Raw genomic sequence first — 53,535 nt, 5'->3', positions numbered from 1 at the left:
CTGCTGCCATCGGTCTGGTCGGCATAGAGCTCGATGAAGACCCAGCGCGTAGCACGGTCGATGGCAACGAAGAGATAGCGCCTTGCCGTCTCGTCGGGCATCTGCGGCAGGTACTTGATGTCGATGTGCACAAAGCCCGGCTCGTAGTCCTTGAAGGTCTTTTTCGTGGCGGGCGCAGTGCCTTCCTGCTCGACCAGGTTACGTAGATCCGAGACACCGTGGCGGCGCAGGCAACGTCCCAGGCCGGCACGCGAGACGGCTGGATTGATGAACTCGCGCGTGACCGCCAGCAGGTCGTCCGTGGGCAGCAGCAACGTCTTGCGCAGCTCCACCACGATGAGCTCCTGCTCGGGCGTGAGCGTCGTGTACATCTTGTTCGGCGCATGCGACTTGTCTTCAGGAGACTCGCGGTTTTGCCACTTTCGGATGGTTTGGCGGGTGACGTTGTACATCCTGGCCAGTTCGGCCTGCGGGAGCGTCGAGTTCCTGATTTCCTCACGGATCAGGTGGGTAGTACGGGCTTGGCTGTGCAGTGCCTGGGTCATCGAGTTGCCAGTGAAGAGTCGGATTGGAACAGTGTACGCAAAACGTGTCTGGCCTTGAAGAGCGGCCAGCTACGCATGGGTACATGATCCCACGAGTCCAGACACCTATAAAAATAGGCGTATCACGAGGCCCTTTCGTCTTCAAGAATTTTATAAACCGTGGAGCGGGCAATACTGAGCTGATGAGCAATTTCCGTTGCACCAGTGCCCTTCTGATGAAGCGTCAGCACGACGTTCCTGTCCACGGTACGCCTGCGGCCAAATTTGATTCCTTTCAGCTTTGCTTCCTGTCGGCCCTCATTCGTGCGCTCTAGGATCCTCCGGCGTTCAGCTTGTGCCACAGCCGACAGGATGGTGACCACCATTTGCCCCATATCACCGTCGGTACTGATCCCGTCGTCAATAAACCGAACCGCGACACCCTGAGCATCAAACTCTTTTATCAGTTGGATCATGTCGGCGGTGTCGCGGCCAAGACGGTCGAGCTTCTTCACCAGAATGACATCACCTTCCTCCACCTTCATCCTCAGCAAATCCAGCCCTTCCCGATCTGTTGAACTGCCGGATGCCTTGTCGGTAAAGATGCGGTTAGCTTTTACCCCTGCATCTTTGAGCGCTCTGATCTGAATATCGAGGGACTGCTGGCTGGTTGAGACCCGCGCATAACCAAAAATTCGCATAAAATGTACCTTAAATCGAATATCAGACACGATGTGTCTATTATGCCAAAATGACGATTTAATGGACACTCAAACGAAGCCGTTTTACTATGTCTGATAATTTATAACATTTCGTACGGTTGGAAAAATGTTACTAAATGCCCGTCAGGCAGGGAGGCCGATATGCCCGTTGACTTTCTGACCACTGAGCAGACTGAAAGCTATGGCAGATTCACCGGTGAACCGGATGAGCTTCAGCTGGCACGATATTTTCACCTTGATGAAGCAGACAAGGAATTTATCGGAAAAAGCAGAGGTGATCACAACCGTCTGGGCATTGCCCTGCAAATTGGATGTGTCCGTTTTCTGGGCACCTTCCTCACCGATATGAATCATATTCCTTCCGGCGTCCGGCATTTTACCGCCAGACAGCTCGGGATTCGTGATATCACCGTTCTTGCAGAATACGGTCAGAGGGAAAATACCCGCCGTGAGCATGCAGCGCTGATACGTCAGCACTATCAGTATCGTGAATTGGCTCTGTTGCAAAAATCGTGAAGCTTGAGCATGCTTGGCGGAGATTGGACGGACGGAACGATGACGGATTTCAAGTGGCGCCATTTCCAGGGTGATGTGATCCTGTGGGCGGTGCGCTGGTATTGTCGCTATCCGATCAGCTATCGCGACCTTGAGGAAATGCTGGCGGAACGCGGCATTTCGGTCGACCATACGACGATCTATCGCTGGGTCCAGTGCTACGCCCCGGAGATGGAGAAGCGGCTGCGCTGGTTCTGGCGGCGTGGCTTTGATCCGAGCTGGCGCCTGGATGAAACCTACGTCAAGGTGCGGGGCAAGTGGACCTACCTGTACCGGGCAGTCGACAAGCGGGGCGACACGATCGATTTCTACCTGTCGCCGACCCGCAGCGCCAAGGCAGCGAAGCGGTTCCTGGGCAAGGCCCTGCGAGGCCTGAAGCACTGGGAAAAGCCTGCCACGCTCAATACCGACAAAGCGCCGAGCTATGGTGCAGCGATCACCGAATTGAAGCGCGAAGGAAAGCTGGACCGGGAGACGGCCCACCGGCAGGTGAAGTATCTCAATAACGTGATCGAGGCCGATCACGGAAAGCTCAAGATACTGATCAAGCCGGTGCGCGGTTTCAAATCGATCCCCACGGCCTATGCCACGATCAAGGGATTCGAAGTCATGCGAGCCCTGCGCAAAGGACAGGCTCGCCCCTGGTGCCTGCAGCCCGGCATCAGGGGCGAGGTGCGCCTTGTGGAGAGAGCTTTTGGCATTGGGCCCTCGGCGCTGACGGAGGCCATGGGCATGCTCAACCACCATTTCGCAGCAGCCGCCTGATCGGCGCAGAGCGACAGCCTACCTCTGACTGCCGCCAATCTTTGCAACAGAGCCCGCCGTGCTAGTCTGCTCGGTGATGGTGGAGTGAAGCCAACCCGCAATCGGGTTATGAATCTGCATCGCGATTCGCAATCAGCTGTCTCTTGAGCATGTCGAACTCCTGCGATGTTATCTCGCCGTGCTCGTGCTGCTACACCAACTTGTCCAACTCATCCGCCACACCGCTCCCCACCACCTGCGATGGCCAGGTTGTTTGCTGGGCGCATTGGCGGAGTATCGTCTCGACCCGGGACACCCACACCGGCACAACCTTACGGGAGTGATTCACTGTCAAAGAATCGGCCCGGTGCTCTGACGCAAGTATCGGGATGGTCACCATTTGTAAGCCGTAGACCTGAGTGGTGATCAAGACTTCGATACCACCGACCGTACCGGTACTAATCGACGACGGTCGTGTTCGTCGCCTGCCGCAGGGACTCTGCACACCTCCGTTTACGCATGTGCCTGGAGGAGTTGGAAATCGTCGTGTTCGGGAAACATTAAACACAGGATGGCAGCGATCTGAGCCAGCACATGATCAGCTAGCTCACCATCCGGATCGACGGCCCACTGCATCGTCGCGCCAGCGATGACCGAGTGCAGGAGCAACTCAGCTGCCGCAGGAGCACCTGGGGGCAGTCGCTTGCGGATCCCCTCCACCACCGCGCGGTTCCGCTGGATCGCAAGCGTGCGTAGCTCCGGCACCTGGAGCTCGTACCAGGAGATGAGATAGTTCACCGAGAAGTCGTTGCGAGTGTTCATGCTCCGAACGAGCACCTGCAAAAATTCCCAGAGCCCTTGCGGCCCTGCGCCTATCGGTATCGCATTCAGGTAATGCCGCACCTGCTCGACGCCGCGCTCCATCATCCTCACCAGCAGCGTATCGCGGTTGGTGAAGCGCTGGATTAACGCTGCGCGGGAGAGCCCCACCTCCTTTGCTACTCCGCTGAGCGTGAACTCTATGGGACCGCAACGCTTCAGCACTACGGTGGCGGCCTCGAGTACCTCGTCATCGGACTTGAGCTTGGGGCGGGGCATCAGTGTTCACCTTCTGTATGGGTTGGGGCGGAGGCTGTGGCTGCCGCCGCCATTGTAGCAAATTGAAGACGGAGCGAGAGTAGAGCCACGAGCCCCGCAAACACGGCCGATACAACGAGGCCAGGGAGCGGACCAGCAAGGTCGACAAACGCGCCGGCCGCAAGCATAACCATGGGCGAGGCTGACAGCATCACCGCCGAGACCGTGCCGAGTACCCGGCCGAGAAGTTCTGGCGGCGTGCGGTTGTAGATGGCAGCGTTGAGAATGGGAGAGACTGAGCCGGTCAGCAGTCCCACGAGCGCGCCCAACAACATCAGCACCGGCACGCCTGGCAACTGTGAAAGCAGAAGCGAGCCCACCGCAGAGCCACAAAATGCCACCGCCAGCCAGTTCTGCGCTGATATCCGGGCGCCGACCGACGCATGAATGGCAATGCCAAGGAGACCACCAGCCCCCATCATTGAGGAGAACAGCCCGAGCTCTGCTACTTGGCGTCCTGCATCTACAAACAGCGCAGGCATGATGACGCTGCCGTTGGCGCCAACGATGCCCACGAAGATCATCACTATACCAAAGAGAGGGCGCAGCAGGGGTTCGCTCCAGAGAAAAGCGACGCCGGCGCGCATGGAGAGAGTCGCCGTCGTGGTCATCGTCCGAGCGGCACGCGCGGGAAGCACCCACGCGCCGAGCAGACCTGCAAGGACGGAGCAGAACGCCGTCAGCCCGAGCGTTGGCGCAGCGCCAAGCAGGCCGATTGCGGCCCCCCCAAGGGCCGGGCCACCTAGAATCGCGACGTTCCCGATCACCGCTTTCAGTGACGAGACGCGCTCAACGGAGAGCCCGGCGACGTGGCCGAGTTTGGGCAGCTCACTGTCCTGCGCGGCCATACCGGGTGCGTCGAACGCGGCACCGAGCACCACGCAAGCGATCAGCCCAGTGTTCGAGAGGGCGCCAACGGCATCGAGCAGTGGGATGCTCGCCATGGCCACGCCGCCCACCACACCCGAGATCAATGCGACGGGCGCGCGCCCGAACCGATCGACGAGGCCACCACCAACCCACGCGCCGATGATGGTCGCGATGACGCTGCTAGCGGCCGTGGCGCCCGCCCAGGCCGCGCTCTTTGTATGAGACAGGACGAACCATGGAAGCGCGAGGGCCGCCACCGCGTTGCCGATCCGGAAGAGAAAGGTCGCCGCGAACAGCGTCGCGAGCGGGCTATATCGACGTTCGCTCATTCCGCTGCGGCGAGCTGCGCCTTCGCCGCAGCGAGGTACTCTTCGTTACCCGAGTCGAGGGCGAAGAGTGCGTAGGTGACCGCCCCGAACGCAAGGCGCTCCGCGATGTGGTGGGCGAGCCGCGGCCACACCCGGCCACCGGCCGCTTCATACGTGAGGAGGAGCTTCGCGAGCCCCTCTTCACCAAAGACCATAAGGTGCGCGGCCATGTCGATGGCAGGGTCATCAACGCGGGCCTCGCTCCAGTCGATCATCCCGCTGACGCGCTCCGTGTTGTCGATGAGCACATGGCCCACGTAGAGATCGCCATGCACCACCACGGAGAAATCTGGCCACGACGAATCGTCGTCGAGCCAGCGCTGCCACCGGTGGAGGCGCTTGTCGTTCACCACGAACTCGCGTCGGACGCGGTCAACGTCGTCGGCCACCTTCTGACGGGCCTGCGTCGGTGTACGGATGAGCATCCCCGCATCCACGGCGGCGGAAATGGGGACGGCATGCAGGGCGGCGAGCGCGGTCGCGAAGCTCTCCGCGAAGACCTCCGAGTCCTGCGGCACGACCCAGTCGGGCGTGGACGAACCAGGCTGGATGACCATCGCAGTCGAGTCTTCGAGCATGGGATAGGCAACGAGCTCGGCGTTGGCCACGCGCCAGTCCGGCACCGCGAACGGCAGGCGATTCTTGAGCATTGCCAGCACCCGCGCCTCTGGTTCGACCTTCGCGCTTACCTCGGCTCGGCGCGGGATGCGCAGCACCCACCGACGTCCATCGTCGACGGTGGCGATCACGATCCTATAGTCGAGCCCAAGCTCATTGACAGTCAGCGGGCCATGGAGCTTGAGCCCATGTCGGGCTGCAAGTGCGTACAGTTGGGAGGTATCGGCGGTCGTGACTACGGTCATGATTCACTCCTGAGGGCTTGACGGGTTTAGCCACCTAAATGTAACAGTCACGTCGGTTATATTCAATCCGGCACTGTTGCAAAGTTAGCGATGAGGCAGCCTTTTGTCTTATTCAAAGGCCTTACATTTCAAAAACTCTGCTTACCAGGCGCATTTCGCCCAGGGGATCACCATAATAAAATGCTGAGGCCTGGCCTTTGCGTAGTGCACGCATCACCTCAATACCTTTGATGGTGGCGTAAGCCGTCTTCATGGATTTAAATCCCAGCGTGGCGCCGATTATCCGTTTCAGTTTGCCATGATCGCATTCAATCACGTTGTTCCGGTACTTAATCTGTCGGTGTTCAACGTCAGACGGGCACCGGCCTTCGCGTTTGAGCAGAGCAAGCGCGCGACCATAGGCGGGCGCTTTATCCGTGTTGATGAATCGCGGGATCTGCCACTTCTTCACGTTGTTGAGGATTTTACCCAGAAACCGGTATGCAGCTTTGCTGTTACGACGGGAGGAGAGATAAAAATCGACAGTGCGGCCCCGGCTGTCGACGGCCCGGTACAGATACGCCCAGCGGCCATTGACCTTCACGTAGGTTTCATCCATGTGCCACGGGCAAAGATCGGAAGGGTTACGCCAGTACCAGCGCAGCCGTTTTTCCATTTCAGGCGCATAACGCTGAACCCAGCGGTAAATCGTGGAGTGATCGACATTCACTCCGCGTTCAGCCAGCATCTCCTGCAGCTCACGGTAACTGATGCCGTATTTGCAGTACCAGCGTACGGCCCACAGAATGATGTCACGCTGAAAATGCCGGCCTTTGAATGGGTTCATGTGCAGCTCCATCAGCAAAAGGGGATGATAAGTTTATCACCACCGACTATTTGCAACAGTGCCGAAAACCTGAGTACACTCCCGGCTGTGCGCCTGAAAAATCTCGCACGTTATGCTGGTATGACTTCGGTGTTCAATATTGCCGAGGATGTCACCGCAGAAAAGGATGGCGGTTCTGGTTGCCTTTGTCCTTGCATGGAAACGCTGGCGCTGGATGATGCATTGGACGTTCTGGACGCCATGCTGGCCGTTATCATCCGTGACGCCAGAAAGATTGGGCAGAAAACGGCTCCGCTCGCTGAAGGATCTGGATAAATCTGCATTGGCGCTCGCCAGCGCATGTTCGTACCTGCTGAAAGAAGAAACACCGGACGAATCGATTCGTGCTGAGGTGTTCAGCTACATCCCAAGGCAAAAGCTGGCTGAAATCATCACGCTTGTCCGTGAAATTGCCCGGCCCTCAGACGATAATTTTCATGAAGAAATGGTGGAGCAGTACGGGCGCGTTCGTCGTTTCCTGCCCCATCTGCTGAATACCGTTAAATTTTCATCCGCACCTGCCGGGGTTACCACTCTGAATGCCTGTGACTACCTCAGCCGGGAGTTCAGCTCACGGCGGCAGTTTTTTGACGACGCACCAACGGAAATTATCAGTCGGTCATGGAAACGGCTGGTGATTAACAAGGAAAAACATATCACCCGCAGGGGATACACGCTCTGCTTTCTCAGTAAACTGCAGGATAGTCTGAGGCGGAGGGATGTCTACGTTACCGGCAGTAACCGGTGGGGAGATCCTCGTGCAAGATTACTACAGGGTGCTGACTGGCAGGCAAACCGGATTAAGGTTTATCGTTCTTTGGGGCACCCGACAGACCCGCAGGAAGCAATAAAATCTCTGGGTCATCAGCTTGATAGTCGTTACAGACAGGTTGCTGCACGTCTTTGCGAAAATGAGGCTGTCGAACTCGATGTTTCTGGCCCGAAGCCCCGGTTGACAATTTCTCCCCTCGCCAGTCTTGATGAGCCGGACAGTCTGAAACGACTGAGCAAAATGATCAGTGATCTACTCCCTCCGGTGGATTTAACGGAGTTGCTGCTCGAAATTAACGCCCATACCGGATTTGCTGATGAGTTTTTCCATGCTAGTGAAGCCAGTGCCAGAGTTGATGATCTGCCCGTCAGCATCAGCGCCGTGCTGATGGCTGAAGCCTGCAATATCGGTCTGGAACCACTGATCAGATCAAATGTTCCTGCACTGACCCGACACCGGCTGAACTGGACAAAAGCGAACTATCTGCGGGCTGAAACTATCACCAGCGCTAATGCCAGACTGGTTGATTTTCAGGCAACGCTGCCACTGGCACAGATATGGGGTGGAGGAGAAGTGGCATCTGCAGATGGAATGCGCTTTGTTACGCCAGTCAGAACAATCAATGCCGGACCGAACCGCAAATACTTTGGTAATAACAGAGGGATCACCTGGTACAACTTTGTGTCCGATCAGTATTCCGGCTTTCATGGCATCGTTATACCGGGGACGCTGAGGGACTCTATCTTTGTGCTGGAAGGTCTTCTGGAACAGGAGACCGGGCTGAATCCAACCGAAATTATGACCGATACAGCAGGTGCCAGCGAACTTGTCTTTGGCCTTTTCTGGCTGCTGGGATACCAGTTTTCTCCACGCCCGGCTGATGCCGGTGCTTCGGTTTTCTGGCGAATGGACCATGATGCCGACTATGGCGTGCTGAATGATATTGCCAGAGGGCAATCAGATCCCCGAAAAATAGTCCTTCAGTGGGACGAAATGATCCGGACCGCTGGCTCCCTGAAGCTGGGCAAAGTACAGGCTTCAGTGCTGGTCCGTTCATTGCTGAAAAGTGAACGTCCTTCCGGACTGACTCAGGCAATCATTGAAGTGGGGCGCATCAACAAAACGCTGTATCTGCTTAATTATATTGATGATGAAGATTACCGCCGGCGCATTCTGACCCAGCTTAATCGGGGAGAAAGTCGCCATGCCGTTGCCAGAGCCATCTGTCACGGTCAAAAAGGTGAGATAAGAAAACGATATACCGACGGTCAGGAAGATCAACTGGGCGCACTGGGGCTGGTCACTAACGCCGTCGTGTTATGGAACACTATTTATATGCAGGCAGCCCCGATCATCTCCGGGCGCAGGGTGAAACACTGAATGATGAAGATATCGCACGCCTCTCCCCGCTTTGCCACGGACATATCAATATGCTCGGCCATTATTCCTTCACGCTGGCAGAACTGGTGACCAAAGGACATCTGAGACCATTAAAAGAGGCGTCAGAGGCAGAAAACGTTGCTTAACGTGAGTTTTCGTTCCACTGAGCGTCAGACCCCATCCACTGACTGGCGCAGTATTCTCATTGATTGGATGTGTCATGTTGTATGGCGCTGTAGGAGCTGCAGGTTATCTCCAGGGAAAATGGCATAACGATGAAGTTGATATGTCAGATCTTCATAAAATTCGTGCTTTTTCCCCATTTGTGAAACAGCTGATCACTAACGGCATGGCAAAGAATAACGGTCTGCTGACTTATACCCTGCTTGAAAGCCTGCTCTGTGAAATCGAGTTCGCGCTGAAAGAAGATGACCTGCGTTTCAATATAAATAAGCAACTTAATGTGTAGCTGCGATTTTAGCGGCTAAAAAGATTGTACAAATCATTTTGTTTAGCTAAACTAAATCAAAATGTAAGACAGAGGCTATTATGACAGGTGCAGGAAATATCGAGGTTCCAACCAAGGAACGGCTGAAAGAGGTCATTTTACCGACCTTATTCAGCGATGCAAATGCGATAAGCAGATATGGCGAATCGGAAATTTCTTCTAATGCTATGGACCGCTACTCGTCGCTTATGGAAAAGTCAGCTGTCTCCGCATTGTCCGGCTCAATAAGCCAAATAGTTAATGCGCTGGCTGAGGCCGATCCCCGGAGCATTGCAAGGAAACCATCATGGTTTTCCCGTTTCTCAGGTACGCATCTTGAAAAAAAGGTTCGTTATCAAAAAGCTCGCATGAATGTTGAGGCTTTAATTGGTGAAGGGAAAAGTTTCATGGAGCACGTATACGAAATGCTTCATGCGCTGGAAGATCTCATGGTGATTCATCATCAGGAAATTGAAAGGCTCAAAGTGTTCATTGACGCCGGAAGGGAATATTTACGCGAAATACCAGAAGAACCGAAAGCCGACGACCTGAATATTGTCTTCGATAAGCCGCGTGAACGATTTGCCAGGAAAATCGCAAACCTTGCTACGTTGCTTGCTTCGCATGAAATGAGCGTCATGCAAATGAAAATTACCCGCGCTCAGTGCATTGATATTCTGGATCGTTTCAACGAAACCGTGAATGTTTTGGTTCCTGTCTGGCGACAACATACCCTGTCGCTAATCACGACAACAAACATGGACCCGGATATGGTCAGCAAAGCGACTCAGGCACACCAGGCGCTTATGAAAAGTCTGCATAAGAGTTTAGAGGGGATCGATAAATGAATACTCAAACTGCCACCAATACTGCAATTACGCCGTATGTCATTAATGCAACCGAACTGGAAAAGTTTGGTTTACGCCAGGAAGATGAATCTGAGATTCAGGCCGTTGCAGAGCGTATTGATGCCAGCAACCCGGACACGGTGTATCAGTTTGGCCGTGATGTTGCCGAAAATACTGCAGCTTATGCAGATAGCCTGTTGGAACAGATCAGAAATAAAGATCTGGATGACGCTGGCTCTAAGCTGACGGAAGTCGTCAACCTGGCCCGCAGCGTGAATGTTTCAAACCTGACGGAAAGCCGTTCTAACCTGCCGGTCATCGGTCCGATTATCAATAAAATCCGCACACGGGGTAAGAATTTCGCTGCACAGTTTGATTCTACCCGCGAGCAGATAGATGCGCTGGTATCTGAGGTGTCTATTACGCAGCGTAGCCTGGCTGCTAATAACGGTGCATTGCAGCAGATGTTTGAAGAGGTGGTAAAAGAACATCACCTTCTTGGCGTCCACATTGCCGCAGGCAAGGTCCGTCTTTCGCAGCTGCAGCTGCAGGCTGAGAAGCTAAGAGCGAGTGTCGGAAATAACCCTGCCTCTTTCCAGGAAGTAGCCGATCTCGATACGCTGATTTCTAATCTGGATAAGCGAATCGGAGATTTGATCGTGTCTCAGCAGTCGGCCATGCAGGTTCTGCCGATGATTCGTATCATCCAGGCGAATAATCAGAACCTTGTTGATAAATTTCATAGCGTTAAAGAAACAACGGTCCCGAACTTTAAGAGACAATTCCTGTTGGCTATTTCCCTGAATGGTCAGCGTAATGCTGTTAACCTGGCGAATGATATTGATAACGCCAATAACGAACTCCTTCGCAGTAACGCAAAACTGCTGCACCGGAATGCGGTTGAAACGATGCGCGCTAATCAGCGGCTTGTAATCGACGTCAGTACGCTTAAAGAGGTACAGGATACGCTGATCCAGACTGTCGGTGACGTTATTAAGATTCAACGTGAGGGGGCGACAAAACTCCGTGAGACTGAAAAGCAGGTGTTAACCATGCGTGAAAATCTCAGGGCCAGACTGACTCAGAAAGGGATCACTCAGGAGGTTTAAGATGGTTAAGACTGACAGTATCGGGCAGGAGGTATCTGCCCTTGATAAACGTACTCGCACTATCAGCAGAAGCGGTATTGTTTTACTTATCTCAGGGCTGGCAACACTGGTCGTTGCGGGAGTAGGCTATGCCATTTCGCGTTTGTTAAGTCCGGGTATTAATGATTTTATGATAGATGTACCGGGGCTATTGTTACCTTCTGCCGGTCATGGAGAAGCAAGTGATGTGTTCTCATCTGCAATGCCATTCACATCAGCGTTCTCAGGCTACCTTTCATCGCCACTGTTCACCGCTATCCCGGTGGTGATTGTTCTTGTGTACGTTGCTTTTAAGGTGTTTGACGGGGAAGGTGTAACGTCCGTTCTTCCTCTATTGGGAATCCTTCCCGTCATCTTCGGAGCCAAGATGATGTTGAGTACGTTAACTGAAACGCCAGAAGATGATTCCTCTTCGCCGACAGAAGTAGTCAGGCAGCTTATCAAGGATGATAAGCCAGCAGAGCTTGTTACCTATCTTGAAAAAATCAGCGGCCAGACTCCAGAAACTGCCAAGTTACTTGATTACGTCAAAGCGCAGGCCAGTATCCGGGAGAACAAACCCGATATCGATCTGGTCAGGAAGGTTGTAGCCGACTATCAACGTAATCCAGCTGAGCCTGTCCCTGCTGATGTCAGATACGGGCTTGAAATGACTGCTTTTAAGGAAACAATCACGCCACCGGCTACCCGTTATGCGCAGGGAAAACTGAAAAAGGCACGTTTCTTTACCTCTGTTTCATCTGCAGGATTTTCGATTAGTGGGATTCTTGTTCTCCTCGGAGGCATGTTATTCCTGTGGGGGGCGCAGATGAAAAAACGAGTAGCTTTCATCAAAGATGTTGCACTGAAATAACCCGGCTTTCCGGGTTTTTTCGTTATATCCATTAAAAAATGGATTTTAGCGGCTAAAATGATTGACCTGCAAACGCAGTTTAGCTAAACTGTGTTTGCGGTGTCATTGAGGCGTCCAGTCAAAGACGTTGAATTTGGAAGTAAATTTTATGACGACTGTTAATAGTAATGACCCGCACGTTGCCAAAACTGGCGATGAAAAAAGTGAAAAAAAACGCCTGACTAATGAGGTATTTGCAAGAGTTACCCGAAGCCTGAATGTTGGTAAGCAAACGCTTGATATCGCTTACGGCGTACTGGTTGAAGGGAGACCGCAGAAATATTTTGTTGAAACGCTGGATATTTCTCGCGGGGCTGTTTCTCAGGCAGTTAACAGAGTGTGGGATGCCTATAAACAAGAAGTACCTGACGGCTTTGTGCGTATTGAAGTAGTGTTACCGGAGCGGCAGGCTTTCATTGTTAAAAAGTGGGCTGACGAGGCAAAACGTAAACAGGAAGAATAGCGATGGCTATGAAAGTATTGGTTACAGCAAATCAAAAAGGTGGTGTTGGCAAGACTTCCACCCTGGTTCATCTGGCATTTGATTTTTCAGAACGAGGCAAGCGGGTTGCTGTAATCGATATGGATACCCAGGGCAACGCCTCTTTTACCCTGAAACAGTTCTCGTCCGGCATTAAAGCGAATGAAATGTGGGGCGAGATCGAGCCAACTCGCTTTACCCAAATGCCTGAGAGCGGAATTTCTCTCATTGAGTCAGATATTCAACTGGCAAACGTAGAAAAATTAAATCTGCCGGAAATGGTGAAGCAGTTCCGCCATAACCTGCAGCAGCTGGCCGACAGTGGCTTTGACGTCTGCCTGATTGATACTGCGCCTACGGTTAACAATGCGCTTATCGTTGCGCTGGCGAGCGCTGATTTTGTGGTATGCCCTATTGAGCTTGAGGTGTACTCAATTCAGGGTATTAAAAAAATGCTGACCACCTTCACCCAGGTGAAACGCAAAATGAACAGCAAGCTGGAATTTATTGGTATGGTTCCAAGTAAGGTAGATGGCCGCAATCCTCGCCATGTAAACCACCTGCAGGAGCTGCAGACGGCCTACCCTACGTTAATGGTTCCTGTGTCTGTCGGGTTGCGAAGCAGCATTGCTGATGCACTGGCTTCACATGTCCCTGTCTGGAAAATCAAGAAGACAGCAGCACGTAAAGCCAGCCAGGAAATGAGAGCACTGGCCGATCATGTTTTTACTAAGATGGAGATTGCATAATGACTAAAAAAAATTCTTCCGGCCTTGGCCTTGATACCGTTGGTGATCTCTCCGACTTTCTTGATGCGTCTGCAGGTGCTGAGGGTAAACCACTGATGCTGGACGTTGATGCGATTGATCCCGATCCTGAACAACCGCGTAAGCAGGACAACCCAGGGTTCTCAGAGGAATCCATTAAGGAGCTGGCTGATACCATTAAAGCGCGTGGTGTGAAAATGCCTGTCTCCGTTCGCGAGAACCCGGAGCAAGCGGGGCGCTATATCATTAACCATGGAGAACGTCGCTGGCGAGCCAGTAAAGTGGCCGGGAAGAAACAAATTCCCGCTTTTATCGATAATGACTATAGCGACGATGATCAGGTCATTGAGAACATCCAGCGTAATGACCTGACGGCGCGTGAAATTGCCGTACACATTGGCCGCAAACTGGCTGAGGGGGTATCAAAATCTCAGATTGCTAAAAGGCTTGGCAAGTCGCCAGCGTTCGTAACCCAACACGCCGCGTTGCTGGATCTGCCGGATTGTATAGCAGATGCTTTTAATAAAGGCTCAATCCGTGATGTTACCGTAGTTAATGAGCTGGTAACGGCTTACAAGCAAGACCCGGAAGAAGTTCAAAAACTTCTTGAAGAGAACGAGGGTGAAGACATTACCCGTAGTGCGGTGAAAGTTTTCCGTGAGTTCCTGGACGAAAAAGAATCCAGCAAGCGTGATCCAGACACCATTGACGCCTTCAATGGCCGTACCGATTCGGAAGCTGCCGAAGATGATACGGACGGCCACGATGATAACGATGTGACCGATAAGGTCCGTAAGACGCCAGAAAAGGAAACCGATCCTGATAAATTCAAAAAGGCTATTGTTATCGTTGAGTACCTGGGGGAGCAGGGCCGCCTTATCCTGACCAAGCGCCCAAGTGAAGAAGGGCTTGCCTGGATTAAGTTTGATTCAACTGGTGTAGAAGAAGAGCTAAATCTCGAAAACGTGAAAATAATTTGCCTTATTGAAGGATAAAAGGTATCAATTTCCGCTCAGAATCCCGCAGTCGCGGGATTTTTTTTTAAGTAATTTGCAGTATTGCATGATTTTAGCGGCTAAAATATTATAATATAGCTAAACAAAATTTAACCGGAGGGGCCATGTCAAACAGTTCAGTCAGGGCAAGAGGATTTGAAAAAGCTGAGGCCAGTCTGAGGCTGGAAGGTATGGACCCTAGCGGAACCCCCCTTTATGAAGGTATCAAACAACGCATCATTGCCGGTGAAATTACTTACGAGCAGGGTAGAGCGGAGATATTCGAATATCATGCTCAACGTGCAAAACAACACCAGGCATGAGCGACAAAAAAGACCCGTATCTGTATCCGGGTACTGATACCCTTATCAACAACGCTGGGATCAGGGATAAAAAACAGCTTGAAGAGTTTGAGCGCGACACAGTAGCGCTTAACTTATCGCAGCTGGAAGAAAGCCCTATCATTGGTCCTTTCGACAAGCAGCGCCTAAAAGAAACTCACAAACGCATTTTTAACGGCATTTATCCGTGGGCCGGTGAATTCCGGGAAAATACCGGGATGATGGTCAAAGAGCGTTTGGGTAATCAGGTGATGTACGCTGATTCAGCCTACATTGAACCTGAGCTGAGTAAACTTTTTCTCTCCATGGAGAAAGAGCAATTCTTTCATGGAATGGACCCCGAAAAATTTTCAGAGCGTCTAGGGCATTATTACGGCGAGTTGGATGCTTTGCATCCATTCAGGGAAGGAAACAGCCGGACGCTGAGACAGTTCACGTCAGACCTGGCATTAAATGCCGGTATGAACCTGGACTGGTCTATGGTGGCAGCAGATGATGATGCAAGGAGAAAACTGTATCTTGCGCGTGACGTGGCCGTTATCAACGCAGATTCATCCATGCTTGCTGACATTATAAAAATAGCAGTCAGCCCTATCCCGACACAGACGGTTGACGATAACACCAGGAGTAACACCGACATGAGCAAACAGCGTGTTCTTGTCATGAACGGCCAGCGCGTGCTGCAAAGCGAAGAAGCAGGCAAATGGAAAAATGACAACGTTGATAAAGCGGGCAGCATAAAGCCAGGCATTTACCCGCTTTATCTGTCCAAGGGGCCGGATAAAGCCAGCTCTTATAATGGGCCGATTTTACACGCAGATAAACAATCAGTATATCAGCAGGTAGGTAAGCAGATTTTCAAGCATGATCGCCAAAATTTCGATAAACTGCCAGAAGTAGGTACGGAAAAGAGTATTTCGTATGACCAGACTTCCGGTAAAGCTCAGGTAGCAGCAGCCACAGAGAAGCAGGGCCGGAAGTTCTCCAGATAGCGAATAGCGTAGGAGTCCCGGATGAAGCCAACTACCCCATTTAAAAATCCCGGCGCGGTCCGGGATACCTCCCCCCCTCGTCAGCAGCCTGATATTAAACCTGATCTTATCGCAGAGTCGGAAGCTGTAAATATCCAGGAACAGGTACAGCAGCTGCATGACGAGCAGCAGCAGTTGATCAATGACCCATCCCATTTACAGGATTCGCAAACTGACGCCGGTAACATCGAGCAGGAATATAAGGATGCGGTAGAGGCGGCAGTAGCGGATAAAGAAACGCAGGCAGAAAACCTTGAAAACCGGCTGGAATCGCTGATAGACAAGCAGGAGGCGGTTCTGCAGCAGATGATGAGTCGTCAGCCTGGGTTTTTGGCTCTGCCCGGCCAGAAGGCAAAATGGCAGTCGCAGGTACAACAACAACAGTCATTGCTGAGTCGCCTGCAGAACCGGCTGGAAACTGTCAAAGAGATTCATGACGGGATGGGGTTACATGGCCCGCGTATACACGAACTGGCGACGGCCAAAGTGCGGCATGATAAACCAGAGCTTGCCGAAGGATGGGATGAAATGCGGGCCGCACAGCGAGCGCATGAGAATCTCATGCGGAAGCAGGCGAAAGAACAGAAAGAAAAGCTACAAAGAGAGCAGGCTCCATCACTAAGTAAAGGGAATGGTCTGAGCCTTACAAGAACAATAACTTGATCAGCTACAGAATCCCCGTCATGCGGGGATTTTTTTTCCGCAACAATTCCTACCCCCCAAAAACAGCGAAACCCCGATAAACGGGGTTCAGGCCGGTTGGCGATAAGGCACGCTACAACAAACTTCGCGATCTGACTACATAGGCTGCATTCCGCTTTCCCGCCTTACAGGGAGGTTGCCTAAACCTCGCCAGACCATGAAGTAAACATATAACATCAAGTGCGATAATGCAATATCTTTTAGCTAAACAAAACCCGCCAATTTTAGCCGCTAAAATTAATTTTCGTTACGTTGTCACTACACCGAACCTACAGGGTGACAAAAATAGCTCACTAACGGTAAAGAACCTCGTCGATGATTTGAAATGGGCGACCTGGTTTTTTGCCTACAAAGTAACGGCCCCGTGGTAAGCGTTCGCCTTTCTTCAAACGGTAGATCCAGTCCTGGAAAGCAGGGCGGGGTTTATAGCGGCCAAAGGCTTCCAGAGACTGTGTTACTTCGATAGTCTGGCTACCATGTTTTCTCATTTTACGCAGTGTTTCTTCCATCATTGACACGTTTTGCATTTAACTATTCTCCCAGGATTTTTTAGCCGCTAAAAGTTAGCGGCTAATAGTCACTTGTAAAATGTTGCAATGAATGCGACGGCTGCAGCCATTAAGGTGATCACCGCCGCCGCCATATTCATCATGGCAAGTTTTCTTGCCCCTTCTATGTGCGACCGCGATTTTCTGATCTCGTCCTGAACTTCTTTTCTGATTATGGCAGCGGTTTCTGTAGCTGCAGATGTCAAAACACGCTCCATTACTTCCGTATTGGCCTTTAGCGCGGCGTTAAGGATACGGTCAGCCTTATCCTTCGCGCTGTAATCCCATTGCATCAGGGCGCTTTGTAGCTCGGATTTAAACTCATCCAGAATTTCTCCCTGTTTCTCCTGGCTTTCATCCAGCAAATACCGAAGCAGGGTAGGAACGACCATAATCGGATCGGTTTCATCCAGTGCTATACCATGCTTTTTAGCAATGAGCGCAATGAGTTCTTCCGTCTTATCATCCATCAGATCACCGTTGCTAAATCAAGCTGTTCGAAAACAAGGGCGCGAACCTGTTTCAGACGCTGGCGAACCATAATAGATAATGATTTATCTTCAATGGCCTCATCGAAGGTCTTGTAATTTTCCAGCATGTCGGCAAAGTCCTGGCCGTGTAACTCTTTTTTGAGCGTAGGCAACCGGATAAGCGCATCCACCTTGTCTTTATTCATCAGGTACGCTTCTGATTCTTCGAATGGCACTCCCTGATCGGATTCCACCGCGCCCCAATACGGGTTAAGCCAGACAACAAAACGGGTTTCTGACGGATACTGCTCCACCATGGCCTTGAACCCCTCGACGGTGTAATCATGTGCCTGCCCCCCCACAATCGAGATATGAATGACAAGCTGTTTACCCATTTCATAAAGCAGGGCGGGGATTTGCTGGCTAATCATATAACTTGATAACGGAATAAATGACGGAGCGCCGTTATCGATAATAACGTCCCTGTCACCGGCTTCATCAATCCACTGGATGAGGGTATCCAGTTTGCGCTGATTAATTTCATCACCTTCCATGATGTTCAGCTGTCGGACGTTCAGTTTTTCATAATTAGAGAATGTCGGATTGAGCGGATCGGTATCGATGCACAGCGGTAGTTCACCTTTGCTAATCTTGTACATTCCCAGCAAAGCGGTACTAACGGATTTACCACAACCACCTTTTCCTTGCTGGGCGCTGTGAACAGCATGGCGTACCGGCACTGATTCAGCTTCACTTTGTTTTTTATTTTTGTCTGCAGTAGGCATTAGTTAGTCCCCTTCTTTTTTCCAGGATTAAAATTAAAAGTTGGCAGCTGACTGCCGGTATTCGTAGGCGGCTCTCTTTTGACCGGCGTTCTCTCCGGGATCACGTTTTCTTTCTTTGGTGACAGTCCGGCTTGTTGGCTTTCTTTCTTTACCACCGCTCCAGCAGGTGTACTTTCGCTAACAGCAGCTGCACGTTTTCGCTCATCTATGTATCGCCGGACATGCCGACGAAAAGTTTCGTATGTGGTATTAACACGACCAGTTTCGTGCATGTGTTCCCATATCGTTGTAAGAGAGTAACCGGCTTCAATCGCGTTTTTGACGTCTTCCCGGATTGCCAGGAAGACTACCCTCGCGCTGTTTGCACTCTTGCCGTTCAGCCCCTTTTTCTGCTTAACCCACTCCTGTAGGTCAGTTAAATAGTCTTTTCCCATCCGATAACCTGCGTGTGTATTTATGAGGTATTTCTGTGTATTTCCGTGTGTATTTGAGCAGGATAACAGTTGTAAACCGCCCGGAAAACGTTGGTTTTCCGGTGTATGCGGCATAGTAACGCCGTTTTTTCGTTATATCCACAGTTTTGCACCAAAAAACACGACATTCCACTTTTCTTTGTGTAGACTTTCCTTGGCGTAAACACCGGCGAAAGCCGGGCAGGACATGTAAAGTTAGCTAACCTGTAAACAGGTTATCAAACTTTACTCTCCCCTTATTCGCATCTTCGATTCTCAAGGGGAGTCCTGCTCTGCGAGGCTACGCGGCTACCGCCGCGAGTGAGGTCAAATGACGGAACAAGTGAAAACTACACGTAAACATGGCAAGCACATTCGTGTGCCAGTTCTGCCAGAAGAAGAAGCAATCATTAAGCGCAACGCAGATGCCGCTGGTCTGAGTACAGCGGCATTTCTGCGTAAGGTTGGAATGGGTTATGAAGTGGAATCCATGGTTGATATTGAACAGGTTCAGGAGCTGAGTCGGGTAAATGGTGACTTAGGCCGACTTGGGGGATTGCTTAAGTTGTGGCTTTCCAATGACGAGAGAACCCGTAATTTTTCCGCATCGCTGATCAAAACTCTTTTGGGAAAAATCGAGTCAACCCAAAACGAGCTACGCACAGTAATGGACAGGATACTGAGCAAATGATTTTAGCGGCTAAAATCCAGGGGGCATCGTGATTTCGCGTCACATCCCAATGCGTAATGTTAAGAAAAGTAGTTTTGTTGAGCTTGCAAAGTATCTGCAAGACCCGCAAAGCAAACAGGAGCGCGTGGGCGTTATTAAGGTTACGAACTGTCATCAGGAAAACATTCTTGATGCAGCCCGCTATGATATAGAGCCAACACAGCGGCGTAACACGCGCTCTGAGGGCGACAAGACTTATCACCTTGTCATTTCCTTCCGTCCTGGAGAAAAACCGTCACAGGAGGTTCTGGACGCTGCAGAAGAACGTATCTGCGAGGCTATGGGATATGCCGATCATCAGCGTGTCAGTGCTGTTCATTACGACACTGATAATGTGCATATCCATATCGCTATAAATAAAATCCATCCACAAACTCACAACATTCATACCCCCTACAACGATTACAAAACCCGTTCAGCGGTATGCCTGGCACTCGAAAAGGAATTTGGCCTTGAAAGCGACAATCATCGGGCAAGTAAAACGCGATCTGAAAATAATGCGGCAGATATGGAAAGGCATTCCGGCAGAGAAAGTTTGCTTGGCTGGATAAAGAGGGAGTGCGCAGATCAATTAAAGAGTGCGGCTAACTGGCAAGAGTTACATCAGGCAATGCGCCAGAATGGGCTTGAGTTACGCCAGAAAGGAAATGGATTCGTTATTACTGGTCCCGATGGCCTTGCTGTAAAAGCCAGCTCTGTAGATCGCTCACTATCCCGCGCAGCGCTTGAAAAGAAATTAGGCTCGTTTGAGTCTTCCGTACCCGACACGAAACCTTCCAGACCTTCCCCGGAAGCGATTAAACAGCGATTCGGTTCAGCTGCACACGTTAAGCGGCCCGGAGATCGCCCGCCTCCAATGCGTGAAAACCGACAGGTTAACCTTGGCGATGTTCCCGTTATGCAGATTAACAGTGGTAAACGCTACGAGGGCAAACCGCTGGGTTCTCAGGGGGCAAGTACCTCAGCTCTTTACGGGCGCTACCAGAGTGAACAGCAACGGCTTACAGCTGCCCGTAACGAAGCACTACGCCTGGCAAAGGTTAAACGTGATCGCCTCATTGAAAACGCCAAAAGGTCAGGCCGGTTAAAGCGAGCAGCTATCAAGTTACTGAAAGGGCCGGGCGTGAATAAACGCTATTTATATGGTCTGGCAAGTAAGGCACTTGGGGAAGAACTTGAACGGGCAAATGCCATTTATAAAAAAGACCGACAGGCAGCTTATGACATTCATAAACGCCGTACATGGGCTGACTGGCTGCAGTTCAAAGCCGCAGGTGGTGATGATGAAGCGCTGAAAACTTTACGCCAGCGGAATGCACAGCAGGCCCGAAAAGAGGCCAACATTCTGCATGGCGATAAAGTCAAAAAAGATGGCCGTATCCCTGGACTGAAACCGGACAGCGTAACGAAGGAAGGGACGATTATTTACCGCGTGGGAGAGAGTGCTATCCGTGACGGTGGTAAACGTCTGGATGTATCCCGCGATGCCGGAGATGACGGTCTTCATGCCGCACTGCTTATGGCTAAACACCGTTACGGAGACAAACTCACCGTTAACGGCAGTTTTGAGTTTAAAAAACGCATCGTAGCGGTAGCCGCTGCGCGTGAGCTGAACGTGTCATTTGCCGATCCTGAACTGGAAAAGCTGAGACAAATTCTGACTAAAAAAGCGGCCCGCGAACGTGAATACATCCACATTCCCTTTGAGCAACGAGGCAAAGCCCGACAAGCCGGGGCTATGTGGGACACCGAAAAGAAATCCTGGTTTGTCGGTCCTTACGCAACCAGAGATCGGATTGAAAAATTTATCCGAATGAATGAGGAAAAAGACAATGAGCAAAGACGACAAAGATATGCCGGAACAGAACGAACCGATGCAGGACGAGAACGAAGCGGCACTGGAAATGCTACTGGGGCAAATGAGCCAGGATTCACAGGACGAAGCACCTCCGCTGATGCCGGAAACGGATATGGAACCAGCAGCAGCGGAAGACGAACTGGCACAGGCGATGCTGTTACTACAGCAGGAAGCCAGCCAGGAAGGAGTGATGACACCCGTACAGGGAGAAGTCGAGCAGCCGAACCAAATGGCGAACGAGGACATAGTAAGCCCAACGTTGCGCGACCTGGACGCCAGCCGCCGCCCACAGCAAAAAACCGTCTGCGAGCAATGTCCGAACTCGGTATGGTTCGCATCGCCGGAGGAAGTGAAGTGTTACTGCAGGGTAATGTTTCTGACCAGCTGGAGCACAAAACAGCCGAACGTGCTGATCAACTGCGACGGGATATGGCTGGGGCAGGAGGAATAACAACGCCTGCTGAGGTTAAGAAACCGCTGAGTAGTGCTGAAAAATATATCAATGAACGTGAGCAAAAACGCCTTAAAGGGTTCGATATACCGAAACATAGAGGGTATAATTCTACTGATAAAGGTCTGTTTGAGTATGCAGGCCAACGTAAAAGCGGGCTGGAAACGTTAGCCCTGCTAAAACGGGATGATGAAATTGTTGTTATGCCTGTCAGCGATTACACCGCCCGGAGACTGAGCAATCTTAAAGTCGGGGAGTCGGTCACACTGACCCCTTCCGGTTCAGTAAGGACAACGAAAGGAAGAAGTCGATGAAAGAAAAAGAATCAACACCGGTGTTGTGTGAATCCCCTAAAGGAGTGGGGATAGTGATCCCACTTGTAACATCATGGCCGGATTCAGTCGTAGTAATGGATGTCACCCATGATGACTGGAAGATAAAAGAGGAAGCCAATGAGAAAGCCTAATAACGCTGTAGGGCCGCAGGTCCGTAATAAAAAGAAAACTGCGAGAGGGAAACTGATCCCGGCGATGGCCATCACTTCACTGGCGGCTGGCATCCAGGCTGCCACACAGTATTTCGCTTACAGCTTTAATTATCAGGAACTGCTGGGGCCAAACTTCAATCACATCTACGCGCCGTGGTCCTATTTCAAATGGTATTCAGCATGGCATGACCGTTTACCTGATGCGTTTTTTGCAGCTGGCAGTGTCGGGGCTACGGTCGCTGCCGGTGGTCTGGTCCTGACTGCACTGACAAGTATGATGAAAGCAAACTCATCCAAGGCGAATGAATATCTTCATGGTTCTGCAAGATGGGCTGACGAGCAGGATATTAAAGCTGCTGGCCTGCTGGGGAATGATGAAGGGGTTTACGTTGGCGCATGGGAAGACAAAAACGGCCAGCTGCAGTATCTGCGTCACAACGGCCCGGAGCACGTTCTGACATATGCACCTACCCGTTCGGGTAAAGGTGTCGGCCTGGTTGTTCCCACCTTGCTTTCCTGGAAACATTCAACGGTAGTGGCTGACCTTAAAGGTGAACTGTGGGCGATGACGGCGGGCTGGCGTAAAGAATACGCCAAGAATCTGTGTCTGAAATTCGAACCTGCAGCTGCCAATGGTTCCGTCGCCTGGAATCCTCTCGATGAAATCCGTGTGGGTACTGAAAACGAAGTTGGCGACGTTCAGAACCTTGCCACGCTGATAGTTGACCCGGACGGTAAAGGGCTGAACGACCACTGGCAGAAAACATCACAGGCGCTTTTAGTTGGTGTGATCCTCCATGTACTTTACAAGCACAAAAATGATGGTACGCCAGCAACGCTTCCGTATGTTGATTCCATCATGGCCGACCCGGAAAGAGGGGCTGGGGAACTGTGGATGGAAATGACGCAATACGGCCACGTAAACGGCGAGAATCATCCGGTTGTGGGTGCAGCTGGCCGAGACATGATGGACCGCCCGGAAGAGGAAGCCGGTTCCGTGCTGTCTACTGCAAAATCTTACCTCGCCCTTTTCCGTGATCCGGTTGTGGCCCGCAACGTCAGCGAGTCACATTTTAAAATTAAAGACCTGATGAACCATGACGATCCGGTTTCCCTGTACATCGTCACTCAGCCAAACGATAAAGCTCGTCTGCGCCCGCTGGTACGAATCATGCTGAACATGATTGTTCGCTTGCTGGCCGATAAGATGGAGTTTGAGCGCGTCAATAACAACCTTACGCTGTGGCAGCGCTTTAAACAGGCGTTTGGTTTTTCTGTCCAGGGAACCAAAAGAGTACAGACGAAGAAAACCTACAAACATCGTCTTCTGGCTATGATCGATGAGTTCCCAAGCCTGGGTAAACTCGAAATCATTCAGGAATCGCTGGCCTTCCTTGCGGGTTACGGCATCAAGTTCTACCTCATCTGTCAGGATATTAACCAGCTGCGTAGCCGTGAGACAGGTTACGGGCCGGATGAAACAATCACCTCGAACTGCCATGTGCAGAACGCATACCCACCTAACCGTACCGAGACAGCCGAGCACCTTTCTAAGCTGACCGGGCAGACAACGGTTATCAAAGAGCAGATCACAACCAGCGGGAAACGTGCCAGCGCGATACTGGGTGGCGTGTCCAAAACCATGCAGGAAGTACAGCGCCCGCTGCTGACTGTGGACGAATGCCTGCGTATGCCTGGACCTAAAAAGAATGCAGAAGGTCTGATCACCGAGCGCGGCGACATGGTGGTTTACGTGGCAGGGTTCCCGGCCATTTATGGAAAACAGCCGTTGTTCTTCCAGGATGAAATTTTCTCGCTTCGTGCCTCAGTACCTGAGCCAAAAACTACCGACCGTATTCGCGCCGCAGCTGCTGCGAATGATGACGCCAGTAATGAGGCTATCGCAATATGAAAAAAGTGACCCGGTACGCTGCCATTGGTGTTATTTCAGCTTCATTGATTGGTGCAGTTGTGTGTGGCCTTGGATATGCCGCCGGGTTACGCATCAATACCACGAAAAGTATCCCTGTTGGCTTGTACAAAATCAGCCAGAAAGCGCCAGAGAAGGGCGACTATGTAATTTTCTGCCCGCCTGAAAAGGCTATTTTCTCCCTGGCACAGAAGCGCGGTTACATCGGCAGCGGCTTTTGTCCTGGGGGGTATGGCGAGATGATGAAGCGGATTTTAGCGGCTAAAGGCGATGAAGTCGCTTTTCGTGATGATGGTGTTTACGTCAATGGACAGTTATTGCCTTACAGCAAGCCGTTAAGTGCTGATCCGGGCGGGCGTAAACTGCCCGCCATTCGTGAAGTGTACACGTTGGGTAAATCTGAACTGTTGCTGATGACTGACCGCAGCGCATCATCATTTGACGGGAGATACTTCGGCGCGGTCACAAAGTCACAGATTATTTCTACGGTATTACCTGTAATGACCTGGTAAAAAGAATAGGGGAATTGATATGGGATTATTTCATCAGAGTGCGGAGAAGGAGAAGTTAGAAGCACTGGAAAATGTTATTTCAAAAAACAATCGGGGTATTTTTAAACGAATTGATGAGAATCGCGAGCTACTCGAATTGTTATATGAAAAAACGCCAGAGCTTATGGATGAATGTTCCTGGATTCGTGGCTGGATTGAATCTCAGGATGAATTTTTAAGTAAGTTGGCGGAGGTTTCTGGTGTGGAAAATCGAACCTATAACCTTACTGCTGGTAAACCGTACCCACGCCCTTTTCCGAAAAAACCGGATTGTCTTACGGATTCTTCGAATGAGGGTAATACCGTATGAATAATCTCATTATGTATGCTTTGAAAACTATTCGTTATCGCAGTCTCATTGCTGAGGCGCTTTTGGGTAATTTATCAGAGTGTGAAGATACAAAAAGGCGAAGTGAAATTATCACTGTTTGTCATCGCTCCGCTGATGTGATTGAACATATATCACAGTACGCAATTGAAGATTGTCTTGATAAACATCAATTGATACAGGATCTGGAGTCCGCTCTATTCATTCTTGATGTTTTCAGTTTTGAATTAAATAAAGTTAATTCATGTATCCCTGATAGTGAAGAAATTAAAGTGCTTATGGCAGAAATAGGGAGTGTCAAATGAGAGTATTCATTGCAGAAAAACCAAGTGTTGCAAAAGCCATCGCTGAAATATTAGGCGCAACGAATAAAAAAGACGGTTACATTGAGTGCGGTAGTGACTATGTGACCTGGTGTTTTGGTCACATGTATGAGCAGGCCGAACCGGATGTGTATACACCAGATAATGTGCCGCGCAATGAGAGCGGCAAAAAAATCTGGCGAGAAGATGATCTGCCAATTATCCCGGAAAAGTGGATTATTAACCCTCGTGAAGATGCTGAGAAACAGCTGAAAACCATCCGGCATTTGGTAGAGCGGGCTGACACTATTGTTAATGCTGGCGACCCGGATCGTGAGGGGCAGTTACTGGTTGATGAAATTCTTGATGACATGGGATGCACTAAACCGGTCCTGCGTTACTGGTGTAATGCGAACGATACGGTAAGTGTTACCAGGGCGCTGAAAGGTCTGGAGAGCAACGATAAATATGTGAATTTTGGTCGTGCAGCTCTTGCGCGTGGCCGGGCTGACTGGTTGGTTGGCATGAACCTTTCAAGAGGATTCACGTTGTCGGCAGCGCGTGGTGGCTCGCGTGTTCTGTTGACGGTCGGGCGAGTTCAGACACCAACGCTGGCGCTTGTTGTTGCCCGCGATCTTGAAATTGAAAACTTCAAACCAATTCCGTATCACAATATCAAAGCTGTCTTTAAACATGATAAAGGGGCGTTTGTTGCGGGATGGCAGGCCAGAGAAGATCAGCCTGGTCTTGATTCTGAGGGAAGGCTGATTGACACAAAAGAAGCCGACAAGTTAGTCGCAGCTTTAACCGGGAAAACCGGTAAGGTTGTGGAGTATAAGCAAGAGCCTAAGAAAAAATATCACCCTAAAGCCTATTCTCTTGGCGGTATAACAAGTGTTGCTTCAAGCAAGTTTGGTTATTCCGGTGAGCAAGTGCTGGCTATATGTCAGTCTCTTTATGAAACGCATAAACTTACCAGTTATCCACGTTCTGATAGCTCTTATTTACCTGAATCTCAACACGCAGATGCGCCTCAAATTCTGGCTTCTCTTCGGGTTACTTATCCGGGAATAGCTGCCCTAATCGATAAAGCTGATCCGAAAGTAAAATCAAAAACTTTTGATGACTCTAAGGTTACAGCGCATCACGGCATTATTCCAACGATGCACAAAGGTAACGTTGAGAGGCTTACGCCAGAAGAGCGTAATATTTACGATCTCATTGTAAGAACATATCTGGCTCAGTTTTATCCAGTGCATGAATATAAAGCGACGACAATTATTATTGATGTTAATGGTGAAACGTTTGGGGCCGGTGGCCGCGTAACCACTAAAAACGGGTGGAAAGACGTTTATTCAGATGGAGAGGATGAAGACGAAGAAAATGAGTCTGAACAGTCTCTTCCATCAATGAAAAATGGTGACGAAATTGTTTGTGCTCAGGCACAGCGTCAGGATGCCAAAACTAAAGCGCCACGTCGCTTTAATGACGGTACGCTCAACACCGCAATGGAAAATATTCATAAATACGTTGAAGACCCGGCGCAGAAAAAATTACTGCGTGAAGGTGATGGTATCGGTACATCAGCTACCCGCGCCACAATCGTTGCCGAGTTAAAGAAACGTGGCTTTATCGAAAACAAAGGCAAAGACATTATCAGTACCAGGCTGGGAAGGGGGCTGATAGCCATTCTGCCAGAACTGGTTAAAAGCCCGGTCATGACAGCAATCAACGAACGTATGTTGCTGGAAATTGAGCAGGGCAAACGTGACGTTGATTCCTTTGTGAAGATGCAGGAAAAATTTGTACGAGATCAGATTAAGGTTATTAACGCTGGAGCTATCAAAGTTGCCGGTGGTGTGCAAATTTCTGACAAGTACAAATGCAAGGTATGCGGTAAAGGGCTTATTCGCCGTCCGTCCAAAAAAGCCGGTCACTTCTGGTCCTGCAGCGGTTATCCCACCTGTAAGGAGTCTTACCCGGATATTAAAGGTAGTCCGAACTATAACCCCGTAAAACGCGCTTAATCGTGGAGGCAGTATATGACTGACACTAACGCAGTAATTCGCCCTGATGTTAACGACGCAATACAGGACAAATATCGCGATTTGATGACACCGGGATATGTAGCCGAGTTTTCCCCGGATGAAGCTGATCTTGCGGGAGCGTTCGAAGATGATGCACTGAATGCGCGTGACGCATATGAAAGTGCTTTTGATGCGGAGTAACGACCATGGCAGAAGCTAAAGCGAAAAAACCATTTCATGAGATTGTGGCTGAAAACCTGATAGCCCAGCTCAAAGAGGGTACGGCGCCATGGCAGAAGCCATGGAATCCGGGCGCACCAGGTGCCGCTCTTCCCATGAACCCTACCACCGGTAAACGCTATAAGGGCATTAACGCTATTCACCTTATGGCGCAGGGTTACAGCGATCAGCGCTGGATGACCTATAAGCAGGCGACAGCTGCAGGTGCGCAGGTGAGGAAAGGCGAAAAAAGTACGCATGTCCAATACTGGAAATTCACTGAGGAACGTATCAAGCGCAACGATGATGGTAGCATTGTGCTCGATAAAGATGATAAGCCGGTAAAGGAAACCGTCCAGCTGGAGCGTCCGAAAGTATTTATCGCCTCAGTGTTTAATGCGGAGCAGATTGACGGTCTTCCACCAATGGCCGTTCGCCAGGATAAGAGCTGGAACAGCATTGAACGTGCCGAATCCATTCTTGAAGCCTCTGGCGCGAAAATCTCACATGACCAGGTAGACCGCGCTTTTTACCGCATGTCTACAGACAGTATTCACTTACCGCAGCAGGCCGCTTTTCCAAGTGCCGACCGTTACTATGCCACTGCACTTCATGAGCTGGGCCACTGGACCGGTCACGCCTCACGCCTTGATCGTGATCTGGCCCATCCTTTTGGTAGTGAAGGTTACGCCAAAGAGGAACTTCGCGCAGAAATTGCCAGCATGATCATGGGCGATGAGCTGGGAATAGGTCATGACCCTTCTCAGCATGTCGCCTATGTTAAATCCTGGATTAAAGCCTTGCAGGATGATCCGCTGGAGATTTTCCGTGCTGCAGCTGACGCTGAAAAAATCCAGGGCTTCGTGCTGGGCCTTGAACAGCAGAGGACACAGGAACAACCGGTAACGCTGGAAACAGAGCAGCGCGTAAAAGAGCATAATGAGGTCTTGGCCGAGGTACAGCGGCTGACTAACCCGCAGATTTTCGATGCTGAAACAGTGCAACTTTACCATTTCACTTTCATGACTCTGGAGCAGACAGCGGAGGAAGCTGGTTACGTTACCTATTACAGTCGTGGCACTGGTGAGCTGGGCGAAGAAACCATTCGTGTTAACTACGAAGACAGTAACGGCAATACTATTCCTGTTCATACTGATGTGGTTGGGCGCGGAAAAGCGTTGACGTATATCGGTGATGAACGTGTACCCGGAACGGGATTCTCTTCTGATAATGAATGGCAAAGTAATGCCCTTAAAACCGCTTTCGCCAGCATAGATAACAACCTGACTTTAGCGGCTAAAAAGGTTCAGAGTCAGATTGAAAATATCAGTGGCGACCCGCGAGAATTACCGCAGGACGTTAAGTTTCCTAAAAACTGGTGGCCTAATTCCAGTTTTCTGGCGTCAAAACCTAATGGAGAATCTTCCGCAGCGCCTGCGTCAGAAGAGGAATCCCTTGAGGTTTATCGTGAAAGGAAGAGGGCAGAATTATTTAACAAGCCAGCGCTTCCCAAGGAACTACAAGAACAGCTGAAGGAAAACATTAAGCGGCATGCTGACGCCATCGAAACGGGGCGCATCAATATGAGCACTAAACCTGAAACGTCTGTTACACCCGAACAGCAGCGGCAGTATCGTGCTGAGAAATTCATTCTTTCTAATCTCGATAGTGGCCTTTCTAAGCACGTCCAGAATATGAACCGTCGCCAGCTTACACTATCGCGTAACGTCCTCTTTGATGCGCAGAACAGCAATCAGGATAGTGATTTCTGGAAGCGTAACAGCGAATTTCATTCTTCATTCAGTCAGAACTGGAATGAGGCTCAGGACAAAATTAAGAGCGCATATCGTGAGCTTGATTTAGCATTAACCCTCCTGCCTGAGCCGAAATATACCATTGTGGAAAATCCCGGCCAGAATGAGCATGTGAATATCATCATGCAGACCAACAGCGCGGTTAAGGCGCTGGCCGCCGTTAACGAAGGGGATAACCGTTCAATTTATGACTCACGTCTTATCGATAACGGTCAGGTCGATCTGAATGACCTGCAGAACAATTTTTACCAAACGCTTGAGGCAGAAAAAGCAGCCTTAACGCAAGGTGTTATCAAGCCTGATGATGAGATTAGCGTACTCCCGCCAGGAGAAGCGCAGGAATGGTATCAGGACCGTGTTGAAAGCCTGATGGAGGGTGCTGACAGCCCGGATGAAATGAAACGCGCTCTGGATGCGCTGGGGCCGGAACCGGGCGATAATGAGGCTGTTTTCCTTGGTGAAGACGGCGGGCGAGTTCTCCCGGAATTCAGCCTGAATGTTGCGCAGGAAAATACCCCAATCAATGTACCCTACAAAGAACGCAATGAAGCCAAAGCGCTTGGGGCTAAATGGGATCGAACCGAACAGACCTGGTTTGTACCAAAAGGCGTATCTCTTGATAAATTTGCAAAATGGAGCGGTGAGCCAGCTGCAGCTGCAGAAAAAAATACGCCGGTTGCATCTGTGAAAGACGTAACGCCGGAAGTGGGTGAGCGTCAGGATCTGGCCGTCCCTTACAAAGACCGTGCAGAAGCTAAAGCAGCTGGCGCTAAATGGGACAAAGAGAAAAAAACCTGGTACGCCGAAGCCGGGGCTGATATGCAAAAACTGGCGAAGTGGAAACCTGAAAACGTAGTGATCGAGCAGTCACCGGCAATGACGCTGCAGGAGGAAGTGGAAACCGCGTTGAAAGATATTGGGTGCATCCTCGATGCCGATACTGACCGGGGCCAGAAGCATCCAATTATGGATGGTGAGAAGCATCGGATCACAGTAGAGGGTGACAAGAAAGGGGAGAAGTCAGGTTTTTATATCATCCACACTGACGGCCATCCTGCAGGCTTTATGCAGAACAACCGCACTAAAGAAGAGTTACGCTGGTCTTCCAAGGGATATGTGCAGTCCGACGAAGAAAAAGCGCTCCTGCGGGCGCAGGCAGCTCAGAAACAGGCCGAAAAAGCGGCACAGCAGCAAAAAGACCATGAGTCCTCTGCAAAGCGTGTTGAAAAGCAGCTCGCCAAACTTAATGAACCTCAGCAGCAAACTGCTTACCTGGAGAAAAAAGGGCTGCAGGTGCATAAAGGCGTGTTCACTGACAAGGAAGGGCAGAAAACCTTTATCCCTGCTTATGATGTCCAGGGTAAGCAATGGACCATGCAGTACATCAACGAGGACGGCACAAAACGTTTTGCCAAGAACGCCCGTAAAGAGGGATGTTTCCATGTCGTTGGCGGGCTGGACGCGCTTAAAGAATCCCCGGTGCTGATCGTGGCCGAAGGTTACGCAACGGCAGGGAGCATCACAGAGGCTACTAATATGCCAACGGTCGCCGCCTTCGATTCAGGTAATCTGGAACCTGTCGCTAAAGCACTTAAAGAAGCCTACCCCGATAAGCCAATCATCATTGCCGGTGATGATGATATTTCTCAGTCATGCAAAATGAAGGTAAAGGATAAGGCCAGTGTAAACGTTGGCAGGGAAAAGGCGCTGGAGACAGCGAAAGCTGTCGGCGGTGTGGCGGTGTTCCCGGTATTTGCTAAAGGTGAAGTACCTGGGAAAGACGAACTCAGCCAGATTAAACCGGCGGCGTATCTTGCTCACCAGACCGCCTCGCGCAAACTGGAGGCTCATACGAGCGGTGATAAGCCACTCCCGGATGCCGAAGTGAAGGTACTGCAGGCAGCGCAACTATCGGAAAAGCAGCTTGATATTATTCGCCGCGCTGATCGTTACACTGACTTTAACGATCTGGCCGTAAATAGTTCTCTTGGCCGGGAAGGTGTGGCGATGCAGTTGAAAGCCGTCATTGCTGACCAGCTGAATAAAAAACAGCAGCAGTCACAGGTCCAGACCGAAGAGAAAAAACTCGTTCAGGAAAAAGAGAAAAAGCGGACCATTCGCCACGCTATGTAAGACGTTCTGACACTGGCCTGCCTGCGGGCCAGTAAAATTATAAGGAGTAAGACCAATGCAAAAACGCAGTTATACGCAAGATGCAGCGATGCCTGCAGGTCGTAACAGTAGCGACATCGGGGTTATCATGAAGCCAGAAGGCTCCATGAAAATATGTGTGCTCAACGGTAGCCGCCAGGTAGATAAAGTGGTCGGTGGTGAATGGCAAACACAGAAGGTATTGCCGGAGGCCGGTTTGCCAAAAGGCATTTATCAGCTTTCCGAGGCGCAGCAGGCATCCAAGAACGTTTATCCGCATTCCCATGTAGGACAAGTGCTACACGTTGACGATCGCCACGTCTACCAGCTGTCTCAGAAAGGCTTAGTACAGCATAATCGAAATGCCTGGGAGAAGGAGCCGGTAGTAGGGCAAAATTACGAGGTGGCTTACTCTCGTGGAGTAGGGAAGGTAAAGAGCGAACTGACCCAGGATGAAGCGCAGAAGTTAAATAACAGTCAGTCTAAATCGCGCTCGCTTTAACATTAAAATTAAAGGCATCGAAAGATGCCTTTTAAGGACAGGAAATGAAAAAAATATATACCGCAGCGTTTTTATTAATTTTTACCCCTTTAACTTATGCTACCGGTATCCCATGTGCCAGCTGTGCAACGGTTGAGAATGCGATAAAAGGAAATACTGATGAAACACCAATAATGGTGACGCTGGATACTCCGATTGACAAAAATGATATTACGCCAAAAGAAATAAATTTAATCTCACAGGACACTAAATGTCTTTACTCTGGCGTGCTTACGCAGACTCTTTCAGATAATAAAGACAGTCGTATTATTGACGTGAATAAAAAGGTTTGCGGCTCCAATACTGAAAAAGTGTCTTACTCCGTTTTACGTATTAGTGCCAGCGAACAATACAGCAAAGGTACACCGCTAAAACTGTATCATGCCGCCGTAATGACTCCCGCAGGCCCGTTATTCAGCGCCGATGTAATGAGCGAAATGATTAAAGATATTGCAGATGCTGCAGACCAGGCTAAGGCAAAAGGACTGACTAAGTGAGTCATTCAGATAAAAGGTCCGAGTTTTTGTATATGTTCCGGCGCTGCAGAGCGATAGATACAGTTGAACGCCTTTATGAACATAAACGGGACACTGTACCCGAAGAACATATGGTGGATTTTTTGGGGGCATACGACCACAGAAAAGCGGAAGTAATTCATGGGAAAATATGGGATAAAGTACCTGCGTCAGCGTGGAAAAATGTTAAATAAGGCCGGGATACCGGCCTTTAATTTAGTTGTCGCCGTACTCACGTTTGATTTTTAATGTTAATTCGCTAAATAATTTCTGAGTAGGAAGGTAGCCGCATTCGTCCTTAATTAGATACTCCGTGGCGTACATCCAGCGCATCATTGCATTAAGGGCTTCATTAAAAGTATTGACGTCATCTTCTGTTTCTAAATAGGTTAATTTACAACAAGTCCATGCCGCTGAGTTTTCGATCAGCGTGCTCTCATTTTCGGTGTTTTTGTAAGCACCGAAAATTTCAAAACCTTTACCGCTGAATTTTGGCGGTAAATCATCGGACATTAGAAATGGATAGCCAGAGTTTCTACCCATATATGCGTTAATCACGTCGGATACAACAACAGTTGACAGCGCAAAGGGTGCGTGTTCGATGATGTAGGCTCTTAACATCGAGTAAAGATGTTCTGGTTTAAGCAAACCTGCATAGGGCTTTTCATTTTTCATTTGACTCATCCTTATAGTTCATGACATTCAGAAACCAATTAAACGGCATTCGTAGCTTACCATCTCACTCAGGTAGCGTGGGATCTGTTCTACCAGATGGGTATTGGTAGCCGCCAGACCTTCTATCTCGTCAATGGTGACTTTTGGTAGTTCGTTCAGAAATTCACGAAGGGATAACAAAGCAAGGCGCTTGCTGTTCTCTGAGTCGATTTTCCTATACGATATACGGGACATTTGAAATTCCTTGCACGGATTTTTGGTGTCGGATAGGGAGGTGGCAGCCTCCCTATCACCCCTTGAGTAGGACATTATGTCCTGTATCTATAATAGGACATTTTGTCCTATTTGCAAGTAATTTTCAAACCGTCTAAGGATTGGGAGTACGCCGTGCTATATATGTTGATCTGCAGTGTTCTGATGCTGGCACTGGTAAAAATCATGTGGCAGTCGATGATCGCGGCGGCTTCTGGAGAACGCCAGTTAATCAAAAATAATGCCAAACTTGTATTTACCTGCTTTCCAGCTATTTGCTTTATTATCTCACCGTTTATTTTGTCTTTCATTTCTGGTGAAGGTATTTATACAGTTAAAACACTTTCACAACTTTCAGTTGCGTCACAATGGCTGGGGTTTATTTCATCTTTAGTAATGGTTATAGTATTTTCATTTTATTCTGAACGTGGAAAAAAATTCTGGAATACTGGTTGTGCCGTGCTTTCATTAATTCTCGCATTTATATTTTTTGACAGTGCAATGTTCAATACCGGTGAGAATGGTTCCGCTAATTCGATATTTATTCAGTCCATTTCCCCGGATGTCAAGTGTGAACGTGGAATGGTCATTTTTAAATACAAAAAAGGCGATGAATCTGAATGGCGCTGTCCTACATCAATTGCAATGATGCAGGAATCAGGAAAGATGTTTATTCCATGGCCTGATTATGAAGATGGCAAAAGTAAAGATTTGACTAAAGGCATTGATAAGCTGCAGGATGAATTTAAAGATAAATAGAAGGAAGAGAATTAATGGAAATTTTCTGGAAGCCGCTGGGTATGGGGGCAGTGGCTGTATTTATCGGGATTGTTTTGCTCTGGCTTATTCCTGAATATAAAAAGACGCCCAGGAAGGCGGCTGTAGCTGTAATTAATATCGGAGTATCTCTCATGCTCGCGGTGGCAGTAGGAATGATTGCAGTGATGATGATGACGCCAGCAGGAACCTGAGAAAACTCTTTAGCGGCTAAAATCGTAGCCGCTGATTTTACGAAATTTTCTTTTTCTTGGCGTAAATCGCATAGTAAATGACAGTAATCACAGCCCAGCAAATAATAAAAGGGTAGCTCTTGATTAATCCGGGGCCGATAAATGATTTTCCCCCTATGAAAGGTAAAGCCAGATCAAGAACTATAGTGGTTATCCCCGCCCAACCCACAGCTTTCATCACTTTGTTCATTAAAGCATCCTCCGTAAAGTTCAAAATCGTCATCGAAGACATGGCTTTCTGCCTCAACCTTATCAGAGGCCATAATGTACTGTAATCCCTGAGATAACGATACAGGTAGCTCCGGGCCAAACTGATAAAAATCTGGATATGTACGACCAAGCCAGTAACCACCACCATAAGATTTCAGGCGCTGGAAGAATACCCATTGACCAGGGATAAGATGATCCAGCACTTCACCTCTGTAAACTATCTGATAATTCGAGTCTTTTACGCCCATGAGACACCTAATCATGACACTGTTTATATATACAGTATCATGATCGTTTTGGTTTATCTACTCACTGCTCAAGTGTGTGCTGCATTGGTATAAGCGTTAAGAATAGCGCGACTCTGTTCGCCTTTCTCTGCGCACATTTTTATAAGAGGCTCAAGCTCTTTTTCAGGCTGGGTATCTTTACTTACATTAGCTACATCTGTACATAATGATGAAGCCACTGCAGCCTGAAATGCCTTTATAAAAACGTGATCTACATTTTCGTTTGAAGCAAAAGAAGCCAAAGGGAAAATATAAAAAATAAGAGCAAATATTTTCATGTTTAACCCTCACCGTAAAGTAAACGTATTTGTTTGATAACGTTAGCCGCATCACCATTAACAAGTTTATGAAATTCTACAGCCATATCCTTTAGCTCGCTATCTTTCAGCAGCAGCTGCAGTCTCCCTAAGAAAAGTGACCATGGTTTTTCGCTATCCATACGGCGGCCAAGGCGGGTATGCGTACCGGCGTGGCATTTAGATTCTTCACCATTATGTACTGCGTTCATGAGCCTCACCAGTGCAATGAAAGTATCCCAATCATGGCGGGTATCAAATTGCGCGGTTTCACAGGTAAACGCCAGAACAGGAGGGCGGTTATCCTCCGGTGTATCGAAGGAATTACTGTCATTTCCCCGGACAATAATCGTAAAGGTCTTGTTCCCAACCGTAAACGAATAATCGACGGATTGGATGCCTACCGGCGCGTGTTCGGTTGCAAACGTCCTTCTGGATTCTTCATCACGAATATAGAAGCGATGTGCAAAGCCGAACAGATCCTGATAATAGTTAAGACTGCTTTCTATTAGGGTATTATCGATGCGGTCACGTATTGCAAAGTAATCAGGGCCAGCCAAATGTTTGCTATCCAGTTGCTTCCTGGCCGCATCTGTCAAAAAAGCTATTTCAGCGGGAGTCAGATCAGCAGGTTCATTTGTATTCCAGGGATCGCAAATTTTGTGATGAAGCCTCGAAAGTGTTTTGACCGGTTCAGCTACAAGCCGTGTAAGTTCGCTCTGTGTTCCATCATTAGCAATGTTGTTTAGTGAGTTCTCTATCAGGTTAACCAGGAAAGCGTTAACTGACAGGTTACTTGCTTTAGCATAGGTTTTGATACGCTCGACTTGATCTCTCGACGTTCGCAATGAAATCTGTGTTAGATCCATCATTTCACTCCTATTGAATGATTTAACATTCAACGATGCTACCACATTCAAAAGTGATGTCATTTCATTTTTATCACATTAATGGCTTTTTTAAGTTGCCTTGATTGCCCTAGCCAGTTTATGTCATTTTCAGAAGACGACTGCACCAATTGACGGGGCGTAACGCCAGATGTGCAGGCGACTCCTGACAACGCAATATCAGAAGTCATCTGCACCAATCTCGACTATGCTCAATACTCGTGTGCACCAAAGCGAGGTGTGAGCATGGCGTCAGACACATCATTGATTGCCGAGCAAGGCGTGGCCACCCTGCCCGATGCGGCTTGGGCGCAGGCCCGGCAACGGGCGGAAATCATCGGGCCGCTGGCAGCGCTTGATGTGGTCGGGCATGAAGCCGCCGATGCCGCTGCTCACGCGCTTGGCCTGTCCAGGCGGCAGGTGTATGTCCTAATCCGCCGTGCCCGGCAAGGTGCTGGGCTTGTGACGGACCTGGCTCGCAGCCGATCCGGCGGCGGAAAAGGCAAGGGACGCTTGCCGGAATCAGTTGAGCGCATCATCCGCGAGTTGCTGCAAAAGCGCTTCCTGACCAAGCAGAAGCGTAGCCTGGCAGCGTTCCACCGCGAGGTCGCGCAGGCTTGCAAAGCGCAAAAGCTGCGGGCGCCGGCGCGCAACACCGTGGCTCTGCGGATCGCCGGCCTCGATCCGCTCAAGGCCACTCGCCGCCGGGAAGGTCAGGATGCGTCCCGCAGCCTGCAAGGTGTCGGTGGTGAGCCTCCCGCCGTGACCGCGCCACTGGAACAAGTGCAGATTGATCACACGGTCATCGACCTGATCGTGGTGGACGAGCGCGACCGGCAACCGATTGGCCGTCCGTATCTGACCATCGCCATCGACGTGTTTACCCGCTGCGTGCTCGGCATGGTCGTCACGCTGGAAGCGCCGTCATCTGTTTCGGTCGGCCTGTGCCTTGTGCATGTCGCCTGCGACAAGCGTCCCTGGCTGGAGGGTCTGAACATAGAAATGGAGTGGCCGATGAGCGGCAAGCCCAGGCTGCTCTACCTGGACAACGCGGCCGAGTTCAAGAGCGAAGCGCTACGCCGAGGCTGCGAGCAGCATGGCATCCGGCTTGACTATCGCCCGCTCGGGCAGCCGCACTACGGCGGCATCGTGGAACGGATCATCGGCACGGCGATGCAGATGATCCACGACGAATTGCCAGGGACGACCTTCTCCAACCCTGACCAGCGCGGCGACTACGATTCCGAAAACAAGGCCGCCCTGACGCTGCGTGAGCTGGAGCGCTGGCTCACATTGGCGGTCGGCACCTACCACGGCTCCGTGCACAACGGCCTGCTCCAGCCGCCGGCAGCGCGCTGGGCCGAAGCTATCGCGCGGACCGGCGTGCCAACCGTCATCACTCGCACCACGGCTTTTCTGGTCGATTTTCTGCCCATCATCCGCCGCACGCTGACCCGCACCGGCTTCGTCATCGACCACATCCATTACTACGCCGATGCGCTCAAGCCGTGGATAGCTCGGCGCGACCGCTTGCCTGCGTTCCTGATCCGGCGCGACCCGCGCGACATCAGCCGCATTTGGGTGCTGGAGCCGGAGGGGCAGCACTATCTGGAAATTCCATACCGCACCTTGTCGCACCCGGCTGTCACCCTCTGGGAACAACGACAGGCGCTGGCGAAATTGCGGCAGCAAGGGCGCGAACAGGTGGATGAGTCGGCGCTGTTTCGCATGATCGGCCAGATGCGCGAAATCGTGTCCACCGCGCAGAAAGCTACGCGCAAGGCGCGGCGCGACGCGGATCGACGCCAGCATCTCAAGGCAACGGCAGTTCTTTTCAAAACCACGCCACCACCGGACGCGGACATGGCTGACCCGCAGGCAGACAACCAGCCACCTGCCAAACCGTTCGACCAGATTGAGGAGTGGTAGCCGTGGAAGAATATCCCATCATCGACTTGTCCCACCTGATGCCGGTGGCCCAGGGCTTGGCCCGTCTTCCGGCGGACGAACGCATCCATCGCCTTCGCGCTGACCGCTGGATCGGCTATCCGCGAGCAGTCGAGGCGCTGAATCGGCTGGAAGCCCTGTATGCGTGGCCGAACAAACAACGCATGCCCAACCTGCTGTTGGTCGGTCCAACCAACAACGGCAAGTCGATGATCGTCGAGAAATTCCGCCGCACCCACCCGGCCAGCTCCGACGCCGACCAGGAGCACATTCCGGTACTGGTCGTGCAGATGCCATCCGAACCGTCGGTAATCCGCTTCTACGTCGCGCTACTTGCCGCGATGGGCGCGCCATTGCGCCCGCGCCCACGGCTGCCGGAAATGGAGCAATTGGCGCTGGCACTGCTACGCAAGGTCGGCGTGCGCATGCTGGTGATCGACGAATTGCACAACGTCCTGGCCGGCAACAGCGTCAACCGCCGGGAATTCCTCAACCTGCTGCGTTTCCTCGGCAACGAGCTGCGCATCCCGCTGGTCGGGGTCGGCACACGCGATGCCTACTTGGCGATCCGCTCGGACGACCAGTTGGAAAACCGCTTCGAGCCGATGATGCTGCCGGTGTGGGAGGCCAACGACGATTGCTGCTCACTGCTGGCCAGCTTCGCGGCTTCGCTCCCGCTGCGGCGACCCTCGTCGATTGCCACGCTGGATATGGCCCGCTACCTGCTCACGCGCAGCGAGGGCACCATCGGCGAGCTGGCGCACCTGTTGATGGCGGCGGCCGTCGCTGCCGTGGAGAGCGGTGAGGAAGCGATCAACCATCGCACGCTCAGCATGGCCGATTACACCGGTCCCAGCGAGCGGCGGCGGCAATTCGAGCGGGAACTGATGTGAAGCCAGCGCCACACTGGCCACTGCATCCGGCTCCCAGGGAAGGCGAAGCCTTGTCTTCGTGGCTCAACCGCGTGGCCCTTTGCTATCACATGGAGGTGTCCGAGCTGCTGGAGCACGATCTTGGTCACGGCCAGGTTGATGACCTGGACACCGCGCCACCACTGGCGCTGCTGGCGATGCTCTCCCAGCGGAGCGGCATCGAGCCGGACCGGCTGCGTTGCATGAGTTTCGCCGGCTGGGTGCCTTGGCTACTGGACAGCCTTGATGATCAGATTCCAGATGCATTGGAAACCTATGCGTTCCAGCTCTCGGTGCTGCTGCCGAAACTCCGCCGTAGGACGCGATCCATCACGAGCTGGCGTGCCTGGCTGCCCAGCCAGCCGATACATCGCGCCTGCCCGCTCTGTCTGAACGATCCGGAGAACCAAGCCGTACTGCTCGCGTGGAAGCTGCCCCTGATGCTGAGCTGCCCACTGCATGGCTGCTGGCTGGAATCCTATTGGGGCGTGCCAGGGCGGTTTCTCGGCTGGGAGAACGCCGACGCCGAACCGCGCACTGCCAGCGACGCGATTGCGGCGATGGACCAGCGTACCTGGCAGGCACTGACGACCGGCCACGTGGAGTTGCCGCGCCGACGCATCCACGCCGGATTGTGGTTTAGGCTGCTACGCACGCTGCTCGATGAGCTGAACACCCCGCTTTCGACGTGCGGCACCTACGCGGGGTATCTCCGCCAAATCTGGGAATGCTGCGGGCATCCGCTGCGTGCTGGGCAAAGTCTGTGGCGACCGTATGAAACCCTGAACCCGGCAGTACGGTTGCAGATGCTGGAGGCGGCGGCAACGGCAATCAGCTTGATTGAGGTGAGGGATATAAGCCCGCCAGGCGAGCACGCAAAGCTATTCTGGTCCGAGCCCCAAACCGGGTTCACCAGTGGCCTGCCGGCGAAAGCGCCGAAGCCCGAACCCGTCGATCACTGGCAGCGTGCAATCCAGGCCATTGATGAGGCCATCATTGAAGCACGACACAACCCCGAGACGGCACGCTCGCTGTTCGCGTTGGCTTCCTATGGTCGGCGCGACCCCGCTTCCTTGGAACAGTTGCGCGCCACCTTCGCGAAGGAAGGCATCCCCCCGGAATTTCTGTCACATTATGAGCCTAGCCTACCCTTTGCATGCCTTAGACAGAATGACGGGTTAAGTGACAAATTTTGACGTGCAGAGCTTCCCGATGCAAACTGTCACATAATCGAACGTATATGTGACAGGTACAAGATGCTGATTGGCTACATGCGAGTATCGAAGGCGGATGGCTCCCAGGCGACGGACTTGCAGCGCGATGCGCTGGTCGCGGCCGGTGTTGATCCGGCGCATCTCTATGAAGACCAAGCGTCCGGAAAACGCGAGGATCGTCCCGGTCTGGCGAGCTGTCTGAAGGCACTACGGCCAGGCGACACGTTGGTCGTTTGGAAACTGGATCGGCTCGGGCGCGACCTGCGCCATCTGATCAATACCGTCCATGACCTGACCGGACGCGGCATCGGCCTCAAGGTGCTGACCGGGCACGGCGCGGCCATTGACACCACGACCGCCGCCGGCAAGCTGGTCTTCGGTATCTTCGCCGCGCTGGCCGAGTTCGAGCGCGAGTTGATCGCCGAGCGCACCGTGGCGGGCCTGGCCTCAGCACGGGCACGCGGCCGGAAAGGCGGCCGGCCGTTCAAGATGACCGCCGCCAAGCTGCGGCTGGCGATGGCGGCAATGGGGCAGTCAGAGACCAAGGTCGGCGACCTGTGCCAGGAACTTGGCATCACGCGGCAGACCCTGTATCGGCATATTTCACCCAAGGGCGAGCTACGTCCAGATGGCGAGAAGCTACTCAGCCGAATTTGATGCCGACATGAGGCGACGTAGCGAAAGCGTGGTTTGTCTCAATTTGACGGCGGCGAACCGCAAGCGTTCGGTTCGCCGCTCGTTTCGGTCGCAGTGCTGGCCCGCGCCTGGAAACGTTGATAACACTCCAGCCCGCAGAAGTGCTCGACGTACTCCGCGCCTTCCGGTGTGAAGGCGGCATCGAGCGGAATTTCCTTGCAGCACACGCAGCAACTGGTGGCGGTCGGATCATTTGCATTCATGGTGGCACCCCTCCATTGACTGACGAAGACGGCGAATGCCGCCGCCGGCATCGGCTTTGCGAACAGAAAGCCTTGCCCGCGCTCGAACGCTTGGGCCCTCCGCCGTAGTCCATCCATCCGGCCGGGAAGCGCTCATGATCTTTCCCTGAATGCCCGCAACGCCCGCGCCAGTGACAGAAGAAACAGGCCGGTCAAACCGAGCGCCGTGATGACCCAATACTCGACAAGGAATGCACCGGCGGTTGTGCCGGCCAGCACGGCAGCGAGGATGGACAGGTGGCAGGGGCAAGTCAGCACGGCCAGCGTGCCCCACAGGTAGCCGGTGAACGGTTTGTGCGTCTCGGCCGGCATGCGCTCGGGGCTGTTCATGGCAAACTCTCCGCATGCTGTGCCGGCGCGGTCGGCATGGCGGCCAACTGCACTTCCAGATTGGCCAACGCTTCGCGCCGGCGTTCGACGAACTGACGCAGCACAGCAAGCTGCGCGGCAGTTTCATCGCAGTTCGCCGCATCCAGCGCCCGGCACAGCCGCGCCAATGCGCCGAGGCCGATGCCCGCCTCGAAGGCGGCCCACACGAAGCACAGTCGCTGCAAGGCGGCGTCATCGAACAGGCCGTAGCCACCCGTGGTGCAGGCGACTGGCCGCAGCAATCCGCGCAGCAGGTAGTCGCGCACGATATGCACGCTCACCCCGGCATCAAGGGCCAGCCGGGACACCGTGTAGGCGTTCATCGAACACCTCCTTTTGGTCGGTTCACGGCAATGCATATACCGTTTCGCCGAGTTCAATCCGCGCGCTGCGAATCCGATGCCGGTGCCGTAGAACATTGGGTCGATATCCGATCACGGTGTCCTAGATGACATGGTCTGCAACAGATGTCGATTAAACTCCTGGCCCAAGCCGAAAGCCTCGTGGACACTGACGATCGCCAATCCTTCCAATCCTTGATGCTTGGAGGCCCAGTCTTCCGCCGTCGGGACAGATGCAAAGAAATGTACATGGCAACAGAAGGACTGACGAACGTCGGCTGCTTCCTGCGGCAATACCAAGGACACCGCCATGCCGGCAGGTTCGACAGCCTGTATCTCGCTGGGTGAAACCGTGAGTGAAACGGGTGCTCCGGTTGCAGCGCAATGCGATGAGACGCGAGCTGTACGGCCGATCAGCGCCGGAAATATCAAGGTGTCCAGCGCGCACCAGGCATACAGACGGCGGTCGTCAATTTCAAAGACATACGAAGTCTCGCGCAAGGTGAGGCCGTAGCCGATGATGTTCCCATCTTTGTCATATTCGGTACTGGTGGCCTGTTCGAGTACGGCGGCCACTCGCTCAGCGGGCCAGTCGAGAATCCCGGCAAGTGTCGTTCGTGAAACCGGACGCCCCTTGGCGAGTTCCCGCAGTAGCGGGACCAAGAGATCCGCAGTACCATTGGTACGATTGACCGAAGTGAGACGTTCTAAAATATATGGGGCGAGCTTCATGGTTCCATCTCCTTTCATCCTGCGCAGCAGGACAATTGTTTGACATCCTTGGTGAAGGTCTGCGCCGCGAGCTTCAGCCCCTCGACCATCGTCAGGTAGGGGAACAACTGGTCAGCCAGCTCCTGTACGGTCATGCGGTTACGGATCGCGAGCACCGCCGTCTGGATCAGCTCGCCCGCTTCCGGGGCCACTGCCTGTACCCCAATGAGTCGTCCGCTACCTTCCTCGGCTTGTCCTTTCGAATTTGAATTGGATAGCGTAACCTTACTTCCGTACTCATGTACGGAGTCAAGCGGTATGGAAAATAATTTGGAGAACCTGACCATTGGCGTTTTTGCCAAGGCAGCCGGCGTCAACGTGGAGACCATCCGGTTCTATCAGCGCAAGGGCTTGTTGCCCGAGCCGGACAAGCCCTATGGCAGCATTCGCCGCTATGGCGCGGCGGACGTGACACGGGTGCGATTCGTGAAATCGGCCCAGCGGTTGGGCTTCAGCCTGGATGAAATCGCCGAGTTGCTGCGGCTCGACGATGGCACCCACTGCGAGGAGGCCAGCAGCCTGGCCGAGCACAAGCTCCAAGACGTGCGCGAGAAGATGGCCGATTTGGCGCGCATGGAGGCTGTGCTGTCTGACCTGGTGTGCGCCTGCCATTCGCGGCAGGGGAATGTTTCGTGTCCGCTGATTGCGTCGTTGCAAGGTGGAACGAGCTTGGCAGGGGCTTCCACAGCTTAGCGTGCTTTATTTAATGAGATGGTCACTCCCTCCTTCCCAGTACTATGCTGAGGACAGGCTTTCATTCGGAGAACCATCATGGAAAACATTGCGCTTATTGGTATCGATCTGGGTAAGAACTCTTTCCATATTCATTGTCAGGATCATCGTGGGAAGGCCGTTTACCGTAAAAAATTCACCCGACCAAAGCTAATCGAATTTCTGGCGACATGCCCAGCAACAACCATCGCGATGGAAGCCTGTGGCGGTTCTCACTTTATGGCACGCAAGCTGGCAGAGTTAGGGCATTTTCCAAAGCTGATATCACCGCAATTTGTCCGCCCATTCGTTAAAAGCAACAAAAATGACTTCGTTGATGCTGAAGCTATCTGTGAAGCAGCATCACGTCCATCTATGCGTTTCGTGCAGCCCAGAACCGAATCTCAGCAGGCAATGCGAGCTCTGCATCGTGTCCGTGAATCCCTGGTTCAGGATAAGGTGAAAACAACTAATCAGATGCATGCTTTTCTGCTGGAATTTGGTATCAGCGTTCCGCGAGGTGCTGCCGTTATTAGTCGACTGAGTACCCTTCTTGAGGACAGTAGTTTGCCTCTTTATCTCAGCCAGTTACTGCTGAAATTACAACAGCATTATCACTATCTTGTTGAGCAGATTAAAGATCTGGAATCTCAGTTGAAACGAAAGTTGGACGAAGATGAGGTTGGACAGCGCTTGCTGAGTATTCCCTGCGTTGGAACGCTGACTGCCAGTACTATTTCAACTGAGATTGGCGACGGGAAGCAGTACGCCAGCAGCCGTGACTTTGCGGCGGCAACAGGGCTGGTACCCCGACAGTACAGCACGGGAGGTCGGACGACATTGTTAGGGATTAGCAAGCGGGGCAACAAAAAGATCCGAACTTTGTTGGTTCAGTGTGCCAGGGTATTCATACAAAAACTGGAACACCAGTCTGGCAAGTTGGCCGACTGGGTCAGGGAGTTGTTGTGTCGGAAAAGCAACTTTGTCGTCACCTGTGCTCTGGCAAACAAGCTGGCCAGAATAGCCTGGGCACTGACGGCGCGACAGCAAACTTACGAAGCATAAAGGCAGAAATACACCAGTTTAAACAATCATTCATCTGGTTTTGCGAATACTGATATTGATGATACAAACGGCCCACCGGCCTGTTGAGGAACCTGTAAAACGGAAAGGCTCGCTGAAGCCGTATATTTTCTGGAGGTTCATCAGGCGCGGAACTCATCGAGGCGCGGGAATAAAATCCCATTCAGACGCCGGATAGATTCAAGCAAGCCAACTTATCGTCAAAATCGGTGTTGCAAAAACGGGAGTGACCATAGATTCCGTTTTCTGAGACGACCACAGATCAGAAAAGACTGTGCAGCCGACTCTTGATATTCCGTGCAGTCACCTTCTGAAAATGACAGTTTAAACTGTATATGCAGTAAAAAAGCCATACACTTAACGAGTGGGCTTTTAGGGTATACCATAACTGACCTGCTAGGATTCAGTTCTTGAGCAAAGCATAAGGGAAAAAATGTCACACAATCCTTACATTGTTCAGTTCCCGGATGGTTCCCGACTATATGGCGTGAGCAACGGCAGTGGCGTCCTTCTGCGACCCTTGTTTCGCTCACCGGAAGAGGCTATGAGTTTTCCAAGAGAAGCTCTTTACAATGCAACGGAGCCGTCTGAGGCGTCTCAGACAGACGTTAAAGTCATCATCGAACCAGGAGAGGCTTGGGAGAGTGAAAATCGAGCCTCATTGAAATTAATGTGGCTTACTGGCCCTCAGACCAGTAACGAGCGATTGGCGGAAGAGTCAAATAGTGATCATGGACTCTATGGCGGTATTCAATGGGAGTGATCATAGAACCTTTCTGCGCGGCAAGGGGAGAAGATTAGTGGAAAACAGGAAACCTAAAGCCAGATACATTGTTGGTATCCCTCATGGCCGGGTTCTGTACGAGGGCAATTTGCGCTTTGCAGCCTGGTGGTCCTGGTTGTTCAACTGTCGCCAGGCTGTAGCATTTGACCGGCGTTCGTGGGTTATCAATCCCAGCTATTGGATCGCTGGCGATATACCCAATGAAAATTACTTCAATATGGAAGGCCATCGCTGTGCAAAAAATTAATTGGACACAGGAAGAGGATGCAATCTTGGGAACCGACTCGCTGGCAAAAGTATCCGTTCGGCTCAATCGTCCAACAAGCCAGATTCAAAAGCGAATGAAAGAGCTTGGCATTGCTCATTTTGCTCAACGCGGTACACCTCGTAGTTCTGTAAGGTTACAAGCTGAAGAGGCCCAAAAGGAACGAAATAAAATCAGATTCATTCAGCGAATGCGTAAAGGTGCGGTTATTGCGGAAGGGGTAGCAAATGGTTATACCTATACCGCTTTAGCAAAAGAGTTAGGGATCAGTCCCACAGCGGCTAGGAATCAGTTTTTTGTGTTTCTTAGAGTAGCAATGCTTCCTTCGATGCTAGGCGAGGAAATACCACGGGATTTCAAAAATATTCCATCTCATGTTCTAAAAAAAGCTGTGTGCTGCGTAGAGAATTATTGTCTTAACCTTGAAAAGGAAGAGGTGGAATAAATATATGGCATACAGCAAATATCTGAATGATCCCCTCGACGAACATTATCTGTTAGAACCGGGGGAATATGTAGAAGAAGGGGCTATTCCAGATGAAGAGCTGGAAGTTAGAAAACAATTGGCTGCATTAAAATTGTGTGAAGAGCGTCTGCGTAAATGTGGTTTCTTTTGGCGTTTATTTAATTCGGAAGAATATAAAGGCTATCTTCATATAGCTAAAACAGTTAATGACAATCTAATGCAACTTGTGAACAGGACACCCCAGCATAAGGCTGCCATCAGGCGTATTGTGAATTCGATGCCTGAAAGCAATGGCGGGCGTGAAGCCTTACAAGACTTTCTTAAATAAAACTGTGGGGAGAGATTTATGAAAATCAACGAAGTAAATTGGATGGTTGAATGGTTCGCAGATCTATTACGGGAACATGCTTCTATCGAAATTGATAGCGCCAAAAAGGAGGATTTACGAAGCATCATCGCAGGTCTGCCAAAAGGGGCAAGTTTGGGTGATCTGATAAATGCAATTAAAGATTATGAGACTGAGCAAAATGCGATAGACCGTATAGGGTTCGTCATGGAAATTATAGTAAACCAGCCTATAGAGATAGAAAACAAAAGGAAGGTTTTATTTGAAAGTGAGGATGAAATCTAAAATACTTTTTTAAATAAAATTGAGGGGGTAAGTAAAATGGAAAAAACAGATCCAGTTTTTCAATTAATAGATAACTACTGCCGGAGTTATAACAAGGCAAACAAAAAGGAAATTTATTTTCACTGTTATTACATACCATTATTTTTCGCGGCTGCTGCTGTTATGTATTGGAACATTGGTATAAATGGCTTTTGGTGCTTAATGGTTGCTGGTTGGGGTTTGTTGCTTACAGCCGCCATGATTATGAACAGGAGAATGTCTTTAGCCAAGCTAAGGATGGAGTATTCCTATTTTAAAAATGATGGACATGTAATGGGTGTGATTAGTGATGACTTTCTATCACTTCTGGCCGATTCTGGAAGCATTGATAATTACGCCAAAAGAAGGCTTGCAGAAAAGCAGCAAGAAGAATGTGGTGTGCTCAGATGGAGTGATTTGTTTGAGGTTAGAGAAGAAGTCCTGAAATTGAAAGAACGCGATAAGCGTTTAATAGGTAAGGGAGCTGAAAAATTACAGCGGTATAATCAACAAGATAAATGAAAATTTTAGCCGCTAAAATCACAAGGGAGGGAGATGACATGAGTATAAAAAACAGATGTTTGGTTGTTTTAATGATGACGTTCTCATTGGTCAATGTCGCTTATGCGAAAAATGAACAGCCTTATAGGGTGGTTAACATGAATGATATTGCCGATGACGGAAATCAAAATGTTAAATTTATTAATAAAAAGGGTGACTGTTACTATTTCGGACAGGCATTATTAGTTTCCGTCAAAAATGCAAAAGTATTAGGTGTGGAAATACCTGATGCACCGAAAAGCAAAGCATGGGATTTTATTATCAAAAGCAGAGTCTGTCAGGGTGGCGACCGTGATAAAACTCCATACTCAGTCAATCAAACATTATATTTAACCCCTGATACAAAGACAATTCAGAGAAATATGTATTCTGCATTAATCCCTGCAGGTACTGAGTTTCTTGTTTTTTCATCTGAGGAAGAAAGAAACAAATATTTCGGCAAGTAACTGGATTATTGAATGTTGGGGGGGATATGAAAATAGCGCGAGTGTATTTGCGGGTTAGTACAGACGAACAGGATTTGACCCGGCAAAATGAGATCATTGAAAATGCCAGGAAAACTGGGTTCTATGTTGCCGGTGTCTATAAAGAAAAGGCGTCCGGTGCAAGAGCTGATCGCCCGGAACTGCAGCGAATGATAAATGATCTGCAGCCAGACGAAGTAGTTATTGCAGAACATATAGATCGTATCAGTCGTTTACCGCTCGATAGTGCGCTGGCGTTAATAAACTCTATAAAAGAGCGGGGCGCGAAACTCGCCATTCCCGGAATTGTGGATCTTACCGAACTGGCTAACGCTCAATCCGGTGTTGCGAAGGTAGTTCTGGAATCTGTTCAGGATATGTTACTCAAAGTTGCCCTGCAGCTGGCAAGGGATGATTATGAAAACCGTCGCAAACGCCAGAAAGAGGGTATTGAACTGGCTAAACGGCAAGGCCGGTATCAGGGGCGAACTGCAGATCTACGGCTTCATAAACGCATCATTGAGTATCGTTCAAGGAAGACAAGTATTGCGGAAACAGCGAAACTTTGTGAATGTAGCGTCAGCCTTGTAAAATCTGTATGGGCTAAATTTAAAAAAGAAGGAATAAATCACAATGCGAAATAAGGTTAATTTATTATTCATCGCGGTTATAGCTATACCGTTTTATTCCTTTTCATCAACTACAACAATCACGAACTTACACACCATGCAGTTGCAACAACAAATCTCAAGAAATGCAGCAGTAAACTCTGGAGTTACTACCAATCATAGTAAGTCTGTAAGAGGTAGCGGTGGTGGTATACCAGTGTATGACGCTGCAGCTGTTGAAGCAGCAAAGCACCAATTGTACGAGCAGTGGTTAAAAGAAAATGATAAAAAAATGGGCTATGAGAAATGGGAAAATATGATTATGGAGGGAGATAACAATGGGAAATAACAATACTCAAGTAACTAAGCGGAGAGTGGCTATCAGCTTCTTCTTGTTCATGATTATTTTTTTAATGTTTTTAACAACTCTTCCTGGGTTTTATAATATTGAATATCTTTCTACTCCTATGATTGTAGGGAAATTTACAATAGGTTTTCTATGCTTATTATTAGTCGCTTATAACGGGGCTAGTTTTATTTATAAACTCTTAAGTTACTTTGAGTGTTTGAAAAATAAGGGAAGTGATTAATGAGAAAATTAATTTTATGTAATATCTTGATATTACCTACTTTATTCTCATGTGTCGAAGCAGCGCCAGCGATTACGGTAACACGAATACTGGATGGTGATACCCTTGAGGTCAAAGATGAAGGCGAGTTGATAAGAATTCGGCTTGTAGATATTGATGCCCCGGAGAAAAGCCAGCCGTTCGGCCAGAGAGCCAAACAGAAATTGTCTGAGCTGGTAAAAGATGCTGATGACGTAGCTGTATCTTCAACCGGTAAAGATCGTTATGGACGTACCTTAGCGAAGGTCTATGTAAAAAAATGCCAGCCAGCATGTCTGGCTTATTACGTAAATGCTGAAATGGTAAAAAGTGGCCTGGCTTGGGCCTATCGCTACCATGGAAAGGCAACCAGCCCGACTATGGAAGAACTGGAGAGCAGGGCGAAGCAGGCCAAAACAGGGCTTTGGTCATTACCAGATGCTGTTGAACCATGGCGTTACCGGTATGAACATAAAACTCAGTAATTTGTCATATAATTTGAATAAGTTTACTCTAGTTGTGAGTTGTTTATATTGTTGAAAATACTGTGTTTTTTAAAATGCCGGCATCGATGGCCAGCTGCTGCAGCTGCAACGACCGGTGAACATCTACTTCAAAAAATATGGACACACGAATTATGAGCAAAAGCGTAGGCATTCGAACGGAGTTACTTGCGCAAATGGCCGGAGTAAGTGAGGCTGAACTGGTTCATGCGCTAAAGACAACCGGGGAAATCTTGGGTATAAAAATCCCTTCCCCCCTTCCCCAAAAATATAACGCCAGAACGAGAAATTTTGATTTTCTTGAAGGTAAAGCATTTGCAGATAAAGTAGCCGCTGTCCGAGCTGCAACCACGCGAAAGAAATGAAATCAAAAGCGGTTTTACGCCAGCAAGAAATAGAGGTGTCAATTTAGAGAGGCTATCTGGACAGGTAAAGGGATATAAAAAATCAATTGGAGCAGAAACCTTGATTTGGAGATAATTGTTTTGTCGGAAACGGCATCCCTTCTTTAGAAAGGTCTTATCGATGAGCACCGAACTTATCCAGAACCTCCCTCAGATCATCCTCGCTCTTGCCACCCTTATAACGGCTGTCGCCAGACTCGTGAAAGAGATTAAGAAGAAATAAATTTAGCCCCTTTCCAGGGGCTTTTTTAATGTTATCGATGTACTGTCCCCAGCTGGCCGTGTGCGTGTCATACCGGCCCGGAGTTTGCCCGCTGCGCATGTACTGTCCCGGCTGGCCGTGTGCGTGTCATACCGGCCCGGAGTTCGCCCGCTGCGCATGTACTGTCCCTGCTGCAGGTGCTACCATGGAGTTAACAGCATCTTGATCAGTTAAGTTAAAAATGGAAGCGAAAACACTTATCAGAACGGGCGTTGTAGTTGCGCTAATCGGGATTGCGGGCGTATTACTTGAAAAAATCGTCTGGCAGACAGCAGACACATATCCGGCGTTTCTGGCTGGTCACAGAGCTGTCAACACTCTTCAAAGCGTGGACAGTTTTTCTGCGGGTGATGCCCGGACAGTATGCGGGCTTAATGATACCGATGACGTTTATGACAATGCAGATGTGGCGTTTAAGAAGAACGGGACTTTTGTAAGGTGTATGAATCATCCTGTTAGTCGTGTGTATAAAGTCATCTATCCGACACCAGGTAAATCTTAACTTATTTATTAAAGGGCGAGGAATGGTCCCTCCCCGCCCTTAGTTACGTTTCCGTATTCATTAATCAATGAATTGTCGGATCAGTTCCAGGATAGCAATCAGCGCGTTTACAAGCGCCGCTGCCGCCCTCAGAACGATGATTAACAGGTTAATCATCCGTTTCTCCTTAAAGGAGTAGGAACGCTGCTGATCGCCCTTACGTTGCCTGTCACAGCAGTTCCACTGTCTAATGTAGGATGTTCCTTTTAGGCCAGAGCACCAGAACAGCACCACCTGTTTTCCGGCCAGGACTTTGAGTCTGTTCACCGCCTGCACGGTTAGGCCGAAAAGGAGCAACTACAACAACATAGACGGGCACATCATACACGCTTAGGCATCAATTTGCATTTGTGGCTCATTAGACGTAAGATTTTAACGTCTAATGTAGGATGTTCCATTTAGGCCAGAGCGCCAAAACAAAAAGCCCGATCTCACCAGTCGGGCTTTTTTGTATCTGCTATCAGCATCACCAATGCCGGTGTTAAAATGGCTCGCCCGGACAGGGCCGGGTTCCCATCATCCAGGGGTGGATTTGTTAATCCCCAGCTGTCCGGGCGTTCTCATGTGAAAAACAAATAGCCCTTTGTAGTCAGGTAAAGCTGTAAAGCCAGAATCAGATAAAGGTGTGTGGGATAGAAGACGTAAAAAAACCATTTTAGCCGGGGGAGATTAAAACGGATATTCCCGATAATGGAAATTAACGGTATTGCCAGTAGTGCATAAAAATTATGGTTAATAACAGTTAGTAATACGCAGCTGACAAATGCAAGGAGAATAAACACTCCCCTTCCCTTCTTATAATATAGCCAGATACATACACCCATAGCCACCGCAGGCCACCAAAATTCAACTATCGCGCCATATCCAGCAAAAACTAACAAAGCAAAGAGAAGATGCCTACGCTCGCCTAATTCAATGAGGTAACAGATAATGGTAACGGCCTGTAAGGTAAAAAGGATATTAAGCGGCCACCAACCATCAATTACACCCCCCAACATTATGTATGCAGGTGTAGCCAGAAGGCCAAATATCATCAGTCGCTGACAGACTTTTGAATATACTCTATAGGTGTATGAATCTGGCCTTGCAAGGTTATACGCCAGAACAAAGCAAAAAAGAGGCATCACAACACGTCCGGCATTATAAAGAATGGGGATTGTGTCATTTAATAAATATTTATTAATATGGTCGCCAATCATTAAGATTAAAGCGACCCACTTAATGAGTTCTACATTTTTGAAAGGCATGTTTTAGCCGCTAAAATCAACGTAGCTTGATATTTCCATATACTGCAGCCAGTGCATCCGCTGCAGCCTTGTTATAACGACCTGGTAGTTGCTGTGCGGGCTGCTGGTAGTCAGCCTTTGCGACGCTTTTAACCGGTATTTGTTTTACAGACGCGGCAAAACCAATAAGTTGATCCGGCGTAGATGGTGTTGCTGCTGTCCCGTCATTTTTTGGCGGTTCTGTAGCGTGTGTGTCGCTTTGTGCAAGGTCAGTAACCTGCGCAATGCTTTTCCCCGCCCTTTCTTCTGGCGTAACCCCTGCAGCCGCCAGTTGCGGCTGTGGAGTTGTTCCGGCAGGCTTTGTCGCATCAAACGTATTAAAGCGTGCTTCAATCCATGTCTGCCATTTAGCTGCTTTTCTTATCAGGTCAGCACGATAGACCTCGTTAAATTGAGGCGTTTTTGAATGATAATTTGCAGCTTTTGTCCAGATGTCGCCTTTATCATTTTTGATATGGCCGCGTATACGCCACGCAGCCAAATCATATGAATAACAGCCTGGCTGTGCTACGTCCTCCGCTGTAATGCCGTATTTTTCCAGATCCTTTAAATAAACCGTATTAAACTGCATACGGCCCACATCATATGTGCCATTTGAGTTACGATTTTTATTCTCAAGCCCGGTGCTACCACCCTCTTTTTCAGCTACGGCTAACATGATATTAGCCGGAACCTGATATTTTATCGCTGCAGTAATTGAGCAAACTACACGTTCAACCTGAGCCGGTGGCATATCTAAATACGGCATATTATTCTCCTTTGATCACAGCCCGCGCAGGCGGCCAAACTTGTTATTAATTTTTTCAACCACATCACTTCCAGCGGATGAGCACTTATCCAGCTGTTTTTTACGCTTGCGCGAAGTATGATCCGGCAGGAAAGAGCCGTGTTTTTTCTCGATGATATTGAAATAGTCACCAACCGGCCCTGAACACCCGCTTGCGACATTTCCGGTTGTCATCACACCATACAGGCATAACACCTGTTCGCATGGATCTGCGGCTTTAGCCGGGGCTGTCATAGCAACAGAACTTGCAGCTAAAACCAGAACGGAAAGAATTGCTTTCATAACGAACCCCTTAGAAGTTTTGTTTGTTTTTGAACTGTTCATATTCATCACTGCCTTGTGGAGCCTGTGACTCTCCAGAACCATTGCCTGTATCTGGCTGGCTTCCACTCAGACCGTCACCACTAAACTGATTTGTGCTGGCGTTATCGTTACTGGCGAAAGCACCCTGCATAGCCGTGTCATCTGAAACCATCGGACCAGACTGACGCGCAGCTGTTTGCGCACGGATTTGAGAAGCAAGCTGACCACCTGCAGTCTGTGCAATAGTGTCTTTTGCCGCGCTGATTTTTGAGTCATGCTTGGCCGCATTGCGTGCGGCCATGCCGTCAGCCAGACTACTCGCCATGTGAGAAGCCATGCGGCCAGCTCGTGAGAAAGATGAAGCAAACCCCTGACTTCCTCCGCTGGCGCTACCTGAACTGCTTCCTGCAGACGAACCACCGGAACCGCCAGATGGTTGGCCTCCAGAAGTATCTACGGAACCGGTATCTTCCCCGCCGCCAAATCCTCCA

General features: G+C 50.3%; 67 protein-coding genes and 3 pseudogenes (1 of these 70 only partly in view). 45 read left to right on the top strand and 25 right to left on the bottom strand.

The features are described 5' to 3' along the window. On the bottom strand, positions 1-545 hold the 5' portion of the coding sequence (locus ACJ9Y9_RS24330; RefSeq protein ID WP_013213985.1) for an IS481-like element ISKpn27 family transposase. Its footprint begins 436 nt before the window's first position; the window shows 545 of its 981 coding nt (coding positions 1-545); its start codon is at positions 543-545; its stop codon lies beyond the left edge, outside the window. Positions 546-667: 122 nt separating this feature from the next. Next, positions 668-1,225, bottom strand: a complete 558-nt coding sequence (locus ACJ9Y9_RS24325) for a recombinase family protein (protein WP_001217881.1) — start codon at positions 1,223-1,225, stop codon at positions 668-670. A 162-nt stretch (positions 1,226-1,387) separates the two neighbouring features. On the opposite strand from ACJ9Y9_RS24325, the pseudogene ACJ9Y9_RS24320 reads away from it, so the two are divergent. Both ACJ9Y9_RS24320 and ACJ9Y9_RS24315 read left to right on the top strand, forming a co-directional pair. Continuing rightward, positions 1,388-1,744: pseudogene (locus ACJ9Y9_RS24320) on the top strand (DUF4158 domain-containing protein); the annotation flags it as partial. Between the two features lie 57 nt (positions 1,745-1,801). Next, entirely contained in the window at positions 1,802-2,566 is a 765-nt protein-coding gene (locus ACJ9Y9_RS24315; RefSeq protein WP_001389365.1) for an IS6-like element IS6100 family transposase, read from the top strand. Positions 2,567-3,058: 492 nt separating this feature from the next. On the opposite strand, the gene mphR(A) is transcribed toward ACJ9Y9_RS24315, so the two are convergent. The 4 genes from mphR(A) to ACJ9Y9_RS24295 form a co-directional block, all read right to left on the bottom strand. After that, positions 3,059-3,643: a macrolide-binding transcriptional repressor MphR(A) gene (gene mphR(A), locus ACJ9Y9_RS24310; protein WP_001137892.1), complete on the bottom strand. Its 585-nt coding sequence runs from the start codon at positions 3,641-3,643 to the stop codon at positions 3,059-3,061. Beyond that, complete coding sequence (mrx(A), locus tag ACJ9Y9_RS24305; protein ID WP_000004159.1) at positions 3,643-4,881, bottom strand: macrolide resistance MFS transporter Mrx(A); 1,239 nt, start codon at positions 4,879-4,881, stop codon at positions 3,643-3,645. Before mrx(A) ends, mphR(A) begins: the two co-directional genes overlap by 1 nt. After that, entirely contained in the window at positions 4,878-5,783 is a 906-nt protein-coding gene (locus ACJ9Y9_RS24300; protein WP_000219391.1) for an Mph(A) family macrolide 2'-phosphotransferase, read from the bottom strand. Before ACJ9Y9_RS24300 ends, mrx(A) begins: the two co-directional genes overlap by 4 nt. Positions 5,784-5,904: 121 nt before the next feature. Next, on the bottom strand, positions 5,905-6,609 hold the full coding sequence (locus tag ACJ9Y9_RS24295; protein WP_001067855.1) for an IS6-like element IS26 family transposase: 705 nt from the start codon (positions 6,607-6,609) through the stop codon (positions 5,905-5,907). A gap of 148 nt (positions 6,610-6,757) precedes the next feature. Here ACJ9Y9_RS24295 and ACJ9Y9_RS24290 point away from each other — a divergent pair, with 148 nt between their 5' ends. The 11 genes from ACJ9Y9_RS24290 (at position 6,758) to ACJ9Y9_RS24240 (ending at position 16,453) form a co-directional block, all read left to right on the top strand. Next, positions 6,758-8,800, top strand: a complete 2,043-nt coding sequence (locus ACJ9Y9_RS24290; protein WP_407226238.1) for a Tn3 family transposase — start codon at positions 6,758-6,760, stop codon at positions 8,798-8,800. A gap of 286 nt (positions 8,801-9,086) precedes the next feature. Further along, on the top strand, positions 9,087-9,269 hold the full coding sequence (locus ACJ9Y9_RS24285) for a hypothetical protein (protein WP_227537755.1): 183 nt from the start codon (positions 9,087-9,089) through the stop codon (positions 9,267-9,269). Positions 9,270-9,349: 80 nt separating this feature from the next. Then, positions 9,350-10,135, top strand: a complete 786-nt coding sequence (locus ACJ9Y9_RS24280) for a toxic anion resistance protein (RefSeq protein WP_109885670.1) — start codon at positions 9,350-9,352, stop codon at positions 10,133-10,135. Then, positions 10,132-11,244, top strand: a complete 1,113-nt coding sequence (locus ACJ9Y9_RS24275; protein ID WP_003019716.1) for a toxic anion resistance protein — start codon at positions 10,132-10,134, stop codon at positions 11,242-11,244. Before ACJ9Y9_RS24280 ends, ACJ9Y9_RS24275 begins: the two co-directional genes overlap by 4 nt. Position 11,245: 1 nt before the next feature. After that, entirely contained in the window at positions 11,246-12,136 is an 891-nt protein-coding gene (locus tag ACJ9Y9_RS24270) for a klaC (RefSeq protein WP_094334525.1), read from the top strand. Between the two features lie 148 nt (positions 12,137-12,284). Continuing rightward, complete coding sequence (locus tag ACJ9Y9_RS24265; protein ID WP_004196253.1) at positions 12,285-12,638, top strand: TrfB-related DNA-binding protein; 354 nt, start codon at positions 12,285-12,287, stop codon at positions 12,636-12,638. 8 nt (positions 12,639-12,646) lie between these two features. Next, entirely contained in the window at positions 12,647-13,405 is a 759-nt protein-coding gene (locus tag ACJ9Y9_RS24260; protein WP_024189760.1) for a ParA family protein, read from the top strand. Then, positions 13,405-14,418: a ParB/RepB/Spo0J family partition protein gene (locus ACJ9Y9_RS24255; RefSeq protein ID WP_000162907.1), complete on the top strand. Its 1,014-nt coding sequence runs from the start codon at positions 13,405-13,407 to the stop codon at positions 14,416-14,418. The genes ACJ9Y9_RS24260 and ACJ9Y9_RS24255 overlap by 1 nt, the downstream gene beginning before the upstream one ends. A 125-nt stretch (positions 14,419-14,543) precedes the next feature. Beyond that, the gene (locus ACJ9Y9_RS24250) at positions 14,544-14,741 is read left to right on the top strand and encodes an antitoxin VbhA family protein (protein ID WP_003019726.1); all 198 of its coding nucleotides are present in this window, start codon (positions 14,544-14,546) and stop codon (positions 14,739-14,741) included. Continuing rightward, positions 14,738-15,751 (top strand): KfrB domain-containing protein, encoded by a 1,014-nt coding sequence (locus ACJ9Y9_RS24245; RefSeq protein WP_003019728.1) that lies wholly within the window; start codon positions 14,738-14,740, stop codon positions 15,749-15,751. Before ACJ9Y9_RS24250 ends, ACJ9Y9_RS24245 begins: the two co-directional genes overlap by 4 nt. 21 nt (positions 15,752-15,772) lie before the next feature. Further along, positions 15,773-16,453, top strand: a complete 681-nt coding sequence (locus tag ACJ9Y9_RS24240) for an IncP plasmid survival protein KfrC family protein (protein WP_003019731.1) — start codon at positions 15,773-15,775, stop codon at positions 16,451-16,453. Between the two features lie 332 nt (positions 16,454-16,785). Here the strand turns inward: ACJ9Y9_RS24240 and ACJ9Y9_RS24235 are convergent, their stop codons facing one another. Genes ACJ9Y9_RS24235 through ACJ9Y9_RS24220 form a run of 4 tightly spaced genes read right to left on the bottom strand, consistent with a single transcriptional unit; the run spans position 16,786 to position 18,843 of the window. Continuing rightward, entirely contained in the window at positions 16,786-17,019 is a 234-nt protein-coding gene (locus tag ACJ9Y9_RS24235) for a hypothetical protein (RefSeq protein WP_004196176.1), read from the bottom strand. 50 nt (positions 17,020-17,069) lie between these two features. Further along, on the bottom strand, positions 17,070-17,510 hold the full coding sequence (locus ACJ9Y9_RS24230) for a protein traM (protein WP_004196152.1): 441 nt from the start codon (positions 17,508-17,510) through the stop codon (positions 17,070-17,072). Beyond that, a complete protein-coding gene (locus ACJ9Y9_RS24225; protein WP_003019741.1) occupies positions 17,510-18,295 on the bottom strand; it encodes a conjugal transfer protein TraL in 786 nt (261 codons plus the stop codon). Before ACJ9Y9_RS24225 ends, ACJ9Y9_RS24230 begins: the two co-directional genes overlap by 1 nt. Then, positions 18,295-18,843, bottom strand: coding sequence for a TraK family protein (locus ACJ9Y9_RS24220; protein WP_004196210.1), 549 nt, complete (start codon positions 18,841-18,843; stop codon positions 18,295-18,297). The genes ACJ9Y9_RS24225 and ACJ9Y9_RS24220 overlap by 1 nt, the downstream gene beginning before the upstream one ends. A 235-nt stretch (positions 18,844-19,078) precedes the next feature. Between ACJ9Y9_RS24220 and traJ the strand changes: the two genes are divergently transcribed. The 13 genes from traJ to ACJ9Y9_RS24155 are packed head-to-tail and all read left to right on the top strand — an operon-like array spanning position 19,079 to position 32,845. Then, positions 19,079-19,438 carry a conjugal transfer transcriptional regulator TraJ gene (gene traJ / locus ACJ9Y9_RS24215; RefSeq protein ID WP_003019745.1) on the top strand — a complete coding sequence of 120 codons (360 nt, stop codon included), beginning with the start codon at positions 19,079-19,081 and terminating at the stop codon, positions 19,436-19,438. 28 nt (positions 19,439-19,466) lie between these two features. Further along, positions 19,467-22,100, top strand: a complete 2,634-nt coding sequence (traI, locus tag ACJ9Y9_RS24210; RefSeq protein ID WP_149998658.1) for a TraI/MobA(P) family conjugative relaxase — start codon at positions 19,467-19,469, stop codon at positions 22,098-22,100. Further along, positions 22,097-22,252, top strand: a complete 156-nt coding sequence (locus tag ACJ9Y9_RS24205; RefSeq protein WP_003019749.1) for a type IV secretory system conjugative DNA transfer family protein — start codon at positions 22,097-22,099, stop codon at positions 22,250-22,252. Before traI ends, ACJ9Y9_RS24205 begins: the two co-directional genes overlap by 4 nt. Further along, positions 22,239-24,185 carry a type IV secretory system conjugative DNA transfer family protein gene (locus tag ACJ9Y9_RS24200; protein ID WP_004196203.1) on the top strand — a complete coding sequence of 649 codons (1,947 nt, stop codon included), beginning with the start codon at positions 22,239-22,241 and terminating at the stop codon, positions 24,183-24,185. The genes ACJ9Y9_RS24205 and ACJ9Y9_RS24200 overlap by 14 nt, the downstream gene beginning before the upstream one ends. Continuing rightward, on the top strand, positions 24,182-24,715 hold the full coding sequence (gene traF / locus ACJ9Y9_RS24195; protein ID WP_004196194.1) for a conjugative transfer signal peptidase TraF: 534 nt from the start codon (positions 24,182-24,184) through the stop codon (positions 24,713-24,715). The genes ACJ9Y9_RS24200 and traF overlap by 4 nt, the downstream gene beginning before the upstream one ends. 19 nt (positions 24,716-24,734) lie before the next feature. Then, entirely contained in the window at positions 24,735-25,064 is a 330-nt protein-coding gene (locus ACJ9Y9_RS24190; RefSeq protein WP_004196188.1) for a hypothetical protein, read from the top strand. Then, positions 25,061-25,387: a hypothetical protein gene (locus ACJ9Y9_RS24185; RefSeq protein WP_004196186.1), complete on the top strand. Its 327-nt coding sequence runs from the start codon at positions 25,061-25,063 to the stop codon at positions 25,385-25,387. The genes ACJ9Y9_RS24190 and ACJ9Y9_RS24185 overlap by 4 nt, the downstream gene beginning before the upstream one ends. Next, complete coding sequence (locus ACJ9Y9_RS24180; protein ID WP_004196257.1) at positions 25,384-27,411, top strand: DNA topoisomerase 3; 2,028 nt, start codon at positions 25,384-25,386, stop codon at positions 27,409-27,411. Before ACJ9Y9_RS24185 ends, ACJ9Y9_RS24180 begins: the two co-directional genes overlap by 4 nt. A 15-nt stretch (positions 27,412-27,426) precedes the next feature. Next, positions 27,427-27,612, top strand: coding sequence for a hypothetical protein (locus ACJ9Y9_RS24175; RefSeq protein ID WP_004196216.1), 186 nt, complete (start codon positions 27,427-27,429; stop codon positions 27,610-27,612). 5 nt (positions 27,613-27,617) lie between these two features. Continuing rightward, entirely contained in the window at positions 27,618-31,577 is a 3,960-nt protein-coding gene (locus ACJ9Y9_RS24170) for a zincin-like metallopeptidase domain-containing protein (protein WP_109885645.1), read from the top strand. A 55-nt stretch (positions 31,578-31,632) separates the two neighbouring features. Continuing rightward, positions 31,633-32,097 (top strand): KfrB domain-containing protein, encoded by a 465-nt coding sequence (locus tag ACJ9Y9_RS24165; RefSeq protein WP_004196171.1) that lies wholly within the window; start codon positions 31,633-31,635, stop codon positions 32,095-32,097. 44 nt (positions 32,098-32,141) lie between these two features. Continuing rightward, positions 32,142-32,633 (top strand): hypothetical protein, encoded by a 492-nt coding sequence (locus ACJ9Y9_RS24160; protein WP_004196223.1) that lies wholly within the window; start codon positions 32,142-32,144, stop codon positions 32,631-32,633. A gap of 32 nt (positions 32,634-32,665) precedes the next feature. Next, positions 32,666-32,845, top strand: coding sequence for an Hha/YmoA family nucleoid-associated regulatory protein (locus tag ACJ9Y9_RS24155; protein ID WP_057521282.1), 180 nt, complete (start codon positions 32,666-32,668; stop codon positions 32,843-32,845). 22 nt (positions 32,846-32,867) lie between these two features. Here ACJ9Y9_RS24155 and ACJ9Y9_RS24150 read toward each other — a convergent pair whose 3' ends face one another. Both ACJ9Y9_RS24150 and ACJ9Y9_RS24145 read right to left on the bottom strand, forming a co-directional pair. Then, entirely contained in the window at positions 32,868-33,326 is a 459-nt protein-coding gene (locus ACJ9Y9_RS24150) for a hypothetical protein (RefSeq protein WP_004196228.1), read from the bottom strand. Positions 33,327-33,353: 27 nt separating this feature from the next. Next, on the bottom strand, positions 33,354-33,560 hold the full coding sequence (locus ACJ9Y9_RS24145) for a hypothetical protein (protein WP_003019785.1): 207 nt from the start codon (positions 33,558-33,560) through the stop codon (positions 33,354-33,356). A 183-nt stretch (positions 33,561-33,743) separates the two neighbouring features. On the opposite strand from ACJ9Y9_RS24145, the gene ACJ9Y9_RS24140 reads away from it, so the two are divergent. Both ACJ9Y9_RS24140 and ACJ9Y9_RS24135 read left to right on the top strand, forming a co-directional pair. Further along, positions 33,744-34,337, top strand: a complete 594-nt coding sequence (locus ACJ9Y9_RS24140) for a hypothetical protein (RefSeq protein ID WP_039696301.1) — start codon at positions 33,744-33,746, stop codon at positions 34,335-34,337. 14 nt (positions 34,338-34,351) lie between these two features. Then, positions 34,352-34,549, top strand: coding sequence for a hypothetical protein (locus ACJ9Y9_RS24135; RefSeq protein ID WP_094334529.1), 198 nt, complete (start codon positions 34,352-34,354; stop codon positions 34,547-34,549). 173 nt (positions 34,550-34,722) lie between these two features. Here ACJ9Y9_RS24135 and ACJ9Y9_RS24130 read toward each other — a convergent pair whose 3' ends face one another. The 3 genes from ACJ9Y9_RS24130 to ACJ9Y9_RS24120 all read right to left on the bottom strand — a co-directional run bounded on the left by ACJ9Y9_RS24130 (position 34,723) and on the right by ACJ9Y9_RS24120 (position 36,253). Continuing rightward, complete coding sequence (locus tag ACJ9Y9_RS24130; protein ID WP_004196161.1) at positions 34,723-35,046, bottom strand: hypothetical protein; 324 nt, start codon at positions 35,044-35,046, stop codon at positions 34,723-34,725. Positions 35,047-35,114: 68 nt separating this feature from the next. Further along, positions 35,115-35,363: a hypothetical protein gene (locus ACJ9Y9_RS24125; RefSeq protein WP_004196251.1), complete on the bottom strand. Its 249-nt coding sequence runs from the start codon at positions 35,361-35,363 to the stop codon at positions 35,115-35,117. Positions 35,364-35,365: 2 nt separating this feature from the next. Beyond that, positions 35,366-36,253 (bottom strand): hypothetical protein, encoded by an 888-nt coding sequence (locus ACJ9Y9_RS24120; protein ID WP_223271236.1) that lies wholly within the window; start codon positions 36,251-36,253, stop codon positions 35,366-35,368. 261 nt (positions 36,254-36,514) lie between these two features. On the opposite strand from ACJ9Y9_RS24120, the gene ACJ9Y9_RS24115 reads away from it, so the two are divergent. Genes ACJ9Y9_RS24115 through ACJ9Y9_RS24100 form a run of 4 tightly spaced genes read left to right on the top strand, consistent with a single transcriptional unit; the run spans position 36,515 to position 40,997 of the window. Beyond that, positions 36,515-38,197 (top strand): Mu transposase C-terminal domain-containing protein, encoded by a 1,683-nt coding sequence (locus tag ACJ9Y9_RS24115; protein ID WP_010791757.1) that lies wholly within the window; start codon positions 36,515-36,517, stop codon positions 38,195-38,197. Between the two features lie 2 nt (positions 38,198-38,199). After that, positions 38,200-39,108: a TniB family NTP-binding protein gene (locus ACJ9Y9_RS24110; RefSeq protein WP_000393453.1), complete on the top strand. Its 909-nt coding sequence runs from the start codon at positions 38,200-38,202 to the stop codon at positions 39,106-39,108. Continuing rightward, the gene (locus tag ACJ9Y9_RS24105) at positions 39,105-40,322 is read left to right on the top strand and encodes a TniQ family protein (protein WP_011405615.1); all 1,218 of its coding nucleotides are present in this window, start codon (positions 39,105-39,107) and stop codon (positions 40,320-40,322) included. Before ACJ9Y9_RS24110 ends, ACJ9Y9_RS24105 begins: the two co-directional genes overlap by 4 nt. A 60-nt stretch (positions 40,323-40,382) precedes the next feature. Next, a complete protein-coding gene (locus tag ACJ9Y9_RS24100; RefSeq protein ID WP_010981357.1) occupies positions 40,383-40,997 on the top strand; it encodes a recombinase family protein in 615 nt (204 codons plus the stop codon). Between the two features lie 38 nt (positions 40,998-41,035). On the opposite strand, the gene ACJ9Y9_RS24095 is transcribed toward ACJ9Y9_RS24100, so the two are convergent. The 5 genes and pseudogenes from ACJ9Y9_RS24095 to ACJ9Y9_RS24075 all read right to left on the bottom strand — a co-directional run. Further along, positions 41,036-41,356: a DUF3330 domain-containing protein gene (locus ACJ9Y9_RS24095; RefSeq protein WP_010981356.1), complete on the bottom strand. Its 321-nt coding sequence runs from the start codon at positions 41,354-41,356 to the stop codon at positions 41,036-41,038. Positions 41,357-41,371: 15 nt separating this feature from the next. Next, positions 41,372-41,608 carry a broad-spectrum mercury transporter MerE gene (merE, locus tag ACJ9Y9_RS24090; RefSeq protein WP_005413392.1) on the bottom strand — a complete coding sequence of 79 codons (237 nt, stop codon included), beginning with the start codon at positions 41,606-41,608 and terminating at the stop codon, positions 41,372-41,374. Then, entirely contained in the window at positions 41,605-41,970 is a 366-nt protein-coding gene (gene merD, locus ACJ9Y9_RS24085) for a mercury resistance co-regulator MerD (protein ID WP_031942307.1), read from the bottom strand. The genes merE and merD overlap by 4 nt, the downstream gene beginning before the upstream one ends. A gap of 111 nt (positions 41,971-42,081) precedes the next feature. Further along, a complete protein-coding gene (gene merB, locus ACJ9Y9_RS24080; protein ID WP_000761850.1) occupies positions 42,082-42,720 on the bottom strand; it encodes an organomercurial lyase MerB in 639 nt (212 codons plus the stop codon). Positions 42,721-42,734: 14 nt separating this feature from the next. Continuing rightward, positions 42,735-42,947 (bottom strand): annotated as a pseudogene (locus ACJ9Y9_RS24075) (mercuric reductase); the annotation flags it as partial. A 70-nt stretch (positions 42,948-43,017) separates the two neighbouring features. Here ACJ9Y9_RS24075 and ACJ9Y9_RS24070 point away from each other — a divergent pair. From ACJ9Y9_RS24070 to ACJ9Y9_RS24010, 13 genes are all read left to right on the top strand, one after another. Next, the gene (locus ACJ9Y9_RS24070; RefSeq protein ID WP_010981353.1) at positions 43,018-43,452 is read left to right on the top strand and encodes a mercury resistance transcriptional regulator MerR; all 435 of its coding nucleotides are present in this window, start codon (positions 43,018-43,020) and stop codon (positions 43,450-43,452) included. 78 nt (positions 43,453-43,530) lie between these two features. Beyond that, positions 43,531-44,535, top strand: coding sequence for an IS110-like element IS5075 family transposase (locus ACJ9Y9_RS24065; protein ID WP_000427614.1), 1,005 nt, complete (start codon positions 43,531-43,533; stop codon positions 44,533-44,535). Positions 44,536-45,537: 1,002 nt separating this feature from the next. Then, a complete protein-coding gene (locus ACJ9Y9_RS24060) occupies positions 45,538-46,047 on the top strand; it encodes a hypothetical protein (protein ID WP_154808169.1) in 510 nt (169 codons plus the stop codon). 4 nt (positions 46,048-46,051) lie between these two features. Continuing rightward, positions 46,052-46,396 carry a hypothetical protein gene (locus tag ACJ9Y9_RS24055; protein ID WP_094334533.1) on the top strand — a complete coding sequence of 115 codons (345 nt, stop codon included), beginning with the start codon at positions 46,052-46,054 and terminating at the stop codon, positions 46,394-46,396. A gap of 18 nt (positions 46,397-46,414) precedes the next feature. Then, the gene (locus ACJ9Y9_RS24050; protein WP_094334534.1) at positions 46,415-46,699 is read left to right on the top strand and encodes a hypothetical protein; all 285 of its coding nucleotides are present in this window, start codon (positions 46,415-46,417) and stop codon (positions 46,697-46,699) included. A gap of 36 nt (positions 46,700-46,735) precedes the next feature. Further along, a complete protein-coding gene (locus tag ACJ9Y9_RS24045) occupies positions 46,736-47,239 on the top strand; it encodes a hypothetical protein (RefSeq protein WP_039696282.1) in 504 nt (167 codons plus the stop codon). Positions 47,240-47,277: 38 nt separating this feature from the next. Beyond that, entirely contained in the window at positions 47,278-47,724 is a 447-nt protein-coding gene (locus ACJ9Y9_RS24040; RefSeq protein ID WP_004196219.1) for a hypothetical protein, read from the top strand. Positions 47,725-47,750: 26 nt separating this feature from the next. Then, positions 47,751-48,386 (top strand): recombinase family protein, encoded by a 636-nt coding sequence (locus ACJ9Y9_RS24035; protein WP_004196201.1) that lies wholly within the window; start codon positions 47,751-47,753, stop codon positions 48,384-48,386. After that, the gene (locus ACJ9Y9_RS24030; RefSeq protein ID WP_086070957.1) at positions 48,376-48,699 is read left to right on the top strand and encodes a hypothetical protein; all 324 of its coding nucleotides are present in this window, start codon (positions 48,376-48,378) and stop codon (positions 48,697-48,699) included. Before ACJ9Y9_RS24035 ends, ACJ9Y9_RS24030 begins: the two co-directional genes overlap by 11 nt. Then, positions 48,689-48,940, top strand: a complete 252-nt coding sequence (locus ACJ9Y9_RS24025; RefSeq protein WP_215424271.1) for a hypothetical protein — start codon at positions 48,689-48,691, stop codon at positions 48,938-48,940. The genes ACJ9Y9_RS24030 and ACJ9Y9_RS24025 overlap by 11 nt, the downstream gene beginning before the upstream one ends. Continuing rightward, positions 48,940-49,443 (top strand): thermonuclease family protein, encoded by a 504-nt coding sequence (locus ACJ9Y9_RS24020; RefSeq protein WP_094334535.1) that lies wholly within the window; start codon positions 48,940-48,942, stop codon positions 49,441-49,443. Before ACJ9Y9_RS24025 ends, ACJ9Y9_RS24020 begins: the two co-directional genes overlap by 1 nt. A gap of 152 nt (positions 49,444-49,595) precedes the next feature. Then, positions 49,596-49,826 (top strand): hypothetical protein, encoded by a 231-nt coding sequence (locus ACJ9Y9_RS24015; protein WP_039696288.1) that lies wholly within the window; start codon positions 49,596-49,598, stop codon positions 49,824-49,826. 482 nt (positions 49,827-50,308) lie between these two features. Beyond that, complete coding sequence (locus tag ACJ9Y9_RS24010) at positions 50,309-50,629, top strand: hypothetical protein (protein ID WP_003019617.1); 321 nt, start codon at positions 50,309-50,311, stop codon at positions 50,627-50,629. A 60-nt stretch (positions 50,630-50,689) separates the two neighbouring features. On the opposite strand, the gene dqlB is transcribed toward ACJ9Y9_RS24010, so the two are convergent. The 5 genes and pseudogenes from dqlB to ACJ9Y9_RS23985 all read right to left on the bottom strand — a co-directional run. Beyond that, the gene (gene dqlB / locus ACJ9Y9_RS24005; RefSeq protein ID WP_003019619.1) at positions 50,690-50,785 is read right to left on the bottom strand and encodes a DinQ-like type I toxin DqlB; all 96 of its coding nucleotides are present in this window, start codon (positions 50,783-50,785) and stop codon (positions 50,690-50,692) included. A gap of 443 nt (positions 50,786-51,228) precedes the next feature. After that, positions 51,229-51,915 carry a TraX family protein gene (locus ACJ9Y9_RS24000; RefSeq protein WP_074422775.1) on the bottom strand — a complete coding sequence of 229 codons (687 nt, stop codon included), beginning with the start codon at positions 51,913-51,915 and terminating at the stop codon, positions 51,229-51,231. Positions 51,916-51,931: 16 nt separating this feature from the next. Continuing rightward, the gene (locus tag ACJ9Y9_RS23995; RefSeq protein WP_003019622.1) at positions 51,932-52,702 is read right to left on the bottom strand and encodes a conjugal transfer protein TrbN; all 771 of its coding nucleotides are present in this window, start codon (positions 52,700-52,702) and stop codon (positions 51,932-51,934) included. Between the two features lie 15 nt (positions 52,703-52,717). After that, complete coding sequence (locus ACJ9Y9_RS23990; protein WP_032310194.1) at positions 52,718-53,023, bottom strand: lipoprotein; 306 nt, start codon at positions 53,021-53,023, stop codon at positions 52,718-52,720. Between the two features lie 10 nt (positions 53,024-53,033). Then, positions 53,034-53,535: pseudogene (locus ACJ9Y9_RS23985) on the bottom strand (P-type conjugative transfer protein TrbL); the annotation flags it as partial.

The sequence above is a fragment of the Enterobacter sp. CPE_E1241 genome (assembly GCF_045618265.1).
In the GTDB taxonomy this organism is placed as follows: domain Bacteria; phylum Pseudomonadota; class Gammaproteobacteria; order Enterobacterales; family Enterobacteriaceae; genus Enterobacter; species Enterobacter adelaidei.
The sequence above is the reverse complement of the archived record's forward strand: the minus strand, read 5'-3'. Positions and strand labels throughout refer to the sequence as shown.

Coding starts and splice junctions, on each gene's coding strand:
- ACJ9Y9_RS24060 (WP_154808169.1), top strand. CDS start 45,538: ATGAAAATTACTTCAATATGGAAGGCCATCGCTGTGCAAAAAATTAAT.
- ACJ9Y9_RS24065 (WP_000427614.1), top strand. CDS start 43,531: ATGGAAAACATTGCGCTTATTGGTATCGATCTGGGTAAGAACTCTTTC.
- ACJ9Y9_RS24175 (WP_004196216.1), top strand. CDS start 27,427: ATGACTGACACTAACGCAGTAATTCGCCCTGATGTTAACGACGCAATA.
- ACJ9Y9_RS23995 (WP_003019622.1), bottom strand. CDS start 52,702: ATGCCGTATTTAGATATGCCACCGGCTCAGGTTGAACGTGTAGTTTGC.
- ACJ9Y9_RS24155 (WP_057521282.1), top strand. CDS start 32,666: ATGTTCCGGCGCTGCAGAGCGATAGATACAGTTGAACGCCTTTATGAA.
- ACJ9Y9_RS24100 (WP_010981357.1), top strand. CDS start 40,383: ATGCTGATTGGCTACATGCGAGTATCGAAGGCGGATGGCTCCCAGGCG.
- ACJ9Y9_RS24220 (WP_004196210.1), bottom strand. CDS start 18,843: ATGCCGCATACACCGGAAAACCAACGTTTTCCGGGCGGTTTACAACTG.
- ACJ9Y9_RS24125 (WP_004196251.1), bottom strand. CDS start 35,363: ATGAAAATATTTGCTCTTATTTTTTATATTTTCCCTTTGGCTTCTTTT.
- ACJ9Y9_RS24095 (WP_010981356.1), bottom strand. CDS start 41,356: ATGGATGGACTACGGCGGAGGGCCCAAGCGTTCGAGCGCGGGCAAGGC.
- ACJ9Y9_RS24180 (WP_004196257.1), top strand. CDS start 25,384: ATGAGAGTATTCATTGCAGAAAAACCAAGTGTTGCAAAAGCCATCGCT.
- ACJ9Y9_RS24315 (WP_001389365.1), top strand. CDS start 1,802: ATGACGGATTTCAAGTGGCGCCATTTCCAGGGTGATGTGATCCTGTGG.
- ACJ9Y9_RS24300 (WP_000219391.1), bottom strand. CDS start 5,783: ATGACCGTAGTCACGACCGCCGATACCTCCCAACTGTACGCACTTGCA.
- ACJ9Y9_RS24115 (WP_010791757.1), top strand. CDS start 36,515: ATGGCGTCAGACACATCATTGATTGCCGAGCAAGGCGTGGCCACCCTG.
- ACJ9Y9_RS24130 (WP_004196161.1), bottom strand. CDS start 35,046: ATGGGCGTAAAAGACTCGAATTATCAGATAGTTTACAGAGGTGAAGTG.
- ACJ9Y9_RS24285 (WP_227537755.1), top strand. CDS start 9,087: ATGTCAGATCTTCATAAAATTCGTGCTTTTTCCCCATTTGTGAAACAG.
- ACJ9Y9_RS24265 (WP_004196253.1), top strand. CDS start 12,285: ATGACGACTGTTAATAGTAATGACCCGCACGTTGCCAAAACTGGCGAT.
- ACJ9Y9_RS24040 (WP_004196219.1), top strand. CDS start 47,278: ATGAGTATAAAAAACAGATGTTTGGTTGTTTTAATGATGACGTTCTCA.
- traJ (WP_003019745.1), top strand. CDS start 19,079: ATGACGGAACAAGTGAAAACTACACGTAAACATGGCAAGCACATTCGT.
- ACJ9Y9_RS24170 (WP_109885645.1), top strand. CDS start 27,618: ATGGCAGAAGCTAAAGCGAAAAAACCATTTCATGAGATTGTGGCTGAA.
- ACJ9Y9_RS24145 (WP_003019785.1), bottom strand. CDS start 33,560: ATGTCCCGTATATCGTATAGGAAAATCGACTCAGAGAACAGCAAGCGC.
- ACJ9Y9_RS24020 (WP_094334535.1), top strand. CDS start 48,940: ATGAGAAAATTAATTTTATGTAATATCTTGATATTACCTACTTTATTC.
- ACJ9Y9_RS23990 (WP_032310194.1), bottom strand. CDS start 53,023: ATGAAAGCAATTCTTTCCGTTCTGGTTTTAGCTGCAAGTTCTGTTGCT.
- ACJ9Y9_RS24070 (WP_010981353.1), top strand. CDS start 43,018: ATGGAAAATAATTTGGAGAACCTGACCATTGGCGTTTTTGCCAAGGCA.
- ACJ9Y9_RS24325 (WP_001217881.1), bottom strand. CDS start 1,225: ATGCGAATTTTTGGTTATGCGCGGGTCTCAACCAGCCAGCAGTCCCTC.
- ACJ9Y9_RS24160 (WP_004196223.1), top strand. CDS start 32,142: ATGAAAAAAATATATACCGCAGCGTTTTTATTAATTTTTACCCCTTTA.
- ACJ9Y9_RS24200 (WP_004196203.1), top strand. CDS start 22,239: ATGAGAAAGCCTAATAACGCTGTAGGGCCGCAGGTCCGTAATAAAAAG.
- ACJ9Y9_RS24165 (WP_004196171.1), top strand. CDS start 31,633: ATGCAAAAACGCAGTTATACGCAAGATGCAGCGATGCCTGCAGGTCGT.
- ACJ9Y9_RS24295 (WP_001067855.1), bottom strand. CDS start 6,609: ATGAACCCATTCAAAGGCCGGCATTTTCAGCGTGACATCATTCTGTGG.
- ACJ9Y9_RS24260 (WP_024189760.1), top strand. CDS start 12,647: ATGAAAGTATTGGTTACAGCAAATCAAAAAGGTGGTGTTGGCAAGACT.
- ACJ9Y9_RS24255 (WP_000162907.1), top strand. CDS start 13,405: ATGACTAAAAAAAATTCTTCCGGCCTTGGCCTTGATACCGTTGGTGAT.
- ACJ9Y9_RS24240 (WP_003019731.1), top strand. CDS start 15,773: ATGAAGCCAACTACCCCATTTAAAAATCCCGGCGCGGTCCGGGATACC.
- ACJ9Y9_RS24245 (WP_003019728.1), top strand. CDS start 14,738: ATGAGCGACAAAAAAGACCCGTATCTGTATCCGGGTACTGATACCCTT.
- traF (WP_004196194.1), top strand. CDS start 24,182: ATGAAAAAAGTGACCCGGTACGCTGCCATTGGTGTTATTTCAGCTTCA.
- ACJ9Y9_RS24025 (WP_215424271.1), top strand. CDS start 48,689: ATGGGAAATAACAATACTCAAGTAACTAAGCGGAGAGTGGCTATCAGC.
- ACJ9Y9_RS24045 (WP_039696282.1), top strand. CDS start 46,736: ATGGAAAAAACAGATCCAGTTTTTCAATTAATAGATAACTACTGCCGG.
- merD (WP_031942307.1), bottom strand. CDS start 41,970: ATGAACGCCTACACGGTGTCCCGGCTGGCCCTTGATGCCGGGGTGAGC.
- ACJ9Y9_RS24010 (WP_003019617.1), top strand. CDS start 50,309: ATGGAAGCGAAAACACTTATCAGAACGGGCGTTGTAGTTGCGCTAATC.
- ACJ9Y9_RS24275 (WP_003019716.1), top strand. CDS start 10,132: ATGAATACTCAAACTGCCACCAATACTGCAATTACGCCGTATGTCATT.
- ACJ9Y9_RS24050 (WP_094334534.1), top strand. CDS start 46,415: ATGAAAATCAACGAAGTAAATTGGATGGTTGAATGGTTCGCAGATCTA.
- ACJ9Y9_RS24185 (WP_004196186.1), top strand. CDS start 25,061: ATGAATAATCTCATTATGTATGCTTTGAAAACTATTCGTTATCGCAGT.
- ACJ9Y9_RS24120 (WP_223271236.1), bottom strand. CDS start 36,253: ATGATGGATCTAACACAGATTTCATTGCGAACGTCGAGAGATCAAGTC.
- ACJ9Y9_RS24270 (WP_094334525.1), top strand. CDS start 11,246: ATGGTTAAGACTGACAGTATCGGGCAGGAGGTATCTGCCCTTGATAAA.
- dqlB (WP_003019619.1), bottom strand. CDS start 50,785: ATGATTAACCTGTTAATCATCGTTCTGAGGGCGGCAGCGGCGCTTGTA.
- ACJ9Y9_RS24140 (WP_039696301.1), top strand. CDS start 33,744: ATGCTGGCACTGGTAAAAATCATGTGGCAGTCGATGATCGCGGCGGCT.
- ACJ9Y9_RS24190 (WP_004196188.1), top strand. CDS start 24,735: ATGGGATTATTTCATCAGAGTGCGGAGAAGGAGAAGTTAGAAGCACTG.
- ACJ9Y9_RS24205 (WP_003019749.1), top strand. CDS start 22,097: ATGAAAGAAAAAGAATCAACACCGGTGTTGTGTGAATCCCCTAAAGGA.
- ACJ9Y9_RS24055 (WP_094334533.1), top strand. CDS start 46,052: ATGGCATACAGCAAATATCTGAATGATCCCCTCGACGAACATTATCTG.
- ACJ9Y9_RS24230 (WP_004196152.1), bottom strand. CDS start 17,510: ATGGATGATAAGACGGAAGAACTCATTGCGCTCATTGCTAAAAAGCAT.
- ACJ9Y9_RS24030 (WP_086070957.1), top strand. CDS start 48,376: ATGCGAAATAAGGTTAATTTATTATTCATCGCGGTTATAGCTATACCG.
- ACJ9Y9_RS24225 (WP_003019741.1), bottom strand. CDS start 18,295: ATGCCTACTGCAGACAAAAATAAAAAACAAAGTGAAGCTGAATCAGTG.
- ACJ9Y9_RS24250 (WP_003019726.1), top strand. CDS start 14,544: ATGTCAAACAGTTCAGTCAGGGCAAGAGGATTTGAAAAAGCTGAGGCC.
- ACJ9Y9_RS24290 (WP_407226238.1), top strand. CDS start 6,758: ATGTCACCGCAGAAAAGGATGGCGGTTCTGGTTGCCTTTGTCCTTGCA.
- ACJ9Y9_RS24000 (WP_074422775.1), bottom strand. CDS start 51,915: ATGCCTTTCAAAAATGTAGAACTCATTAAGTGGGTCGCTTTAATCTTA.
- merB (WP_000761850.1), bottom strand. CDS start 42,720: ATGAAGCTCGCCCCATATATTTTAGAACGTCTCACTTCGGTCAATCGT.
- ACJ9Y9_RS24035 (WP_004196201.1), top strand. CDS start 47,751: ATGAAAATAGCGCGAGTGTATTTGCGGGTTAGTACAGACGAACAGGAT.
- ACJ9Y9_RS24235 (WP_004196176.1), bottom strand. CDS start 17,019: ATGCAAAACGTGTCAATGATGGAAGAAACACTGCGTAAAATGAGAAAA.
- merE (WP_005413392.1), bottom strand. CDS start 41,608: ATGAACAGCCCCGAGCGCATGCCGGCCGAGACGCACAAACCGTTCACC.
- ACJ9Y9_RS24015 (WP_039696288.1), top strand. CDS start 49,596: ATGAGCAAAAGCGTAGGCATTCGAACGGAGTTACTTGCGCAAATGGCC.
- ACJ9Y9_RS24150 (WP_004196228.1), bottom strand. CDS start 33,326: ATGAAAAATGAAAAGCCCTATGCAGGTTTGCTTAAACCAGAACATCTT.
- ACJ9Y9_RS24135 (WP_094334529.1), top strand. CDS start 34,352: ATGGAAATTTTCTGGAAGCCGCTGGGTATGGGGGCAGTGGCTGTATTT.
- ACJ9Y9_RS24280 (WP_109885670.1), top strand. CDS start 9,350: ATGACAGGTGCAGGAAATATCGAGGTTCCAACCAAGGAACGGCTGAAA.